At 49.0% G+C, this 52,099-nt stretch carries 53 protein-coding genes (1 of these 53 running past the window's edge); 22 read left to right on the top strand and 31 right to left on the bottom strand.

Annotation, left to right across the window (positions count from 1 at the left end; translation table 11 throughout):
• From M988_RS01375 to fkpA, 9 genes are all read right to left on the bottom strand, one after another.
• A partial coding sequence (locus M988_RS01375) for a GTP-binding protein (protein ID WP_024623232.1) occupies positions 1 to 362 on the bottom strand: 362 nt, incomplete at its 3' end.
• Between the two features lie 70 nt (positions 363 to 432).
• A complete protein-coding gene (fusA, locus tag M988_RS01370) occupies positions 433 to 2,547 on the bottom strand; it encodes an elongation factor G (protein WP_008815466.1) in 2,115 nt (704 codons plus the stop codon).
• A 93-nt stretch (positions 2,548 to 2,640) separates the two neighbouring features.
• On the bottom strand, positions 2,641 to 3,111 hold the full coding sequence (rpsG, locus tag M988_RS01365; protein WP_004090892.1) for a 30S ribosomal protein S7: 471 nt from the start codon (positions 3,109 to 3,111) through the stop codon (positions 2,641 to 2,643).
• A 96-nt stretch (positions 3,112 to 3,207) separates the two neighbouring features.
• On the bottom strand, positions 3,208 to 3,582 hold the full coding sequence (gene rpsL, locus M988_RS01360) for a 30S ribosomal protein S12 (protein ID WP_002212323.1): 375 nt from the start codon (positions 3,580 to 3,582) through the stop codon (positions 3,208 to 3,210).
• Between the two features lie 142 nt (positions 3,583 to 3,724).
• Positions 3,725 to 4,012 carry a sulfurtransferase complex subunit TusB gene (gene tusB, locus M988_RS01355; protein ID WP_004090893.1) on the bottom strand — a complete coding sequence of 96 codons (288 nt, stop codon included), beginning with the start codon at positions 4,010 to 4,012 and terminating at the stop codon, positions 3,725 to 3,727.
• Between the two features lie 18 nt (positions 4,013 to 4,030).
• Entirely contained in the window at positions 4,031 to 4,390 is a 360-nt protein-coding gene (tusC, locus tag M988_RS01350) for a sulfurtransferase complex subunit TusC (RefSeq protein ID WP_008815468.1), read from the bottom strand.
• Between the two features lie 9 nt (positions 4,391 to 4,399).
• Entirely contained in the window at positions 4,400 to 4,789 is a 390-nt protein-coding gene (gene tusD, locus M988_RS01345; RefSeq protein WP_008815469.1) for a sulfurtransferase complex subunit TusD, read from the bottom strand.
• On the bottom strand, positions 4,789 to 5,511 hold the full coding sequence (locus tag M988_RS01340; RefSeq protein WP_008815470.1) for a helix-turn-helix transcriptional regulator: 723 nt from the start codon (positions 5,509 to 5,511) through the stop codon (positions 4,789 to 4,791). Before M988_RS01340 ends, tusD begins: the two co-directional genes overlap by 1 nt.
• Before the next feature lie 207 nt (positions 5,512 to 5,718).
• The gene (fkpA, locus tag M988_RS01335; RefSeq protein ID WP_008815471.1) at positions 5,719 to 6,537 is read right to left on the bottom strand and encodes an FKBP-type peptidyl-prolyl cis-trans isomerase; all 819 of its coding nucleotides are present in this window, start codon (positions 6,535 to 6,537) and stop codon (positions 5,719 to 5,721) included.
• A 272-nt stretch (positions 6,538 to 6,809) separates the two neighbouring features.
• Here fkpA and M988_RS01330 point away from each other — a divergent pair, with 272 nt between their 5' ends.
• Positions 6,810 to 7,043, top strand: coding sequence for a SlyX family protein (locus tag M988_RS01330; RefSeq protein WP_004090901.1), 234 nt, complete (start codon positions 6,810 to 6,812; stop codon positions 7,041 to 7,043).
• 69 nt (positions 7,044 to 7,112) lie between these two features.
• On the opposite strand, the gene slyD is transcribed toward M988_RS01330, so the two are convergent.
• The 4 genes from slyD to kefG all read right to left on the bottom strand — a co-directional run bounded on the left by slyD (position 7,113) and on the right by kefG (position 10,403).
• The gene (slyD, locus tag M988_RS01325) at positions 7,113 to 7,709 is read right to left on the bottom strand and encodes a peptidylprolyl isomerase (protein WP_004090902.1); all 597 of its coding nucleotides are present in this window, start codon (positions 7,707 to 7,709) and stop codon (positions 7,113 to 7,115) included.
• A 107-nt stretch (positions 7,710 to 7,816) separates the two neighbouring features.
• The gene (locus tag M988_RS01320; protein WP_004090904.1) at positions 7,817 to 8,011 is read right to left on the bottom strand and encodes a YheV family putative zinc ribbon protein; all 195 of its coding nucleotides are present in this window, start codon (positions 8,009 to 8,011) and stop codon (positions 7,817 to 7,819) included.
• 26 nt (positions 8,012 to 8,037) lie between these two features.
• The gene (gene kefB / locus M988_RS01315) at positions 8,038 to 9,852 is read right to left on the bottom strand and encodes a glutathione-regulated potassium-efflux system protein KefB (protein ID WP_008815472.1); all 1,815 of its coding nucleotides are present in this window, start codon (positions 9,850 to 9,852) and stop codon (positions 8,038 to 8,040) included.
• Entirely contained in the window at positions 9,849 to 10,403 is a 555-nt protein-coding gene (gene kefG, locus M988_RS01310) for a glutathione-regulated potassium-efflux system ancillary protein KefG (protein WP_008815473.1), read from the bottom strand. The genes kefB and kefG overlap by 4 nt, the downstream gene beginning before the upstream one ends.
• 151 nt (positions 10,404 to 10,554) lie before the next feature.
• On the opposite strand from kefG, the gene M988_RS01305 reads away from it, so the two are divergent.
• On the top strand, positions 10,555 to 12,483 hold the full coding sequence (locus tag M988_RS01305; protein WP_064572550.1) for an ABC transporter ATP-binding protein: 1,929 nt from the start codon (positions 10,555 to 10,557) through the stop codon (positions 12,481 to 12,483).
• Between the two features lie 78 nt (positions 12,484 to 12,561).
• On the opposite strand, the gene tauD is transcribed toward M988_RS01305, so the two are convergent.
• From tauD to M988_RS01280, 5 genes are all read right to left on the bottom strand, one after another.
• Positions 12,562 to 13,410 carry a taurine dioxygenase gene (gene tauD / locus M988_RS01300; protein ID WP_064572549.1) on the bottom strand — a complete coding sequence of 283 codons (849 nt, stop codon included), beginning with the start codon at positions 13,408 to 13,410 and terminating at the stop codon, positions 12,562 to 12,564.
• On the bottom strand, positions 13,407 to 14,255 hold the full coding sequence (gene tauC, locus M988_RS01295; RefSeq protein ID WP_039189336.1) for a taurine ABC transporter permease TauC: 849 nt from the start codon (positions 14,253 to 14,255) through the stop codon (positions 13,407 to 13,409). Before tauC ends, tauD begins: the two co-directional genes overlap by 4 nt.
• The gene (tauB, locus tag M988_RS01290; RefSeq protein WP_064572547.1) at positions 14,252 to 15,034 is read right to left on the bottom strand and encodes a taurine ABC transporter ATP-binding subunit; all 783 of its coding nucleotides are present in this window, start codon (positions 15,032 to 15,034) and stop codon (positions 14,252 to 14,254) included. Before tauB ends, tauC begins: the two co-directional genes overlap by 4 nt.
• Before the next feature lie 10 nt (positions 15,035 to 15,044).
• Positions 15,045 to 16,043, bottom strand: coding sequence for a taurine ABC transporter substrate-binding protein (tauA, locus tag M988_RS01285; RefSeq protein ID WP_064572553.1), 999 nt, complete (start codon positions 16,041 to 16,043; stop codon positions 15,045 to 15,047).
• Positions 16,044 to 16,257: 214 nt separating this feature from the next.
• A complete protein-coding gene (locus M988_RS01280; protein WP_064572545.1) occupies positions 16,258 to 16,863 on the bottom strand; it encodes a LysE family translocator in 606 nt (201 codons plus the stop codon).
• A gap of 101 nt (positions 16,864 to 16,964) precedes the next feature.
• Here M988_RS01280 and M988_RS01275 point away from each other — a divergent pair, with 101 nt between their 5' ends.
• The 4 genes from M988_RS01275 (at position 16,965) to M988_RS01260 (ending at position 21,038) form a co-directional block, all read left to right on the top strand.
• Positions 16,965 to 17,945 carry a hydrolase gene (locus M988_RS01275; protein WP_039189381.1) on the top strand — a complete coding sequence of 327 codons (981 nt, stop codon included), beginning with the start codon at positions 16,965 to 16,967 and terminating at the stop codon, positions 17,943 to 17,945.
• Entirely contained in the window at positions 17,942 to 18,178 is a 237-nt protein-coding gene (locus tag M988_RS01270) for a YheU family protein (RefSeq protein WP_004090917.1), read from the top strand. The genes M988_RS01275 and M988_RS01270 overlap by 4 nt, the downstream gene beginning before the upstream one ends.
• A 107-nt stretch (positions 18,179 to 18,285) precedes the next feature.
• A complete protein-coding gene (locus M988_RS01265; RefSeq protein WP_064572544.1) occupies positions 18,286 to 20,133 on the top strand; it encodes a DUF4153 domain-containing protein in 1,848 nt (615 codons plus the stop codon).
• Positions 20,134 to 20,168: 35 nt separating this feature from the next.
• Complete coding sequence (locus M988_RS01260; RefSeq protein WP_004090919.1) at positions 20,169 to 21,038, top strand: phosphoribulokinase; 870 nt, start codon at positions 20,169 to 20,171, stop codon at positions 21,036 to 21,038.
• A gap of 65 nt (positions 21,039 to 21,103) precedes the next feature.
• Here the strand turns inward: M988_RS01260 and M988_RS01255 are convergent, their stop codons facing one another.
• On the bottom strand, positions 21,104 to 21,511 hold the full coding sequence (locus M988_RS01255) for an OsmC family protein (RefSeq protein WP_004090921.1): 408 nt from the start codon (positions 21,509 to 21,511) through the stop codon (positions 21,104 to 21,106).
• A 329-nt stretch (positions 21,512 to 21,840) separates the two neighbouring features.
• On the opposite strand from M988_RS01255, the gene crp reads away from it, so the two are divergent.
• The 3 genes from crp (at position 21,841) to M988_RS22755 (ending at position 25,026) form a co-directional block, all read left to right on the top strand.
• Positions 21,841 to 22,473 carry a cAMP-activated global transcriptional regulator CRP gene (gene crp, locus M988_RS01250; protein ID WP_004090925.1) on the top strand — a complete coding sequence of 211 codons (633 nt, stop codon included), beginning with the start codon at positions 21,841 to 21,843 and terminating at the stop codon, positions 22,471 to 22,473.
• Positions 22,474 to 22,516: 43 nt separating this feature from the next.
• Positions 22,517 to 24,595: a YccS/YhfK family putative transporter gene (locus M988_RS01245; protein ID WP_064572543.1), complete on the top strand. Its 2,079-nt coding sequence runs from the start codon at positions 22,517 to 22,519 to the stop codon at positions 24,593 to 24,595.
• Positions 24,596 to 24,849: 254 nt separating this feature from the next.
• Entirely contained in the window at positions 24,850 to 25,026 is a 177-nt protein-coding gene (locus M988_RS22755; protein ID WP_156518148.1) for a hypothetical protein, read from the top strand.
• A 55-nt stretch (positions 25,027 to 25,081) separates the two neighbouring features.
• Here M988_RS22755 and argD read toward each other — a convergent pair whose 3' ends face one another.
• Positions 25,082 to 26,305 (bottom strand): bifunctional acetylornithine/succinyldiaminopimelate transaminase, encoded by a 1,224-nt coding sequence (gene argD / locus M988_RS01235; protein ID WP_008815483.1) that lies wholly within the window; start codon positions 26,303 to 26,305, stop codon positions 25,082 to 25,084.
• 222 nt (positions 26,306 to 26,527) lie between these two features.
• Between argD and M988_RS01230 the strand changes: the two genes are divergently transcribed.
• A complete protein-coding gene (locus M988_RS01230) occupies positions 26,528 to 28,057 on the top strand; it encodes a helicase HerA-like C-terminal domain-containing protein (protein ID WP_008815484.1) in 1,530 nt (509 codons plus the stop codon).
• 96 nt (positions 28,058 to 28,153) lie between these two features.
• On the top strand, positions 28,154 to 28,735 hold the full coding sequence (locus M988_RS01225) for an aminodeoxychorismate synthase component II (protein ID WP_039189311.1): 582 nt from the start codon (positions 28,154 to 28,156) through the stop codon (positions 28,733 to 28,735).
• Positions 28,736 to 28,901: 166 nt separating this feature from the next.
• On the opposite strand, the gene ppiA is transcribed toward M988_RS01225, so the two are convergent.
• A complete protein-coding gene (gene ppiA / locus M988_RS01220; RefSeq protein ID WP_008815486.1) occupies positions 28,902 to 29,468 on the bottom strand; it encodes a peptidylprolyl isomerase A in 567 nt (188 codons plus the stop codon).
• Between the two features lie 338 nt (positions 29,469 to 29,806).
• Between ppiA and M988_RS01215 the strand changes: the two genes are divergently transcribed.
• The 6 genes from M988_RS01215 (at position 29,807) to tsgA (ending at position 35,780) form a co-directional block, all read left to right on the top strand.
• Entirely contained in the window at positions 29,807 to 30,112 is a 306-nt protein-coding gene (locus tag M988_RS01215) for a PTS sugar transporter subunit IIB (protein ID WP_064572541.1), read from the top strand.
• A 63-nt stretch (positions 30,113 to 30,175) separates the two neighbouring features.
• Complete coding sequence (locus tag M988_RS01210; RefSeq protein ID WP_061059455.1) at positions 30,176 to 31,501, top strand: PTS sugar transporter subunit IIC; 1,326 nt, start codon at positions 30,176 to 30,178, stop codon at positions 31,499 to 31,501.
• Positions 31,502 to 31,530: 29 nt separating this feature from the next.
• Positions 31,531 to 31,875: a PTS lactose/cellobiose transporter subunit IIA gene (locus M988_RS01205; protein ID WP_008815489.1), complete on the top strand. Its 345-nt coding sequence runs from the start codon at positions 31,531 to 31,533 to the stop codon at positions 31,873 to 31,875.
• Positions 31,872 to 33,179, top strand: a complete 1,308-nt coding sequence (locus M988_RS01200; RefSeq protein WP_064572539.1) for a 6-phospho-beta-glucosidase — start codon at positions 31,872 to 31,874, stop codon at positions 33,177 to 33,179. The genes M988_RS01205 and M988_RS01200 overlap by 4 nt, the downstream gene beginning before the upstream one ends.
• 218 nt (positions 33,180 to 33,397) lie before the next feature.
• On the top strand, positions 33,398 to 34,396 hold the full coding sequence (locus M988_RS01195; protein ID WP_257007974.1) for a LacI family DNA-binding transcriptional regulator: 999 nt from the start codon (positions 33,398 to 33,400) through the stop codon (positions 34,394 to 34,396).
• 199 nt (positions 34,397 to 34,595) lie between these two features.
• The gene (gene tsgA / locus M988_RS01190; RefSeq protein ID WP_004090948.1) at positions 34,596 to 35,780 is read left to right on the top strand and encodes an MFS transporter TsgA; all 1,185 of its coding nucleotides are present in this window, start codon (positions 34,596 to 34,598) and stop codon (positions 35,778 to 35,780) included.
• Positions 35,781 to 35,848: 68 nt separating this feature from the next.
• On the opposite strand, the gene codA is transcribed toward tsgA, so the two are convergent.
• Both codA and codB read right to left on the bottom strand, forming a co-directional pair.
• The gene (gene codA, locus M988_RS01185; RefSeq protein ID WP_064572537.1) at positions 35,849 to 37,132 is read right to left on the bottom strand and encodes a cytosine/isoguanine deaminase; all 1,284 of its coding nucleotides are present in this window, start codon (positions 37,130 to 37,132) and stop codon (positions 35,849 to 35,851) included.
• A complete protein-coding gene (gene codB, locus M988_RS01180) occupies positions 37,122 to 38,393 on the bottom strand; it encodes a cytosine permease (RefSeq protein ID WP_020303559.1) in 1,272 nt (423 codons plus the stop codon). Before codB ends, codA begins: the two co-directional genes overlap by 11 nt.
• A gap of 383 nt (positions 38,394 to 38,776) precedes the next feature.
• On the opposite strand from codB, the gene nirB reads away from it, so the two are divergent.
• The 5 genes from nirB to M988_RS01155 all read left to right on the top strand — a co-directional run bounded on the left by nirB (position 38,777) and on the right by M988_RS01155 (position 44,869).
• On the top strand, positions 38,777 to 41,329 hold the full coding sequence (gene nirB, locus M988_RS01175; RefSeq protein WP_064572536.1) for a nitrite reductase large subunit NirB: 2,553 nt from the start codon (positions 38,777 to 38,779) through the stop codon (positions 41,327 to 41,329).
• Positions 41,326 to 41,661: a nitrite reductase small subunit NirD gene (nirD, locus tag M988_RS01170; protein WP_061059450.1), complete on the top strand. Its 336-nt coding sequence runs from the start codon at positions 41,326 to 41,328 to the stop codon at positions 41,659 to 41,661. The genes nirB and nirD overlap by 4 nt, the downstream gene beginning before the upstream one ends.
• A 285-nt stretch (positions 41,662 to 41,946) precedes the next feature.
• Positions 41,947 to 42,750: a nitrite transporter NirC gene (nirC, locus tag M988_RS01165; protein ID WP_008815496.1), complete on the top strand. Its 804-nt coding sequence runs from the start codon at positions 41,947 to 41,949 to the stop codon at positions 42,748 to 42,750.
• Between the two features lie 70 nt (positions 42,751 to 42,820).
• Entirely contained in the window at positions 42,821 to 44,203 is a 1,383-nt protein-coding gene (cysG, locus tag M988_RS01160) for a siroheme synthase CysG (protein WP_008815497.1), read from the top strand.
• Positions 44,204 to 44,695: 492 nt separating this feature from the next.
• A complete protein-coding gene (locus M988_RS01155; protein WP_064572534.1) occupies positions 44,696 to 44,869 on the top strand; it encodes a YhfL family protein in 174 nt (57 codons plus the stop codon).
• A gap of 277 nt (positions 44,870 to 45,146) precedes the next feature.
• On the opposite strand, the gene trpS is transcribed toward M988_RS01155, so the two are convergent.
• From trpS to hofQ, 8 genes are all read right to left on the bottom strand, one after another.
• A complete protein-coding gene (trpS, locus tag M988_RS01150; RefSeq protein WP_064572532.1) occupies positions 45,147 to 46,151 on the bottom strand; it encodes a tryptophan--tRNA ligase in 1,005 nt (334 codons plus the stop codon).
• Between the two features lie 19 nt (positions 46,152 to 46,170).
• The gene (locus tag M988_RS01145) at positions 46,171 to 46,887 is read right to left on the bottom strand and encodes a phosphoglycolate phosphatase (protein WP_064572530.1); all 717 of its coding nucleotides are present in this window, start codon (positions 46,885 to 46,887) and stop codon (positions 46,171 to 46,173) included.
• A 1-nt stretch (position 46,888) separates the two neighbouring features.
• Positions 46,889 to 47,572, bottom strand: a complete 684-nt coding sequence (gene rpe / locus M988_RS01140; RefSeq protein ID WP_008815500.1) for a ribulose-phosphate 3-epimerase — start codon at positions 47,570 to 47,572, stop codon at positions 46,889 to 46,891.
• Between the two features lie 39 nt (positions 47,573 to 47,611).
• Positions 47,612 to 48,424: an adenine-specific DNA-methyltransferase gene (dam, locus tag M988_RS01135; protein ID WP_004090976.1), complete on the bottom strand. Its 813-nt coding sequence runs from the start codon at positions 48,422 to 48,424 to the stop codon at positions 47,612 to 47,614.
• A gap of 145 nt (positions 48,425 to 48,569) precedes the next feature.
• Complete coding sequence (locus tag M988_RS01130; RefSeq protein ID WP_061059448.1) at positions 48,570 to 49,667, bottom strand: SPOR domain-containing protein; 1,098 nt, start codon at positions 49,665 to 49,667, stop codon at positions 48,570 to 48,572.
• Between the two features lie 81 nt (positions 49,668 to 49,748).
• On the bottom strand, positions 49,749 to 50,834 hold the full coding sequence (gene aroB / locus M988_RS01125) for a 3-dehydroquinate synthase (RefSeq protein ID WP_061059447.1): 1,086 nt from the start codon (positions 50,832 to 50,834) through the stop codon (positions 49,749 to 49,751).
• Positions 50,835 to 50,875: 41 nt separating this feature from the next.
• Entirely contained in the window at positions 50,876 to 51,394 is a 519-nt protein-coding gene (gene aroK / locus M988_RS01120) for a shikimate kinase AroK (protein ID WP_004090980.1), read from the bottom strand.
• 322 nt (positions 51,395 to 51,716) lie between these two features.
• On the bottom strand, positions 51,717 to 52,099 hold the final stretch of the coding sequence (gene hofQ, locus M988_RS01115; RefSeq protein ID WP_008815503.1) for a DNA uptake porin HofQ. It continues 931 nt past the right edge of the window; the window shows 383 of its 1,314 coding nt (coding positions 932-1,314); its start codon lies off the right edge, out of view; its stop codon occupies positions 51,717 to 51,719.

The following is a 52,099-nucleotide window of genomic DNA, read 5'->3' as shown; positions in this document are numbered from 1 at the left end:
AGGATGTGCTCACGAGTCTGAGGCATAGGGCCGTCAGTCGCAGCAACAACCAGGATAGCGCCGTCCATCTGAGCAGCACCGGTGATCATGTTTTTAACGTAGTCGGCGTGCCCTGGGCAGTCAACGTGCGCGTAGTGGCGAGTCGGGGTGTCATACTCAACGTGAGAAGTGTTGATGGTGATACCACGAGCTTTTTCTTCTGGCGCGTTATCGATCTGGTCGAATGCACGTGCAGAACCGCCGTAGGTTTTAGCCAGAACGGTGGTGATTGCAGCAGTCAGGGTAGTTTTACCGTGGTCAACGTGGCCGATAGTACCAACGTTAACGTGCGGTTTTGTACGTTCAAATTTTTCTTTAGACACGGCTTTATTCCTTACTCTTGTGCTCTCCCTTCATAGAGAGAGCACGGGATCAATGTTTTAAACCAGTAGCTTATTTGCCACGAGCTTCAATAACGGCTTGAGCAACGTTGCTCGGCGCATCATCGTACTTCAGGAATTCCATGGAGTAAGATGCACGGCCTTTGGTCAGAGAACGCAGTTGAGTTGCGTATCCGAACATTTCTGACAACGGAACCTCAGCATGAATCACAACGCCAGTAACGTTAGATTCTTGACCACGCAGCATACCACGACGGCGGCTCAGGTCACCGATGACGTCACCAGTGTTCTCTTCTGGAGTTTCTACTTCAACCTTCATGATTGGTTCAAGCAGAACTGGTTTCGCTTTCTTAAAGCCATCTTTGAAGGCGATAGAAGCGGCCAATTTAAACGCCAGCTCAGAGGAGTCAACGTCATGGTAAGAACCGAAGTGCAGACGCACGCCCAGATCAACTACCGGATAGCCAGCCAGTGGACCAGATTTCAGCTGTTCCTGAATACCTTTATCAACGGCAGGGATGTATTCACCAGGAATTACACCACCCTTGATGTCGTTGATGAACTCGTAACCTTTCGGATTTGAGCCCGGCTCCAGTGGGTACATGTCGATAACAACATGACCGTACTGACCACGACCACCAGACTGCTTGGCGTGTTTACCTTCGATATCGGTAACTTTCGCGCGAATCGCTTCACGGTAAGCAACCTGAGGTTTACCGACGTTCGCTTCAACGTTGAATTCGCGTTTCATACGGTCAACGATGATGTCGAGGTGCAGCTCACCCATACCTGCAATGATGGTCTGGTTGGATTCTTCATCAGTCCATACGCGGAATGACGGGTCTTCTTTAGCCAGACGGCCCAGAGCCAGACCCATTTTTTCTTGGTCAGCTTTGGTTTTCGGTTCTACGGCGATGGAAATTACCGGTTCTGGGAATTCCATACGCTCCAGAATGATTGGCGCATCAGGGTCACACAGAGTGTCACCAGTAGTTACGTCTTTCAGACCGATAGCAGCAGCGATGTCGCCTGCGCGAACTTCTTTAATCTCTTCACGTTTGTTAGCGTGCATCTGAACGATACGACCAAAACGCTCACGTGCAGATTTCACGGAGTTCAGTACGGTATCGCCGGAGTTAACCACACCGGAGTAAACGCGGAAGAAGGTCAAGTTACCAACAAACGGGTCGGTTGCGATTTTGAATGCCAAAGCAGCAAACGGCTCATCATCGTTAGCATGACGCTCAGCTGGGGTATCTTTACCGTCGTCCAGCATACCGTTGATCGCAGGTACGTCGATTGGGGATGGCAGGTAATCAATTACCGCATCCAGCATCGCCTGAACACCTTTGTTCTTGAACGCAGAACCACAAGTTACCAGAATGATTTCGTTGTTCAGAACACGCTGACGCAGAGCTTTCTTGATCTCTTCTTCAGTCAGTTCTTCACCACCCAGGTATTTTTCCATCAGCTCTTCAGAAGCTTCTGCTGCTGATTCGATCAGGTTCTGGTGCCATTCTTCAGCCAGTTCGGCCATATCAGCAGGGATATCTTCGTATTCGAAGGTAACGCCCTGATCGGCATCGTTCCAGTTGATAGCTTTCATTTTCACCAGGTCAACAACACCGGTGAAACCTTCTTCAGCACCAATCGCCAACTGAAGCGGAACAGGGTTCGCGCCCAGACGGGTTTTGATCTGACCAACAACTTTCAGGAAGTTAGCACCCATACGGTCCATTTTGTTAACGAACGCGATGCGTGGAACTTTATATTTGTTCGCCTGACGCCATACGGTTTCAGACTGAGGCTGAACACCACCAACGGCGCAGTAAACCATTACCGCACCATCAAGAACACGCATGGAACGTTCTACTTCGATAGTGAAGTCAACGTGCCCTGGGGTGTCGATGATGTTTACACGGTGTGGTTCAAACTGCTTAGCCATGCCAGACCAGAATGCAGTGGTCGCAGCAGAGGTAATGGTAATACCACGTTCCTGTTCCTGTTCCATCCAGTCCATGGTGGCTGCGCCGTCATGAACTTCACCGATTTTATGGTTTACACCGGTGTAGAAAAGGATACGTTCGGTAGTAGTTGTCTTACCGGCGTCGATGTGTGCGCTGATACCGATATTACGGTAACGGGCAATGGGTGTTGTACGAGCCATTTGATTCCTCTATTCCTAGGACGTTCAAGTTAAGTTACCCATAGCGGGCGGCTTGCTTGAAGCGCCCGCTTGGTGACTAACACTATGAAGGTATTACCAACGATAGTGAGCGAACGCCTTGTTGGCTTCAGCCATACGGTGAACGTCTTCACGTTTCTTAACTGCAGTACCTTTGTTCTCTGCAGCATCAGAAAGTTCGTTCGCCAGGCGAAGAGCCATGGATTTATCACCGCGTTTACGAGCAGCTTCAACGATCCAACGCATTGCCAGAGCATTACGACGAACCGGACGGACTTCTACTGGTACCTGATAAGTAGAACCACCAACACGACGAGATTTAACCTCGACAGCTGGGCGGACGTTGTCCAGGGCTACTTCAAAAGCTTCCAGTTCGCTTTTACCAGAACGCTGAGCCAGGGTCTCCAGCGCGGTATATACGATTGCTTCTGCGGTAGATTTTTTACCATCTACCATCAGGATGTTTACAAATTTAGCCAGCAGTTCTGATCCGAACTTAGGATCCGGCAGAATTTTACGCTGACCAATGACGCGACGACGTGGCATGGAAATACTCCGTTGTTAATTCAGGGTTGTCCAAAACTCTATAGTTCGAGTTTGACATTAAAGTTAAAACGTTTGGCCTTACTTAACGGAGAACCATTAAGCCTTTGGCTTCTTCACGCCGTATTTGGAACGTGATTGCTTACGGTCTTTAACGCCGGAGCAGTCAAGCGCACCACGAACGGTGTGGTAACGAACACCTGGCAAGTCTTTTACACGACCGCCACGGATCAGGATCACGCTGTGTTCCTGCAGGTTATGACCTTCACCACCGATGTAGGAGGTAACTTCAAAACCGTTAGTCAAACGCACACGGCAAACTTTACGCAGTGCGGAGTTTGGTTTTTTAGGAGTGGTGGTATATACGCGAGTACATACGCCACGTTTCTGCGGGCAAGCTTCCAGCGCAGGAACGTTGCTTTTAGCAACCTTCATGGAGCGTGGTTTGCGTACCAGCTGATTAATTGTTGCCATTAATAGCTCCTGGTATTTGCTTCGTTTTTTGCTTCGTAAACAAGTGTGATAAATCTCCCCATAAAGCCATGGGCAAAATATGAGGACGCAGAATTTTATGGCTGCCCAGTATAGGTGTCAAGAAATATACAAGATCGCGTCTTCACCAAGATAACTGTTGTGGGTGTTTAACACTCAGCTCAACGAACTGATTATAGTCTAGGAGCACGATATTGGATGAAATTCGAGCACTCAAACCGCGAGCAATAACATCGGCCTTCAGCGCATATAGGGATGTGGAGGCGGAAATGAGCTTTTCAAGGGAGTGGGTATTTACCAACCCACACAGAACACCATCCTGTAGCAACAAGATCGCATCATTATTGCCAGCTATAGCGCAAAGAGTTGTCAAATCTGCTGCAGTAGGAGACTTTGCCAGTGTATGTAACATGTAAAACTTCTCCAACGGCTAGAAGGTTAGCACAACATCGCGTTGTTCAAGATTTTGTCTAATTTGTGCCGCAGTTCGCACCTGAACGTCAATAATCCAGCTCTCAAACCCCAGCAAACCTCTTTCTTCTAGAGATTCTGAACAGATAAAGACCTCTTCAATATCGTAAAGAGACATGACACCAAAGGTTGCCACATAGTCACGGCAAAGAATTTCAGCCGGTTTTTGATCGGGCAACAGTTGGAATACACCATCGCCCACAAAAAACACCTGAATATCTTCGCTAAAAGCAGAGGCCGCTAACAGCGCATCTAATCCTTCTCGCCCTGAACTTGTCGTATGCGGAGGTTGAGTAAACACAAAGGCTAAACGTTTCATCCCATCCCCTTAAAACTGCATGATGCGATCGCAGGTTAACGCGGCTTCAGCCAACGCGCCTAGACCACTTAACACGAAACCATCCTGCAGATTAGAGGCTGGTAACCCAAGCTGAGTCGCTTCATCATGTGATACCACGCCGCGGCGCAAAGCCGCCGCGACACAAACATTTAGCACCACGCCATGTTCTTGCGCCAGACTCTGCCATCCGCGTACCAAATCGAACTCATCGCTTGCCGGTGAGGTTAGTTGGTTTGCGTTACTCACGCCCTCACGGTAGAAGAACACGCTGACTAAGTGATGTCCGCTGGCAATAACCGCCTGTGCAAATTGATAAGCACTACTGGCCGCTTGAGTGCCGTAGGCTGGGCCGGTCACAAACAGAGAAAAGCTCAGCATTAGCGATCGCTACCCTGTAGATCACCGCTTTTAAATTGGCGAATATACAGATACACGGTGTGCTTAGAGATGTTGAGACGATCCGCAACCTGATTAATGGCATCTTTGATATCAAAGATGCCTTTCTCATGCAGATTCAGCACAATCTGACGATTCTTGGCGTTGTTAGACACTGAACGATCGGCGTTAACCTCTTCGATAGTGAACTCCAGCGTTTGTGCCACCAGATCATCAACAGAAGAAGCAAAGTTAACTGATGACGCCACGTCCTGCGAAGCTTTTGGAATAAAGGTTTCCATAATCTGAGAAAAAGGCACATCCAGATTCATGTTAATACACAGTAAACCGATCACTCGCTGCTCTTTATTGCGAATAGCAATCGTCACCGACTTCATTAACACACCACTTTTGGCGCGAGTAAAGTACGCCTTTGACACACTGCTATCTTCGCCTGCCATATCGTGCAACATGCGAAGCGCTAAGTCGGTAATCGGTGAACCAATTTTTCTCCCAGTATGCTCACCATTAGCAATTCGCACCGCCGAACATTTCAAATCCTCAAGCGAGTGCAAAACAATTTCACAATGGGAACCAATGAGCATCGCAAGACCGTCAACAACAGCCTCATATGATTTCAGAATTTCATGATCGGTCTGGCTGAACGGACGCTCATCCAGTAAATCTAGCTCGCTGGTATCACCAGGCATAAGCGTATTGGACATTGAAGACAACCCCCACGGAGGATTTAGCTACGCACCCATCAATGGATGCAGATTCAAGAAAACGTGCTATTTAAAAAATAAAGTTTAGCAAAACTGCCCTATTTAAATCCTTGTAGCCAGCGGGGTAAAAGATTTTTTTATCATCCTGCGATAAAAAACAAAAAAGCCGTGGAATAATCCACGGCTTTTTCCAATCATTCAAGGCAATTACTTACCAGCTTTCGCTTCTGCTTTTGCTGCCGCTTTCGCAGCGTCTACATCGGCTTTAGGTGCAGCTTTAACATCCAGCAGTTCTACGTCGAATACCAAGGTAGAGTTTGCAGGAATGCCAGGGACACCCGTTTTGCCGTAAGCCAATTCTGGTGGGATAACCAGTTTGATCTTGCCGCCTTTCTTGATGTGTTTCAGGCCTTCGGTCCAGCCAGGGATAACGCCATCAAGACGGAAAGAAAGTGGCTCACCACGGCTATATGAGTTATCAAACTCAGTGCCGTCGGTCAGAGTACCTTTGTAGTTAACGACAACGGTATCACTGTCTTTTGGTTCAGCGCCTGTACCTTCTTTATCGACCTGATACATCAGACCGGTTTTCGTGGTTTTAACGTTTTTCTCTTTAGCAAATGCGTCGCGGAATTTTTTACCTGCATCTGCATTAGCTTTGGCATCCTGCTCCATCTTAGCTTGTGCAGACGCTTTTACGCGTGCCTCAAAGCCTTGCAGAGTACCTTCGATTTCTTGGTCGGTCAGCTTGCTCTTGCCAGCAAACGCATCCTGAACACCGGCGATCAACTGGTCTTTATCCAGTTTGATACCCAGTTTCTCTTGCTCTTTCAGGGAGTTCTCCATATAACGCCCCAGAGAAGCGCCTAACGCGTATGCAGCCTGCTGATCGTCATTCTTGAATTTGCTGTTGGTCGCCGTCGGTGCAGCGTCCGTTGCTTTGGCAGCGTCAGCAGCGAAAGCCGATGCGTTCAGGGCCAGAGCCATTGTTGTTGCCAGCACGGTAACTTTAAAAAAAGATTTCATCCATTTCTCCAAACTTTAAGGCAAGTGACCTTAAATAACGATGAGCTAAATGTAGTGGGTTACTATAGCGGTCTGTCGACTCATAAAACAATCACTAAGCGCGCCAGTCTGATAAATTCAGACTACGTTGCCTGCAAAAAGTTTCATTCTATTTCCCAATCAACAAGCATAACGCGCAATTCATCTGCGTTATGAGTAAAATAACGAGAATGAGGTGAAATTTCACCTATGAAATTGTGAACGGAAACTACACCGTTATAAGAGGAAATATTATGCAACCATCGGCTTTGGATCGCGAAGAGCTTGAATCCAGATTTGAAATGCTCGAAAGCCGACTGGCTTTTCAGGAAATGACCATCGAAGAGCTGAACCAGACGGTTATCGCCCTACAGTTAGAAATGAACAAATATCGCGAGCAGATGCACTTATTGGTAGATAAGCTCAAAGCAGCACAGCCATCAATGATGGCTCATCCATCAGAAGAAACGCCTCCACCTCATTACTAACCGGCGAATTTTCACGACAAAAAAAGCGGCCTTGGCCGCTTTTTTCCATTCTGCATCTAATCGACAGAATTAATGGCAGCCGCAACCGCCGTTGCCTTTGCCATTACCACCGCAGCAACCGCCTTCTTCGCCATGGTCGTGACCGTGATCGTGGCCATGACCACCGCAGCAGCCTTCACCGTGCTCGTGGTGGTGATCGTGCTCGCCGTGTACGTGGCCGTGCTCCAGCTCTTCAGCTGTGGCTTCACGGATAGCAATAACTTCAACGTGGAAGTTCAAGTTCTGGCCAGCCAGCATGTGGTTACCATCAACAACAACGTGGTCGTCATCAACTTCGGTAATTTCTACTGGTACTGGACCCTGATCGGTTTCAGCCAAGAAACGCATGCCAACCTGCAGTTCGTCAACACCCATGAAAACGTCTTTTGGTACGCGCTGCACCAAGTTTTCATCGTAGTTACCGTAAGCGTCATTTGCGCCAACGTGAACATCAAAGCTATCGCCTTCAGCGTGACCTTCCAGAGCGGCTTCCAGACCCGAGATCAGGGAGCCATGGCCGTGCAGATAATCCAACGGTGCACTCACCGGAGACTCATCAACTAAAACACCGTCTTCTGTACGTACCTGATAGGCCAAGCTGACCACCAAGTCTTTTGCTACTTTCATGATATCTCCTAGCGTTGGAAACTAAATTGGCGCAGATTGTAGCGGAATTTTGCGCCACTGTACCCACAAGGATAAAAAATCCCTACAGGAAACGCCACCCTTGCCGCTTATTCTGGCTTAAAAATACCGATCATTTGATTATTGTGCTGCACATGCTCGCTCACATCCGCCTCTGGTTGGCTCAATTGGTGGCCACACTTAACGCATTCTGCATGTTCAATATTATTCTCACGCCAGACCACCAGCGTATCTTGCGCTTTACAGGCTGGACATGTTGCCCCTGCAATAAATCTCTTTTTCATTTTGTTACCTTATTGATTCGATATCATCACAGCTCTTCCTCATCCCAATCATTCATCTGCCGACGCTCATGCTGCATCTCGCGCTGAAAAATATCCTCTAGCTCGCGTCTGGCCTCTTTCACGCGTGAAATTTGGGTAACATCCCCCTGATGATGAGGCATGAGTTCACGCAGCATCCGCATATCTAGACGCCGAAAATGCTGCTGAGCCCGATGTGCTTGATGTGGATGCATACCTAATTCCATCAATGCCTTACGTCCTAATTCTAATGCACTAGAAAATGTCTCACGGCTAAATTGACTCACCCCTGCCATCAGCAACTCATGCGCTTCAACACGACCACGCGCACGCGCCAGAATTTTTAAATGTGGAAAATGTTGTTGGCACAAATGAACCACCGCCAACGTATCCTCGGGTTCATTACAGGTGATAACGATAGCTTCGGCCTTTTCTGCACCAGCCGCACGCAATAACTCAAGTTCGGTCGCATCGCCGTAATAAACCTTATATCCGTAGCGGCGCATCACACTGACCGCGCTCACGTCACGTTCCAGAACCGTAATGCGCATTTTGTTTGCCATCAGTAAACGCCCAATCACCTGACCAAAACGCCCAAACCCAACGATAATGACCTGAGGATCGTCATCTTCCACAAAAGGCGTTTCTTCACTTTCATCCGAAGGGTTGTAGCGTTTTTCCAGTATCCTATCGACCAACTGCATCAGCAAAGGCGTCGTCACCATAGACAACGTGACGATCACCAGCAGCAGCGCCATCTGATCACCCTGCAGCAGTTTTTGGGTACTGGCGGCGGAAAACAACACAAATGCAAATTCACCGCCTTGGCTAAGCACCGCGGCAAACTGCATACGCACAGAACGACGAATCCCCGCAATACGTGCCAGTAGATATAATACGCCCCCTTTCACCACAACTAAGATAGCCACACCCATCAAGACTTCTGGCAAATGGGTATATAAAACGCCCAGATTTAACGCCATGCCTACGGAGATAAAAAATAACCCCAGCAACAGTCCCTTAAATGGTTCAATGGCGATCTCCAGTTCGTGCTGAAATTCGCTTTCTGCCAGCAGAACGCCCGCAATGAACGTGCCCATCGCCATAGACACTCCTAGCGCATCCATAAACATGGCAGAGCCCAGCACCACCAAAAGCGCCGCAGCGGTAAATATCTCACGGACACCGGTCGCAGCGATGTAGCGGAAGATCGGGCGCAGCAAATAGCGGCCGCCGATCAACATTCCTAACAACGCACCAACCTTCATCGCGATAAACGCCCAGTCAGTATCTTTGTTACTAGAGCCCACCAGCACAGGAATTAGCGCTAATGCAGGGATTACGGCCATATCCTGAAACAACAGAACCGAGAAACCGAGCTGCCCGCCCTCATTGCGGTTCATGCCCTTTTCTCGCATCATCTGCAAGGCCATCGCCGTTGAAGACATGGCTAACCCAATCCCACCGATCACGGCAGCCTGCCAAGAAAAATCGGTCAGTAACAGTAATCCCCCCAAAATGGCAGCGGTGAGCAATACCTGCCCAGCTCCGACACCAAAAATGGAGCGTCTCAACGACCAAAGTTTGCTCGGATTCAGTTCCAACCCAATAATAAACAATAGGAATACAACGCCAAGCTCCGAAAAATGCAGGATCTCATCCACATCTCGAATAAAGCCTAGCCCCCAAGGCCCAATCGCAATTCCTGCAATCAAAAAGCCAAGTACCGTGCCAATACCAATCCGCCGAGCAATCGGCACTGCTACCACTGCTGCAAACAAAAACAGCAGTATTGCTGGTAAGAGTGAGCCCTCTTCAGTCATAAGCTACCGCCTCCAGCTAATGGTGACTCCAGCCATTGCCCATAAGCTTTGGCATGACTCTGTAATACATCCGGTTTTAACCGACGCGCCCAATACACCACCATTGGGGACATCCAATGCATATGACACATCCCCGCAGTGAGCTCGAAAGGACGTAAAACTTCATCCATGGTGTACCGGTTATAGCCGCCCATTTGGTATGCCCCTTCAGGTTCGCCGGTAGTCACCACGCTACGCCAATACTTTCCACGCAGAGCGTTTCCCCCTACACCACTGGCAAAACCACGCGTCAGCACGCGATCGAGCCACTCTTTGAGTAAAGCCGGACAGCTATAGGTATATAAAGGATGTTGAAAAACAATGACCTGATGCTCACGCAGCAGCTTCTGCTCATGGTGAATATCAATAAAAAAATCAGGATAGTGCGCGTAGAGATCGTGCACAGTGACATGTTCCAATTGTTGTGCCGGCTGCAGTAGAACTCGATTCGCAACCGAGTCTTGTGATTCCGGATGGGCATACAGCAGCAATACTTTCGGTGGCTGCGACATCTATTCCCCTCCCCAAAGCGTCGTCATCGGTGTGCATTTCAGCTACCATGCAGCGCTAAGATTAAAATTAATAGTGTGCGTGTTCTGAATACTCATTATTGTTCACGCTAAAACAACGACAATTTAACACATTATCAATAGACGGCGCTTTATGATTGTTTTCTCATCGCTACAAATTCGACGCGGTACGCGCGTTCTGCTGGACAATGCCAGTGCTACGGTTAACCCCGGCCAAAAGGTTGGTCTGGTGGGTAAAAATGGCTGTGGGAAATCAACGCTGCTGTCGCTGTTAAAAGGTGAAATGACTGCCGACGCTGGCAGCTTCAATTTCCCTGGTAACTGGGCGTTAGCGTGGGTAAACCAGGAAACTCCGGCCTTAGATATTCCGGCCTTAGAGTATGTCCTCGACGGCGATCGTGAGTTTCGCCAGCTCGAGGCCGAACTTAATGATGCCAATGAACGTAACGACGGCAATGCCATTGCGCTCATTCACGGTAAGCTTGATGCGATTCAGGCATGGACCATTCGCTCACGCGCATCCAGCCTGTTACATGGTTTAGGTTTTAGCCAAAGCCAGCTTGAAGAACCGGTAAAATCATTCTCCGGTGGTTGGCGTATGCGCCTCAACCTCGCTCAGGCACTAATTTGCCGCTCAGACCTGCTTTTGCTCGACGAACCAACCAACCACCTTGATTTAGATGCGGTTATCTGGTTAGAGCGTTGGTTAAAAAGCTACACCGGCACCTTGATTCTGATATCGCATGACCGCGATTTCCTCGATCCTATCGTGGATAAAATTCTACACATTGAACAAGAGCAGCTGTTTGAATACACCGGCAACTACTCATCGTTTGAGCAGCAGCGTGCGACCAAGCTGTCACAGCAACAGTCAATGTATGAAAGCCAACAACAGCGCGTTGCACATCTGCAAAGCTATATCGATCGCTTTAAAGCCAAAGCCTCGAAGGCGAAACAGGCACAGAGCCGCGTTAAAATGCTGGAGCGCATGGAGTTAATTGCTCCTGCACACGTCGACAACCCATTCCACTTCAGCTTCCGTGAACCAGAAAGTTTGCCAAATCCGTTGCTGCGAATGGAAAAAGTCAGTGCTGGATATGGCGACAAAACCATTCTTGATTCGATCAAATTGAATTTGGTTCCCGGCTCACGCATTGGCCTGTTGGGCCGCAACGGCGCAGGTAAATCTACGCTCATTAAGTTGTTGGCAGGAGAGCTTGCGCCACAGAAGGGAGAAATCGGCCTAGCCAAAGGTGTGAAGCTGGGCTACTTCGCACAGCATCAATTGGAATATTTACGTGCTGACGAGTCGCCGCTACAGCATCTCACTCGCATCGCCCCACGTGAAACTGAACAGCAATTACGTGACTATCTCGGAGGATTCGGCTTCCGTGGCGATAAAGTGATCGAGCATACGGCTCGCTTCTCTGGGGGCGAGAAAGCTCGTTTAGTACTCGCACTGGTTGTTTGGCAACGTCCTAACCTACTTCTACTCGACGAACCCACCAACCACCTCGATTTGGACATGCGTCAGGCACTGACCGAAGCACTGATTGATTTCGAAGGTGCACTGGTTGTCGTCTCCCATGACCGTCACTTATTGCGTTCGACTACCGACGATCTGTATCTGGTTCACGATGGTCAGGTCGAACCGTTTGCTGGCGATCTAGAAGATTACCAGCAGTGGATGATCGATCTTCAACGCCAACAGGCACAGCAAGATTCGAACAAGACTGAAGGTGAAACCAGCGGTAATAGTGCTCAAGCGCGTAAAGATCAAAAGCGTCGCGCCGCCGAGTTCCGTACTCAAACCCAGCCCATCCGCAAGCACATCATGAAGATGGAACAGCAGATGGAAAAACTGAGTGCACAGCTCGCGACGCTGGAAGAAAAACTGTCTGACAGTGATCTGTATGACATCAGCCGCAAAGCAGAGCTCACAGAGTGCTTACAGCAACAAAACCAAACCAAAGCCGCGCTAGAAGAAGCCGAAATGGAATGGTTAGATGGTCAGGAAAAATTGGAAGCCATGACGCTGGCCTTCGAAGCAGAAAACGACTAAACCTCGCTGCCAAGAGGTTTTTTCTCCCCCCGCGCTCACTTCAACGCTGAGCGCGGGTCTACTCAATAAGCCATCCCTCTAGCCTCGATAAAACGGCTTATCTCCGAGAATCGTTGCGCGATGCATAATGCGACGCTGAGGCAAATAGTCAGCGTTAGCATAGTGCTGGGTCACACGGTTATCCCAAATCGCAATATCGTCTTGCTGCCAGCGCCAACGAACCTGAAACTCTGGCTTGGTCGTATGGCGGAACAAGAACTGCAATAAGGCTTCGCCTTCTTGCTGGGGTATCCCAATCAGTCTCGTGGTAAAACCTTCATTCACGAATAACGCCTGACGCCCGCTAACGGGATGAGTTCGCACCACCGGATGCAACAACGGCGGATGCTGGCGTTTGGCCTGCAGCCAACGCTGATGCTCTTCTTCTGAACGCAAATGTTTATGCTCAGGAAACGACTTTTCAAAATCGTGCTCAGCCTGTAGCCCGCTCAATAGCACTTTCAATTGCGGTGAAAGTGCTTCATAGGCCGCAATACCACTCGACCACAGTGTATCGCCTCCCACTTCAGGTAAACGCTTGGCGGCCAGAATTGCGCCCAAAGGCGGATTCTCAATGAAGGTAACGTCGGTATGCCAGTTATCATTATCTGGCGGATTGTCATTGTGAGTATCCAGCTCAATGATCTCCTCCACGCCCGCCGCATGCGGATAAACAGGATGAATATGCAGATCACCAAACCGTGATGCCAACTCGCGTTGCTGCAACGGCGTTATGACCTGTTCACGCGCAAACAGCACCTGATGTTTCAACAACGCGTGATACAGCTGTTCAAACTGGGCGTCGCTCAGTGGACGAGAGAGATTAAGATTACTCACCACGGCACCAATGGCAGGACTCAGCGGCTGAATAGTTAAACGTTCGTTCATTTTTTTACTCCATGCCACGGGGTTAAGCGGCGCTGCAAAGCTCGCAAGCCCAGTTCCAATGCAAAGGCAATAAACGCGATGACGCTAATGCCAGCGATAACCACATCAGTCGCTAAAAATTCACCTGCGGACTGAATCATAAATCCTAAACCACGCGTAGCCGCAATCAGCTCAGCGGCAACCAGCGTCGACCAACCAACGCCAAGGCCAATACGTAAACCGGTTAAAATTTCAGGCAAGGCGTTTGGTAGCACCACGTACCACAATACCTGCCAACGGCTCGCCCCAAGCGCCTGAGCAGCGCGCACTCTCACCTGCTCCACACTGCGTACTCCAGCAGCAGCCGCGAGAGTTACTGGGGCAAAAATGGCCAGATAAATGAGCAGAATTTTGGACGTTTCACCAATACCAAACCAGATAATCATCAGTGGAAGATAAGCTAACGGTGGCACTGGACGATAAATTTCAATAATGGGATCAAGAATTCCGCGTACCGTGGGATTCAATCCCATGGCAATGCCGACCGGTACGCCAATCACCACCGCCGCCAGCAGCGCTATCAGAATACGGCTTAGACTTGCGGCCAGATGCTGGCCTAGCGTCGCGTCCATAAAACCTTGGGTACTGATGCTGACCCACTGTTTCAAAACCTGTTGCGGCGCGGGTAAAAAAAGTGGACTGATGAGGTGCAGCGCCGTAACTGCCCACCACACGGCCAAAATCACCAGCAGCGTGAATGCGCTAACAACAACGTTAGAGGGAACTCTAACTTTTCTCCCTCGAGACACTGCTGAGTTACCGACTACCTCTCGCGTATCGTTTTTTAGCGTCGAGTGAATACTCATAGCCATGCCTCCTGAACGTGTGGAGTTCGCTGTTCAAAAACACGCGACAACACATATTCACGACGTTCAATAAATGCAGGATCGGATTTAATGGCTCGGCACGGTTCTCCATCCGCATAACGCTGGCCAAAATTCAGCGCCAAACGTTCGACGATCCGTCCGGGTCCCGGCGATAACAGGATCAGCTCAGAGGCTAAAAAAACCGCTTCTTCGATATCATGCGTAATCAGTAAAATCTGTTTACCCGTCTTGCGCCACACACCTAGCAATAACTCCTGCATCTGTTCACGGGTAAAAGCATCCAGCGCACCAAAAGGTTCATCCAGCAACAATAGCTGTGGATCTGCTGCCAACGCGCGCGCAATGCCGACACGCTGACGCATCCCGCCTGAAAGCTGCCAGATAAAGTGACGTTCGTAGCCTTCCAACCCCACCCATCGCAGCATGCGTAAAGCAATCGACGTGCGCTCCTCGCGCGCCACGCCCTGTAGCTGTAAACCAAACGCGACGTTGGCTAACACATTTCGCCACGGCAATAGCCCTTCATTCTGGAATACCACGCCGCGTTCCGCGCTAGGTCCAGAGACATTACGTCCAGACAGACTAATGGAACCGGAATCCGGCAGACTAAACCCCGCCACCAAATTCAGTAGGGTCGTTTTTCCACATCCGGAGGGTCCGAGAACCACCACCAATTGTCCGCTCGCAATCTGTAATGAGATATCATCGAGAACCTTTTTTCCGTCATAGGACGCACTGAGATGATTCACTGACAGCATGAAATGCTCCTTATGACTGAGGTTCAGCCTGTAGCTGCTTCACAAACTGATTATTAACAAAACGACGATAGTCTTTAGCCACCTGAGGAATTTTGCCCTGCTGCTGTAAGAATACGGCGGTGTCATAGATGGCTTTATCAACCGGTTGCCCCAGTTCACTCACCTGCTCTGCAACAGGCAGATAGCGATTTCCCTTAACCAGCCCTGGCACTTGTTCCTGCGGTACGCCGCTCAGTTTGGCGAGCTTATCGATGTTTTGACTCTCTTTAAGCCAGTGGTCTGGCTCTGCCAAATAAGCTTTCTGTGCGGCCAGCGTCGTGCGAGCAAATGCCGTTACGACATCAGGATGTTGCTGAGCGAAATCCTTACGTACAACCCAAACGTCCAGCGTTGGCGCGCCCCATTGACCTACCTGCTCAGAATCCGTTAATACGCTGCCCGTTTTCGCTAGCTCGTTAACCGCAGGTGCCCAAACGTATGCGCCATCGATATCACCACGCTGCCACGCTGCGGCTATCGCCGGTGGCTGAAGATTCAGAATGGTGAGTTGATCGGGCTTAATCCCCCAGTGTTTCAGTGCGGCCAACAAGCTGTAGTGAGTGGTAGAAACAAACGGTACGGCAATGCGTTTGCCTATGAGATCCTTTGGAGACTTAATCTCTTTTTTCACCACCAGCGCTTCCGAGTTTCCTAGCTGCGAGGCTAGCAGGAAAACTTCTATTGGCAGTCCTTGGCTAACGGCAGCCGCCAGCGGGCTGGAACCAATATTGCCAATCTGCACATCACCGGAGGCTAACGCTTTTACCACGCTGGAACCGCTATCAAACTTGCGCCAATCCACATTGGCTCCAGAGGCTTTAGCAAACGTGTTATCTGCCTGTGCAACTTTCGCGGGCTCAGCCGACGTCTGATAGGCCACGGTGACATCCAACGCGTAGGCACTCGTTGCTGCCAACGTCAGCGAAAGAAACGCCGCAACGCCGCGTAAGGAAAAGGTTTTACTCATCATCATATGCTCCGCTCATTTTTCTGTATCTGGAGCAATATGCCCCGCGCTAAACACAGTTGTAGCCGAGCCTGATTTAGTAAAGAAGGAATAAAAAAGTATTCTTTATTCCAAATAGCGATAATTGAGTTTTCTCGTTCTGCGGGCTAACGTGAAGGCTTAGGGAGGGAATAAGACGGAAATGGACGAGCCTCCGGCATCACCGGAGACGCCAAATTTAATGCCAGATTAATAACACACAGGCCGCCGTCAGCAGGCCCATTGAGATATTAAAGGTAAACCAAGCACGACGGCTATTGAGCAAACAGCCAATCACGGTGCCGAAACCAAGCCAGATAATGCCGGAGACCAAATTCACCATGAACATCGCAATGCTGATAGCAATAATAGAATGGTTATAGCCCGAGCCAGCCAAGCTGAAACTCGCCACGGCTCCCAATCCCATCAGCCACGCTTTGGGATTTAAAAACTGGAGTAGCCAACCTTGATACCAGTTAACCGGCTTTTTAACTTTCACGGCATTAGGATCGAGTTTTTCATAGCTTGAGCTCGCGATCTTCCATGCGATATACAGAAGATAGGCACTACCCAGTATTTTTAGCGTGGTATGCAGCGCGGGATAGACCAGCAGCAGGCTCCCCACGCCAAAAGCCACCAACAACAGCAACGACTGCATCCCCAGCATAATGCCCAGCATCAGCGGAATCGATCGCATAAAACCGAAATTGGCGCCAGATGACGTCAATAACATATTGTTTGGGCCTGGGGTAATCGCCGCCACCCATAAAAACCCCAGCATCGAAAGAAATAATCCAAGCTCCATCTACTGAAAACTCCTCACCCTTAATGATGTTTGTCGTGACCTTGAAGCTATCAGTGTGATATTGATCGCACAAGAAAGATGACATGAAAATTAATCACCTTATGAATAATCAATTCTCACCCATGCGCGGGATCAGCAATCCGCACCTGCAAACTATTTTGCCCAGATTATTTCGCCGCAAGGTGTTATTACAGCCTCATTGGCAACGCTTAGCCTTGCCCGACGGAGATTTTATCGATCTGGCCTGGAGCGAACCACCGGAGCAGGCTCAACATAAGCCGCGCGTGGTCCTATTTCACGGTTTGGAAGGCAGTTTCTATAGTCCTTATGCGCACGGCCTGCTGCATGCTTGGAAAGAAGCGGGCTGGCTGGGTGTGGTGATGCATTTTCGCGGGTGCAGCGGTGAGCCCAACAAAATGAACCGTATCTATCATTCCGGTGAAACAGAAGATGCACGATTCTTTCTCAACTGGCTACGCGAAACTCACGGAGCAGTGCCGACCGCAGCCGTCGGCGTTTCGCTCGGCGGCAATATGCTGGCCTATTATTTGGGTCAGGAAGGTGCCAACGCCACGCTGGATGCAGCCGTGGTTGTTTCAGCCCCACTGATGCTTGAGCCTTGCTCATATCGGTTAGAACAGGGCTTTTCACGCGTCTACCAAAACTATCTCCTTGGGCAACTCAAGCAAAATGCTCAGCGCAAATTAGAGCGTTACCCAAATACATTACCACTCGATCTAAAAGCGCTAAAAAACCTGAAACGCATTCGCGATTTTGACGACGTCATCACCTCTCGCATTCACGGCTTTGATAACGCAACCGACTATTATCGCCGCTGTAGTGCGTTACCTTTACTCCCTAGAATAACCGTGCCGCTGTTGATCATTCATGCCAAAGACGATCCGTTTATGACACCAGAAGTGATCCCTCGGCCTGAAGATTTACCGTCTAATATTGAATATCAGCTTACCGAATTTGGTGGACACGTTGGCTTCATCAGCGGCAGTTTTAAAAAGCCTCAGATGTGGCTCGAGCAACGTATCCCTGCTTGGTTAGCCCCACATTTGGAGAAAGCACAGTGATTATTCCTTGGGAGAATTTAGCAACGGATACGTTGGATAGCCTGATCGAATCTTTTGTGCTGCGAGAAGGCACTGATTACGGTGTCCACGAGAAATCGCTGACGCAAAAAGTTGAAGATGTCCGCCGCCAGCTAAAGAATGGCGAAGCTGTTTTGGTGTGGTCAGAGCTGCATGAAACGGTCAATATCATGCCGAAAGGGCAGTTCCGTGATACCCCAGAAGAGTATGAGTAGGCTTCAGCTATAAGCCTTAGTAAAACCAATAATAAGTATAGGCATCCAAACGTTATGCTTAATTTGTGGTCAAAAAACCTCACTTTACGCAATAAGGAGAATCATGGATGTCTCTACTCGCAGCACATCATAGCAAGACCCAAGTCTCGCCCTCTGACCTACCGCTCAAAACGCGCATCGTCATTGTTTTAGTCTGTCTCATTCAAGGATGTTTGCTTTATCTGTGTAACCACTTCAGCGATCGCGAGTGGATGATCCCCCATAGTTCAGCGCTGCTTTACACACAAGTTTTATCGGGCTCTCTGCCCCTGATCTTCGTGCTGTCTGTGAATACTCTACGAGATAAAATATTGTGGAAAGCTCTGCTGGCCTATACCGTTATATTCGTGGCTATGACCACTTGGGTAAAATGGAATGATGCAGGAGTAAAAGATTACGGCAGTCTAATCGGAACCTTTTATCTCGCGTTATGCCTTATGGTGTTTGTTACCCTTCCGTGGTTACAGGCACGAATAAATAATCCTAGCTCTCCCATCGACTACTCCGAGCTACACGGCTATATATGGAAAAACACCATTACCGCCGTGCTAACCTTGCTGATTTCGGGTTTGATGTGGGGGATCTTGTCGCTGGGAGCGGGTCTATTCAAACTGATTGGCATTGATTTCTTTTATGAGCTCTTTTTCAGACATGAAATATTCATGTACCTTGCTAACGGTCTGATTGTTGCCATTGGCGTTCTCATTAGCCGCACCCATCCAAAATTAATCATTACCGTACGTAACCTTTTATCTCTGATGGTAAAAGGCCTACTACCTCTGCTATCGTTTTTCGCTCTGATTTTTATCTTCAGCCTCCCGTTTACCGGTATCGATGCGCTAACCGATAAATGGTCGTCTGCAACCACATTGCTAACCACCATGTCTCTACTGTTAGCCCTGCTGGTCAATGCGATATATTTGAGTTCCGATGGCATAGATAAAAAACCGTATCCAAATTTAATCCGCTATATCATCAACGGTTCCCTGCTTGTTTTGCCGATCTACGCGATACTGTCCACCTATTATTTGGGCCAGCGCATCGTGCAATATGGCTGGACTCCCGATCGACTCAGGGCTTCAGTCGTTGTCGGTCTCTCTCTTTGCTTAACCCTTGCCTATGCAAGCGCCGTGGTTCGCAAAAATAACATCTGGCTGCACTCGCTTGGCAGCATCAACAAAAAAATGATGTGGTTAATCGCAGTGATTGTGGTTCTGTGCAACTCTCCGATCATCGATCCTTATCGCATTAGCGTGAACGACCAAATGAATCGATATTCCACAGGAAAGGTATCTCCTGATGATTTAGATCTCATCATGCTACGTTTTGACAGCGGCCGCAGAGGCAACGATGCGCTACAGGCGCTACGGTCTGATATCAAATTTGTCAGCGATCCACGGCGTAAACTCAAGCTGGAGAAAACGCTATTACAAACCACTCGTTGGGGATCCTATGGCGATGATGATAAAAAACCCTATGCGGCGTTTACACCAGAAATAGCACGCAAGAATATTCAGTTGGCAGCAGGAACACCTTCACCAGAATCAACGTGGTGGGAATCTTTGCCAAAAGATATTGGCCGAGAAGAGCATATTGACGATTGCTATTTGATGGCTAACGCTTGTGTCGTCACAACGTTAGATCTGAATAATGATGGAAATAAAGAGCATGTACTGTGCAATTTCAACGATCCCAAAAAGCCTTTCTGCCAAGTTTATACTTATAAGAAACAGAGTTGGGTCATTGCTGCTCATATCCGCTTTAACGATAGAGATACTTTGGACAACAACACACTGGATGCCGCTAAGATTAAAGACATCATTCTCGGCGGTCAGTTAAAAGCTGTGCCAAAAGAGTGGAGCGATATCCAAATACAGGATACAACCATAGATGTAAGTTATTACAATTTACGATAAACCGTAGCCCCCCAACCACCGGAGCCGTGTTAATTATGTCAGCGAAACACCCGATCATTGCCGTGACCGGCTCCAGTGGAGCCGGCACTACCACCACCAGCGTAGCCTTCCGCAAGATCTTTCAACAGTTCCATCTGAAAGCCGCTGAGTTGGAAGGCGATAGTTTCCACCGGTATACCCGCCCAGAAATGGACGCTGCAATCCGAAAAGCCCGCGAGCAAGGGCGTCATATCAGCTATTTCGGCCCCGAGGCCAATGACTTCTCTTTTCTCGAACAAAGCTTTATCGAATATGGTCAGCATGGTCGTGGGCGCTCGCGTAAATATCTGCATACCTACGATGAAGCCGTTCCCTACAATCAGGTTCCCGGCACATTCACGCCGTGGGAACCGTTGCCAGAGCCGACAGATGTTTTATTCTATGAGGGATTACACGGCGGAGTCGTCACGCAGCAACACAATGTGGCTCAGCATGTCGATTTACTGGTCGGCGTAGTGCCCATCGTTAACCTAGAGTGGATTCAAAAACTGGTGCGCGATACCGGTGAGCGCGGCCATTCACGCGAAGCCGTGATGGACTCCGTTGTTCGTTCTATGGAAGATTACATCGGCTACATTACCCCCCAGTTTTCCCGCACGCATATCAACTTCCAGCGCGTACCAACGGTTGATACCTCTAATCCTTTTGCCGCTAAAGCGATCCCTTCGTCAGATGAAAGTTTCGTGGTGATCCATTTTCAAGGGTTAGACAATATTGATTTCCCCTATCTACTCGCGATGCTGCAAGGATCGTTTATCTCGCATATTAATACGTTGGTGGTTCCGGGAGGGAAAATGGGGTTAGCAATGGAACTGATCATGACGCCGTTGGTGCAACGGCTTATCGAAGGGAAGAAAATCGAATAACAACGTGTTACGCGACATCAGGCACCTTGGCACAAAACCACCGGTGCCTGATGAAGTGAATCAAATTACTCAACCACGATAGTTTCAAAACTATGGGTAATGTTAACGGCTTGACCCAACATCAACGCAACAGAGCAGTATTTTTCCGCAGAAAGCGCAACGGCGCGCTCAACGGCTTTATCCGTAAGGCCTTTGCCGGTGACAATAAAATGCAGATTGATATGGGTAAACAAGCGCGGAGCTTCCTCGCGACGTTCAGACGTCAATTTGACTTCACAATCGCGCACGTCCAAACGCCCTTTTTGTAAAATAGAAACCACGTCAATGGCGCTGCAACCCCCTGCTGACATCAATACCATTTCCATTGGGCTTGGCGCTTTATCACCAGCGTTTCCGTCCATAAGAATCTGATGTCCTGAAGCCGATTCGCCCAGAAAAGTCATTCCTTCAACCCATTTCACTCGTGCCTGCATGTTGATCGCCCCTTTGGTTAAATTCTGTCATCAGACTACGCTTTCTGTAAAAAACAGGCAATCCGAGGCCTCACTTCTGATGCTGAAGCGAGACAACACGAGACACCTGAACAAAGCTGTGCTACAAACTATGCCGAAATGGATCTTTATGGATTGAAACGGGTATAGATCAATAACTCTAGGAAACAATTACCTTAGCCTATTACTCTATATCTCGATTATGCAGTGCTATAACAAGTTAATAAGCAAAGCCCCGTGCCACAATAAGCACACTGTCTGGATCAGTATCCCGATATTAGGGCCGCGATAACAACAGAGGATAATAGCGAATGGTTCTCGGCAAACCGCAAACAGACCCGACTCTTGAATGGTTCTTGTCTCATTGCCATATCCACAAGTATCCGTCCAAAAGTACCCTGATCCACCAAGGCGAGAAGGCGGAAACCCTGTACTACATCGTTAAGGGATCCGTTGCAGTATTGATTAAAGATGAAGAAGGTAAAGAAATGATCCTTTCCTATCTTAATCAGGGCGACTTCATTGGTGAACTGGGCTTATTTGAGGAAGGACAAGAACGCAGCGCTTGGGTTCGTGCAAAAACAGCCTGTGAAGTTGCTGAAATTTCTTACAAGAAATTCCGCCAACTGATTCAGGTTAACCCAGATATTCTGATGCGCCTTTCTGCTCAGATGGCTAGCCGCTTACAGGTTACCTCTGAAAAGGTGGGCAACCTGGCGTTCTTGGACGTGACTGGCCGTATTGCACAGACGCTGCTGAATCTGGCAAAACAGCCAGATGCCATGACTCATCCAGATGGTATGCAGATCAAGATTACTCGTCAGGAAATCGGCCAGATCGTTGGCTGCTCCCGTGAAACCGTTGGTCGCATTCTGAAGATGCTGGAAGATCAAAATCTGATCTCCGCGCACGGAAAAACCATCGTCGTTTACGGCACTCGCTGATAAATGATGCCCGTGTAGCATCGCTGCACGGGTTTCTTTCATTATGTGGCGGCGGTTTATCTACCACCCGGAAGTCAACTATGCACTGCGTCAAACGCTGGTGCTGTGCCTCCCTGTTTTATTTGGCCTACTGACCGGCAATCTACAGCTTGGTCTAATGTTTTCTTTGGTGCCAGCCTGCTGCAACATTGCAGGGCTCGATACTCCTCATAAGCGCTTCATCAAACGATTAATCGTTGGCGGCAGCCTATTCGCGTTTTCCAGTTTCTTATTGCAACAATGCCTGCTATGGCAAATTCCGCTGCCGCTTATCATGCTTGGGCTTGCGTTACTGCTCGGCGTTAACGGTGAGATCAGCCCCCTACACGCTAGGCTTCTTCCCGCAGCACTCGTCGCTTCGATATTTACGCTAAGTATGGCTGGAACAGTTCCCATCTGGCATGGGCCACTGCTTTATATTGTTGGCACCATCTGGTATGGCGCTTTTACTTGGTTCTGGTTTCTCTTATGGAAAGGGCAGCCGATCCGAGAAAATCTCAGCCAGCTCTACACGCAGCTAGGCGACTATATGGACGCCAAATATAGCTTGCTGACTCAGCATATCGATCCAGAAACGGCCTTGCCGCCGCTGCTACAGCGCCAGCAAAAAGTGATGGACTTAATTACCCAGCTCTACCAACAAATGCACATGTTATCTCTGGTGCATAATCCTGAGTACAAACGTCTACTGCGCTATTTTCAAGTTGCATTGGATCTTCAAGAACATATTACCGTTAGCTTATCTCAGCCCGATGAAGTGCAAAGCCTAGTCGCCAAAAGTCAGGCTGAAGCTATTTTGCGCCGCAACGCTCAAGTCATATCAGAGAGGCTCAGAACGGTGGCTGGCGATATTCTGTATCACCGCTACCCCAAACATTTTTCGATGGATAACGAGCTAGCCGCGCTGGAAAAGCTGGCTAATCAGCACCCAGATAACCCCGTTGGAAAGTTTTGCTATTACCATTTTAGCCGTGTAGCTCGATTGCTAGTTCGTCAGCGTCCTCTCTATCAGCGCAATCTGATGTCTACACAGCAACGCCTTCCTTTCTGGCCTGCATTACGCGCCTATCTCTCATTTAAATCCGTAGCGCTACGTAATGCAGCGCGTTTAGGCATTACTCTCGCTGCGGGCAGCAGTTTGGGGATGTTATTCCATCTGCCAAAACCCTACTGGGTTTTGCTCACGACCATGCTGGTCATTCAAAATGGCTATAATGCAACGCGGGTGAGGATCCAGCACCGTGCGCTAGGAACCTTTGCTGGACTGATTATTGCTGCGGGATTACTACAGTTAGACCTACCGCTAAATGTCACCTTGGCCTGTATGCTGGTGATCACCATTGCAGCCTATTTGGTACTACGTAAAAACTACGGGTTGGCGGTGATTGGTTTCACCGTAACTGCCGTTTATACCCTACAGCTTTTACAGCTCAATGGGCTCCATTTCTTGGTTCCAAGACTGATTGATACCGTACTCGGCTGTATTCTCGCCTTCGCAAGTACCATCTGGCTATGGCCACAATGGCAAAGTGGTCTACTGCGCAAAAATGCTCATCAGGCACTAGAGGCATATCAAGATGAGCTTCGCCTACTGCTCTCTCCTGAACCGAAAGCAACCGATTTAGCCTATGCCCGCATGAAGGTCAATCAGGCACATAATGCCGTATTCACCTCGCTAAATCAGGCGATGCAGGAGCCGGGGTTTGATTCCAGATATCTGACCGACATGCGTCTGTGGATCACTCACAGCCAGTTTATCGTGGAGCATCTTAACGCAATGACAATCCTCGCCCGAGATCACTACATGTTGACTGAAAACCTAGCGCAAGATTATTTGCAGCGCTGTGAAATCGCCTTGCAGCTCTGTCAGCAACGCTTAGAACACGATGGACCAACCTTGAGCAATAACGCCGCCGTCTTCCAGTCTGATGAGCAGGAAACCAGTGGAATGCCCGTAACCCAGATTGAAGTCCATCTACGCCGAATCATTGCGCACCTGCGCGCCATGCATACCATTTCATCGATAGCCTGGCGGCAACGACCACATCATGGGATTTGGATGAGCCGTCGATTAAGGGATTAAATTTCTCCCGTGTCTTTCAAGAAATGGCGTATATTCTTCTTTATGCCAAGATAAACGCTAAACTATTGATGAACATACAATTTTTACTGCTAATATCATTTCAAATAATACTTATTGTTTCTCTTCTGCTATTCAGAAAATACCCGCTAATACATATCGTGTTCACTACGCTTTCCGTCATTTCAGTCATGCCACTCGCGTATTTCATTGGCACATTTTCGCAAGGGTTAAGTTCTAACCTTTGCTACTCCTACATGATTGCTGATTTAGCCACCACCTCTACATTGGCGATCCAATCCAACAACAGCGCAACTCAACAAAAATATATCGATGGCCTTAAATCCATTCCAAACTATGGATATGAATCCAACTGCAATGATATGACGGCAGCGGTAAAGCGTTTGTCTCAATCTGTAAAAGACGCCAAATAAACAATCAATTACCCCATGAGTTAGATGTCTTACACCGCTCCCGTACAGCCAAGCATTACGATTTTTTGGCGATCACCGCCCCAATCGCTTTTTCTAATCGCATCATACCTTCATGGATATCCGCAAACTCCACAACCAGCGATGGAGCAAAGCGCAAAATATCAGGACCCGCATTTAACAACATGAGGCCTTCAGCGGCGGCGGCGTGCAGAATATCGCGCGCTTTACCATGGTATTCAGGGCTCAGTTCAGCGCCCAGTAGCAGCCCCATACCACGTACCTGCGTGAAGACGTTGTACTTAGCATTTATGTTCGCCAACGCCTCGACAAACAGCGAGTGACGTTCTTCAATACCCGCCATAACCTCTGGAGTATTAATCACGTCCAGCGCTGCTTCTGCTACCGCGCAGGCCAGTGGGTTGCCGCCATACGTAGTACCATGTGTTCCCACATGCATCGCGCTGGCAATTTCATTCGTCGTCAACATGGCGCTAATCGGGAAACCGCCGCCCAAAGCTTTAGCGGTAGTCAGAATATCCGGCGTCACGCCATAATGCATATAAGTAAACAGCTTACCGGTACGCCCCATTCCGCTTTGCACTTCATCAAATACCAACAGCGCCTGATGGCGATCGCACAGCTCGCGCACGCCTTTAAGGAAGCTTTCAGTCGCAGGCATTACCCCACCTTCACCCTGAACCGGTTCTAAAACCACGGCACAGGTATGGTCGTCGATAACGGCTTTTACCGCGTCGAGATCGTTGAAAGGTACATGAACAATATCCGCAGGTTTCGGGCCAAAACCGTCAGAATATTTAGGCTGCCCGCCGACAGAAACGGTAAACAACGTGCGGCCATGAAATGCGTGGTGGAACGCAATAATCTTGGATTTGTATGGACTGATTTTGCTCGATGCGTAGTAACGTGCCAGTTTAAACGCCGCTTCGTTTGCCTCCGCACCGGAGTTGGCAAAGAAAACACGCTCCGCAAAAGTGGCATCAATCAGCTTCTGTGCCAAACGCAGCGCGGGTTCGTTGGTGAAAACATTGCTAACATGCCACAGCTTTTCGCCCTGCTCATGTAAAGCTGCCACCAATGCCGGATGACAGTGCCCTAGCGCCGTTACAGCAATACCTCCCGCAAAATCCACATACTCTCGCCCCTGTTGATCCCATACTCGGCTTCCCATTCCGCGCACAGGAACAAAATCTGCCGGTGCATAGATAGGCAACATTACCTTTTCAAATGTGTCTCTTGCGACTGCCTGTTGCTTCGCCATTACGCAACCATCCTTTTTACATTGCCAGAAAATCTCACTCGCAGAGAGTGAAAATATAATCATAAAATATGCATAATAAATCAAACAATGGCAACCGTATTTTCTCTTGGGTTTTCTCCGAATCCCACGTTTGGCAACGACGCTAAAGTTGAGACTAAGATACAGCGTGCTTATACTTTGAACTTGGAAGTTAGATTCCGCCTCTTTATTTAAGGACTGACCATGAGCGCTCCGCTTACCATTGCCAAGAATCAAAATGTCACGCTGCATCTCCTCCCCGCTCTGGCAAACCGCCATGGACTGATTACCGGTGCAACAGGCACGGGTAAAACCGTGACGCTGCAAAAAATGGCGGAGCAGTTTTCTCGCATTGGCGTTCCCGTCTTTTTAGCCGACGTAAAGGGTGATTTATCCGGTATCGCAGCGGCAGGAACGCTTTCAGAAAAGCTACAAAAAAGATTAGATGCCTTGCAGGTAGCCGACTGGTCACCGCAGGCGTGTCCGGTGGTTCCTTGGGATATTTTTGCCGAGAAAGGTCATCCTATTCGCGCGACAGTGTCAGACCTTGGGCCACTGCTGCTTTCCCGCCTACTCGATCTCAACGACGTACAGTCCGGTGTGCTACAGCTGGTGTTCAAGATTGCCGATGACAACAATCTGCTGCTGCTCGACATGAAAGATCTCCGCGCCGTGGTGCAATTCGTGGGGGATAATGCCAAACAGTTCACCACTGAGTACGGCAACATTTCTACTGCGTCCATTGGCGCTATTCAGCGCGGTTTGCTCACGCTAGACCAGCAGGGTGCTAACCATTTCTTTGGCGAGCCGATGCTAGATATTAACGATCTGATGCGTTGCGACGCCAATGGCATGGGCGTTATCAATCTCCTCGCCGCCGATAAGTTAATTAATCAGCCTAAACTCTATTCCGTGTTTCTCTTGTGGCTGCTTGCCGAATTATTTGAACAGCTTCCGGAAGTGGGTGACGTCGCTCAGCCAAAACTGGTGTTCTTCTTCGATGAAGCCCATCTGCTGTTTAACGATGCGCCTGCGGCGCTGCTCGACAAAATAGAACAGGTAGTCCGTTTGATTCGCTCCAAAGGCGTAGGGATTTACTTCGTCACCCAAAACCCTCTGGATATTCCCGATAATGTACTGGGCCAGTTGGGTAACCGCGTACAGCACGCGCTGCGTGCCTTCACGCCTCGTGACCAAAAAGCGGTCAAAGCGGCGGCTCAAACCCTGCGCGCTAACCCTGAATTCAGCACCGAAGTGGCCATCACCGAGCTGGGCGTGGGTGAAGCTTTAGTGTCTTTTTTGGATGAAGGTGGGCGTCCAACCATCGTTGAGCGAGCGATGGTTATTGCACCGGAATCTCGCATGGGGCCATTAACCGCCGATGAGCTAAATCATGCAATCAATCACTCCCCACTTTATGGCCGCTACGATGAAACCATCGATCGCGAGTCCGCTTATGAAAAAATTACCCAGCAAGGCTTTAGCACTGTCGATAGCGGTGACGAAAACGCCAGCGCCGCCGACGTGAAAAAACCGGAAGCCAGCGCACAAGAAGGCGGCGGATTGATGGGAAGTCTGAATGAAATTTTGTTCGGCACCACCGGCCCACGCGGGGGTAAAAAAGATGGTGTGGTGCAAACTGCGGCTAAAAGCATGGCTCGTCAGGTCGGTAGCTCACTAGGACGCCAGATTCTACGCGGTGTTTTAGGCTCGATTATGGGTGGACGCAAATAGCGCTATAACTATTCTTACTCATGCCCCTCTTACTTGTGCCCCGCATGATTTATCATCGGGGCATCTGATATTTTTACTGCGCAAAGCGAACCCCTGATGCTGTTGTTGATCGATAATTACGACTCTTTTACCTATAACCTCTATCAATATTTTTGTGAGCTCAAGGCAGACGTTGTGGTGCGCCGCAACGACGAGCTAACGCTTGAACACATTGAATCCCTAGCACCTTCGCATCTGGTGATATCACCGGGGCCCTGTACACCCGATGAAGCCGGTATCTCTTTGGCTGCTATACAACATTTTGCAGGCAAGATACCTTTGCTCGGTGTCTGCTTAGGGCATCAGGCATTGGGGCAGGTATTTGGTGCCAAGGTTGTTCGTGCTCGTCAGGTCATGCATGGTAAAACCTGTGTGATTCGCCATACCAACAGTGGCGTGTTCCATGGCCTCAATAATCCACTCACGGTGACCCGCTATCACTCCTTGATTCTGGAAAAAGAAACGCTGCCCGACTGTCTGGAAATCACAGCGTGGAGCGAAAACAACGGCGAACAAGATGAAATTATGGGCGTACGCCATCGCACCCTAGACGTTGAGGGTGTGCAGTTTCATCCAGAGAGTATTTTGAGTGAACAGGGGCACGAGCTATTACAGAATTTTTTACGGCGCCAAAAGTAAAACGCCCGCCGTCAGCGTAACATCGTTCACTTAAATTCGATTTTAGGAAGAGCACACCGATGGGGTCATAGCGGCGTAAGCTGCCAGAGCACCCCGCGGTGTGGTGGATCCGTGTATCTCGACCTCTTCAATGAACGGCGTTAGCCGTCAGCGGGAGTTTTAGAAACTATGGCAGAACTTTCACCGACGTAATAACAATCGGCTTTGAAGGTACATTCTGGTATGGACCGACGTTCTCAGTGCGTACCTGAGCAATCTTATCCACGACATCCATTCCCTTTGTCACTTTACCAAATACCGCGTAACCAAAATCGCGCTGGCCGTGATCCAAGAAAGCATTATCCGCAACGTTAATAAAGAACTGGCTAGTCGCGCTGTCTTTTTCTGCCGTACGCGCCATCGCAATAGTGCCACGCAGATTACGTAAACCATTATCAGCTTCGTTCTTAATAGGCGCATTCGTGGTTTTTTGCTGCATATCCGCAGTGAAACCGCCGCCCTGCACCATAAAGCCAGGGATTACACGGTGGAAAATCGTGTTGTTGTAATACCCGCTGTTCACATAGTCGAGGAAGTTCTTCACCGACACCGGCGCTTTTTGACTATCTAACTCAATCTCAATATTGCCAGCAGTCGTAGACAGTAAAACATGGCTATTGGCAGCTAGAGCGGCCGGAGCCAATACCGTCAGCGAAAATAGCGCGGCTAGGGTGACTAATACTCTTTTGAACATGACACATCCTTTCTCAACGGGCTTTTTCAAAGCAGGTGAACAACAAATTAACCTAACGATTCTAATTAGGCCTAGACCTATTAGCTACCCATTTACTCACATTTACTTAACGATGGGATAAGTCCGATAAAAAGCCGACTTTCAGCACTAACCTCCGTAAGTATTTGGGATTAAGATCACAATTTAGCCTTAGCTCGTTTATTCCATCGTCAATTTTTGCGAACCATCTCCCAAACCGTTTGAGGAAAGTTGCTAGTCTTAAACACAAATGAGAGCGCTCTCATTTAACAATTACAACAAATAATTCTCTTTTATTAATCTGATTTGTGAGGCGGGTGATGAAAAAAATCTTACTGTGCTGTGCGGCTGGAATGTCCACCAGCATGCTCGTTCAACGAATGAATACCGAAGCAACCAAACGCGACATTGAAGTCGATATTCAAGCCGTTCCCGCCGCTGAGTTTGAACAGCGTATCCAAGATGCCGATGTCATACTGCTTGGCCCACAGGTGAAGTATGAACTGGCGCGCTTTAGCGCAATCGCCCAGCCTTTTGGCAAGCCCGTTGCCGTCATCGATATGATGGACTACGGCATGCTACGTGGCGACAAAGTGCTCGATAAGGCGCTAGCGCTAATCGCATAACGATTTCTTATTTGGGTCTTATTTTCCCTGTCAGCGTTATCTTCACCTTGTGGAGTCACTGCTATGAGTTTCTATGCTTCATTGATGCGCGTGGTTGAAAGCCACATCGCCCCTCTCGCGGGGAAAATCGGTAGTCAGCGACACATCATTGCTATCCGCGACGGCTTTATTTCAGCCATGCCCTTCCTGATTATCGGCAGTATCATGTTGATTATCGCCAACCCGCCGTTTGATGCACAAACCACATCCTCGTTCGGACAAGCATGGCTCTCCTTCGCCAAAGCGCACTGGGACACTATCACCATGCCTTTCTTCATGACAATGGGGCTAATGAGCGTATTTGTTACGGTGGGTACTGCATATAGTCTGGCAAAATCTTATGGAATTGACGGTCTCACCGCGGCACTGTTAGCGCTAATGGCATTCCTGCTGGCAGCGGCTCCTCAGCTTGAAAACAAAATGGCGCTCGACTACCTCGGTGGCCAAGGGGTTTTCACTGCTCTCATTTGCGCGATCTGGTCCGTTGAACTGATCCGTTTACTGAAAAAGTACAACATCACGATTCGTATGCCGGAACAGGTTCCACCGGCGATAGCCCGCTCCTTTGAACTACTCTATCCGGTCGTCGGTATTTTGCTCACGGTCTATCCGGTTAGCTTGTTTATGCAGAGCGAATTCAACCTGCTGCTGCCCGCCGCCGTGATGCAAGTTTTCCAGCCACTAATCGCCGTCGGTGACACGCTTCCTGCCATCTTGCTAGCACTGCTGATTGCCAACCTGCTATGGTTTGCGGGGATTCATGGCGACAACATTGTTACCGGCCTGCTTAACCCGATTTTTATGGCCAATATTGCCGCCAACGCTGCGTTAATGACCCACGGAATGGAAACAACTCAAATACTCACCGCACCTTATTGGTCATTTTATGTCTGTATTGGCGGTTCCGGTTCTACCTTAGTTCTCGCGATCCTTTACCTACGCAGCCGTTCAATTCATCTGCGAACCATCGGCAAACTTAGCGTAGTACCCGCCATCTTCAATATTAACGAACCATTGCTGTTTGGCTCCCCAGTGGTGATGAACCCGACGCTGTTTATCCCGTTAATCGTCGTGCCTATGGTCAACGCTGTTTTGGCCTACGTAGCGCTGCATTTAGATCTCGTACAAAAAATGGTGGCAATAGCCCCATGGACCGCTCCCGCGCCGCTCGGCGCGATGATCTCCGCCGCTTGGGACTACAAAGCGCTGATTCTGGTCTTAGTGCTGATGGTTATCGATATCTTGATTTGGTATCCGTTCTTTAAAGTCTATGAAAAACAGCTACTCGCTCAGGAAAATGAGCAAGCCCAAGAAATGGCCGCTGCCGCTGAAACTCAGCCTCAACCTTAAACCGATTTGAAAGATGTATCGGAGGAATTATGGATTTTGAACAAACGATCATGGAGCTGTTGGTTCATTCAGGCAGCGCTCGTAGCAGTGCATTGATGGCGCTTCAACGCGCCAGAGCCGGAGATTTTGTCGGTGCGCAAGAAATGATGGATGAGTCCAGAGCGGCTACGCGTGAAGCACACGGCATCCAGACGACGCTGATTGGCATGGATGAGGGTTGTGGAAAATTACAAATTAATCTGATTACCGTGCACGCACAGGATCATCTGATGAATGCCATGGTCATTCAGGATCTGGCGGGAGATATGATCGAACTGTATCGCCGACTGCCTGAAGAATCTGCTATGCAAGATCAAGAGGAGAGCCTCGCATGATCCCGATAAAAATTGCCATTATTGGCGGCGGTAGCAGCTACACTCCCGAACTGGTGGAAGGCATTATCCAGCGTTCAGAACAAATTCCGCTGTCTGAACTTGCCTTGGTAGACGTAGAGGCTGGCCATCACAAAGTGGATATCATTGCCGATTTGACCCGCCGGATGCTGGCACGCAATGGTCTTGAGCACGTAAAAGTCACCGTACATTTTTCGCCTGACGATGCCATCCGCGGCGCAAGTTTTGTATTAACTCAACTGCGTGTGGGGCAGCTTCCCGCTCGTGCCGCCGATGAACGTCTCGGTTTGAAATTTGGTTTGATTGGACAAGAAACCACCGGCGTTGGTGGCTTTGCCAAAGCGCTGCGCACTATCCCCGTGATGTTGAATATCGCTCGTAAAGTTGAGCAGTTAGCGCCCGATGCGTGGATTATCAACTTTACCAATCCGGCAGGGATCGTCACCGAAGCCGTTTCTCGCTATACCAAAGCCAAAATCATCGGCCTGTGTAACGTACCGGTCACCATGCACCATATGATCGCAAAAATGTTGCAGCGCCCTTATCAGGACGTTCAACTACGCTTTGCTGGATTGAATCATATGGTGTGGGTACATCAGGTCACCGCAGACGGACAAAACCAAACACAGCGAGTGATCGACATGTTGTGCGATGGCGCGGCACTGACCATGAACAACATAAAAGAAGAACCTTGGCCACCGGAATTCCTGCGCGCACTGGGGGCGATCCCTTGCCCTTACCATCGTTATTTCTATCAAACACGCTCAATGTTGAAAGATGAAATGGCTGAAGCCAGCGAAGGCGGAACCCGCGCTGAACAGGTGATGAAAGTCGAGAAAGAGCTGTTTGAGCTGTATGCCGATCCGCATTTAGACCACAAGCCAGAGCAGCTCAGCTTCCGCGGAGGCTCTTTCTATTCAGAGGTCGCACTGGAACTGATCTGCGCCATCCACAACAATCTAGGCACGCGTCTGGTTGTTAACACACCAAACCACGGGGCGATCCGCGATCTGCCAGATGATGCTGTGATTGAAACTGACTGTATTGTGGATGCCCAAGGTGCTCATCCGTTGGCCTTTGGCTCTCTGCCCGTCTCAATGGTTGGACTCACACAAGAAGTGAAATCATTTGAGCGCTTAACCATTGAAGCCGCAGTACACGGCGACAGAAAATCGGCGCTTCTGGCGCTGGTCACTAACCCACTCATTGGCGATGCCGCACTGGCATCACCTTTATTAGATGAAGTGCTGGCGGTTAACAAAGAATATCTGCCACAATTTAATTAATGAGCAAGCATACCCCAGCCCATCGCGCTGCTGGGGTAGAAACCTAGCTCGCCGACGTGCTAAAGCTGCCAGCAATGTTGGACTCAAAACGGCTATACCCTAAATGGTTCGAGTTGCATTAAGGCGGCCAGTGAGAGCCCCCAGATGAGCTACTCTAGTCAGTCATTGGGGTGAGTGAAGGCAGCCAACAAAAATGCAACTTGAAGTATGACGGGGACATAAGGAAATTAACCATGACCACTCTTGAAGACGTTGCCGCCCGCGCTGGGGTATCTCGCGCCACGGTTTCACGCGTCGTTAATGGCGACAGTAACGTCAGGGAAAAGACGCGTCTCATGGTTGAAATGGCGATTGCCGAGCTAGGCTATAGCCCTCACCCCGCAGCCAGAGCATTAGCCTCCAGCCAAAGCCAAACATTAGGTTTAGTCACCACATCCTATCGCGGAGGTTTTTTCGGCGCGCTGATGGACAATGTACAGAGTGAGGCCGAAAGCCATCGCAAACAGCTTCTGGTGACTCAGGGGAAAAACAGCGCTGAAAATGAATGGCAGGCAATCCAACGTCTATATAATTTACGCTGCGACGGGCTGATTCTGCACGTCAGAGCGCTCAGTGACGAGCAATTGCGCCAGCTAGCACAGCAGGGGAAAGCATTTACAATTCTGGATCGCCTCGTTCCTGGCCTTGAAGATCGCTGTATCGCTTTCGACCATAATCGCGCCAGCCAAATGGCAACTAACAGACTCATCGAACTTGGGCACACCAAAATCGCCTGCATCAGCGGTTCCTCCTTCCGACCTTCAAGTCAACTGCGCCGCCAAGGATTTTTGGATGCGATGCAAGCAGCAGGATTGCAACCCGTTGCCTGTTTGGAAGGTGATTACGATATGCAAAGCGGTTATCAAATGGCCGATAAGCTGCTACAAAGCCATCACCCAACAGCGATTTATTGCTGCAATGAAGAGATGGCGATCGGCGCATTGCTCGCTATCACCGAGCATCGACTCAATATTCCCAATGACATCTCACTCATCTGTTACGACAGCGGTGAACGTGCAGCCTTCGTACGTCCAGCATTAACCAGCCTTCATTTCCCAATAACGGATATGGCACGGCATGCAACCGAACGTCTGATCGATCCCAAATGCGCACCAGAAGTCTTTATACCAACGATCGTTGATCGTGGTTCGGTGATTGCTCGAAAAGGCAATTTATGAGCGAATAAGACCAATAATGTCTACCCAGATCGCCTTTGTAAGAAACTCATTCATAGAGTTACAGCAAAAAATCGACTTTCATCACAAAAATAGCCTGTAACTATGCTAGGATTCGCCGCCTTGTGGGATCGATTATTCTTGTCTCGACCCCTCGCAAATACTTTCCTATTTCCTCAATACTACTGACACGGGCCTTGCTATGACCAACAGCAACCGCATTCGCCTAACATGGATCAGTTTCTTCTCCTATGCACTTACCGGTGCATTGGTGATTGTCACCGGGATGGTGATGGGCAATATCGCAGAATACTTCAATCTGCCGATTTCCAGCATGAGTAACACTTTTACATTCCTTAATGCTGGCATTTTGGTCTCTATTTTCCTCAATGCATGGTTGATGGAAATCATCCCTCTCAAGCGTCAGCTGATTTTCGGTTTTGTGTTGATGATCTTAGCCGTTGCTGGCTTGATGGTCGGACACAGTCTGGTGATGTTCTCGCTGTGCATGTTTGTACTGGGCGTAGTGAGTGGGATTACGATGTCTATCGGTACCTTTCTCATCACCCATATCTATGAAGGCCGTCAGCGCGGCTCACGCCTGCTGTTCACCGACTCCTTCTTTAGCATGGCGGGGATGGTGTTCCCAATTGTAGCGGCAACCTTACTGGCTAACCATGTTACTTGGTACTGGGTTTATGCCTGCATCGGCGTGTTATATCTGGCGATTTTCGTATTGACGCTGATGTCTGACTTCCCTGTATTGGGCAAGAAAAAAGACGATCAAAGTGAGCCTGTCGCTAAAGAGAAGTGGGGCATTGGCGTACTATTCTTGTCGATTGCAGCACTGTGCTACATCCTTGGCCAATTGGGCTTTATCCAGTGGGTGCCAGAATATGCCAGTAAACACTTTAATATGAGCATCGAAGAAGCTGGCGCGCTAGTGAGCAACTTCTGGACGGCTTATATGGTTGGCATGTGGATCTTCAGCTTCATCCTGCGTTTCTTCGATCTACAACGCATCGTGACCGTTCTAGCAGCGCTTTCTACCGTGATGATGTATCTGTTCGTCACCACTGAGCAAGTCGGCATGCTGAGCATGTACATTCTCGGCCTTGGCTTCGTCAGCAGCGCAATTTATACCACGCTGATTACGTTAGGCTCGCTGCAAACCAAAGTGTCTTCACCAAAGCTGGTGAACTTCATTCTGACCTGCGGCACCATCGGTACTATGCTGACCTTCATCGTTACCGGCCCAATCGTTGCAAAAAGCGGTGCTCATGCAGCGCTGGCAACGGCCAATGGTCTGTATCTGGTGGTATTTGTGATGTGTTTACTACTGGGCTTCGTGACGCGTCACCGCCTACATGGCCACAGCACTAAATAATTCAGACTTGTGCTGAAAAAAAAACCGGCCAGTAAAATGGCCGGTTTTTTATTACCGAAAGATTACGATTAACGCTTGAAATCCACGGCTTCCGACTGTTCCAAGTGCAACGTAGTTTTGGCTGGCTGAGTGCAAGCGATCACTGCGCCGTTGCGTACGGAATAACGAACGGGAACCTGGCGACGTACGGCGTCAAAACCACTATCTGCAGGCAATACAATGAGATTGGCGCTGTTCCCCACGTCGACCCCATAACCCTTCAGATCCAAGGTCTTGGCACTATGGTGAGTGATCAAATTGATACCATCATTAATCTGGCCATAACCCATCAGCTGGCACACGTGTAGTCCCATATGCAACACCTGCAGCATATTTGCCGTGCCAAGTGGATACCATGGATCAAATACATCATCATGGCCGAAACAGACGTTAATGCCTGATTCCAACATCTCTTTCACGCGCGTAACACCACGGCGTTTTGGATAAGTATCGAAGCGCCCCTGCAGATGAATATTCACTAGGGGGTTCGCCACAAAATTAATGCCTGACATTTTCAGCAAACGGAACAAACGTGAGGTATAGGCGCCGTTATAAGAATGCATCGCCGTAGTATGGCTCGCAGTAACTCGCGCCCCCATATCTTCACGGTGCGCCAATGCGGCAACGGTTTCCACAAAGCGAGACTGTTCGTCATCGATTTCATCGCAGTGAACATCAATCAAACGATCATATTTTTTCGCCAAGGCAAAGGTTTTATGCAGAGATTCCACACCGTATTCACGCGTGAATTCAAAGTGCGGAATGGCACCAACAACATCAGCACCTAAACGTAACGCCTCTTCCAGCAGAGCTTCGCCGTTAGGATAAGACATAATCCCTTCTTGCGGAAACGCGACGATTTGCAAATCGACCCACGGAGCGACTTCCTGCTTCACTTCAAGCATCGCTTTAAGCGCCGTTAATGTAGCGTCGGAAACGTCAACGTGGGTACGCACATGCTGAATACCGTTGGCGATTTGCCATTTCAGCGTTTGCCATGCGCGTTGTTTCACATCGTCATGAGTTAAGAGGGCTTTGCGTTCGGCCCAGCGCTCAATACCTTCAAACAGAGTGCCTGACTGGTTCCAGCTTGGCTGCCCAGCGGTTTGGGTCGTATCCAGATGAATATGCGGTTCAACAAAAGGCGGTAAAACGAGCCCTTGTTCAGCGTCCAGATTATTTGGCGAAACCGGTAATACGCCAGATTGCGCTTCGATGGCACTTATTTTTCCATCGTGCAAACGAATCTGCCAAAGACCTTCTTTGCCCGCTAACCGAGCATTAATGACCGCCTGAAGTAAGTTATTCGACACCGTTAGCCTCCGCATTTGTTATTGTTGATACTGCTGTTGTTGCCGTTTTACGATTCAGAATCGGGTTAAGTACCAGATAGCTCAGAGCGCCGCCGAGCACCGCATTCACCGGCACTACGCCTGGTAGCCAATGACCCGCCGCAATACCCAATGCTACGGCTAGAATAGCGACCCAATTGACGCTCATCATACGCGCGGTAGCAAAGTGCTCATAGCGGCGACGATTCATCAAGTAGTCAGCGATGATCACGCCTCCGACGGGAGGAATGGCGGCAGAGAGGAAAGTCAGCCAGCCAACAAAATTGTTATATAGCCACAGGGCACAGAGTGTGCCGATAATACCGTTTATAATCGACAGCGTTTTGCTCGACATGCCGGTAATGTTGGCAAAACCTAAACCTGATGCATACAGCGCATTGTCGTTAGTCGTCCAAATATTCAGCCCCAGCACCACGATAGCAGGCAGCAGCAAACCTTGGGCAATCATTACATCAGAAATGTCTGCCATGCCCAACGCAGCGGCGCCGGCGGCACCAAAGATAAACATCAAAGAGTTGCCAAGGAAGAACGCCACCATCGAAACTAACACCGCCAGCTTGGCGTTACGTCCAAAACGGACAAAGTCAGCGGTTAACGTTCCAGCACTGACAAAAGACCCCACCACTAATGCCAACGCAACGTTGAAATCCAAAGGCTCGGCAGGTACCACCGCTTTCAACGCGTCTAAGCCGCCCATTCCGTGTACCGCAAGCCAAACTGAGTAACCGCCAAGGCAAGCAATGGCAGGAACCGCAATCACCGAAAGCACCGTCAGTGCTGAAATACCAAAGAAAACGGTCACCGTCATCAGCAGCCCAGAAATCGCGATTAGCAAATTAATATCGAGCCCTGTCGCCTTCCCTACCGGAATAGCGAACATCGCAACGCCCACACCAAACCAGCCGACCTGAGTTCCTCCCAGCAACAGCGATGGTAGCCATGAGCCTTTAACACCAAAAGAAAATCGAGCAAGAAGATGTGTGGTTAGGCCGGTTTTCGCACCGATGTAGCCGAGAATAGAAGTGTAAATACCGAGAAGAAGATTACCGAGGAGTACTGCGAGGAAGAAATCATGATAACTAAGACCGGTTCCGAGAGCGCCTCCGGTCCACATACTGGCGGAAAAGAAGGTTAATCCCAGCATGACGAACGTCAATGCCAATACCCCTTTCCGCGCTGACTGCGGGACAGGCCCCTGACTATAGTTGTTATCTTGCGACACGACATTCCTCCTTTCGCTGTTTTCAGGCCAAAAAATCCGCCGCATTCTATTCTTCTGCACACAAAAAGCAATCGTTTTCGTGTGGGTTATAAGAATTTTATCGATTTCTGCCTGTTTGGCCGATGTGATTACTCTATTGTTTAAAATTAAAACAAAATGGCATTTCACTTTTTCTGATACTGCTTAGGTCGCCCACCTCCATGACTGACTCGTTTCAGCCAAAGTTGCGAAAAATCCGCAACTTAACAAATTTTCAATAAAATCAGCCAGCTACCACCTTAGAGGTATATAGAAAGCAAATTGATTTACATCAATAAACACAACCTACGGAAGATTATGGTAGGCGTAGACTTCTTTCATTTGCAGCAAATTCTGAGGCAAAAATGAGCAAACTAAGACTCGCCATTATCGGTAACGGGATGGTCGGCCATCGCTTCATCGAAGAACTATTAGAAAAAGCTGAACCGAATCAATTTGAGATTACCGTATTCTGTGAAGAGCCCCGCGTCGCCTATGACCGCGTTCATCTTTCTTCCTATTTTTCGCATCACACCGCTGAAGAGCTTTCACTGGTTCGTGAAGGCTTCTATCAGAAACACAACGTGAATGTGCTGGTTGGCGAGCGCGCTATCACCATCAATCGCAGCGAAAAAATCATCTATTCCAACTCTGGCCGTACTATCCACTACGACAAACTGATTATGGCAACCGGCTCTTATCCATGGGTTCCGCCAATCAAGGGAAGTGAAGGCCAAGATTGCTTTGTTTACCGAACCATCGAAGACCTTAACGCTATCGAAGCCTGTGCACGCCGCAGTAAACGCGGTGCCGTTGTCGGCGGTGGACTGTTAGGTCTTGAAGCCGCTGGTGCACTGAAAAACCTCGGCGTTGAAACTCATGTTATTGAATTTGCGCCCGTTCTTATGGCCGAGCAGCTCGACCCAATGGGCGGTCAACAACTACGTGAGAAAATTGAGCGTATGGGCGTGCGCGTTCATACCAGCAAAAACACGCAAGAGATCGTACATTCAGGCAGCGAAGCTCGTAAAACCATGCGCTTTGCCGACGGCACTGAGCTGGAAATCGACTTTATCGTCTTCTCCACGGGGATTCGCCCACAAGACAAATTGGCACATCAGTGCGGTTTAGCCACAGCCCGTCGCGGCGGGATCGTGATTAACGATCAGTGCCAAACCTCAGATCCTGACGTCTATGCCATCGGTGAATGTGCCTCTTGGAACGATCGTACTTTCGGCTTGGTTGCTCCCGGCTACAAAATGGCTCAGGTCACCGTTGACCATTTGCTTGGCAAAGAAAACGGATTCCATGGCGCTGATATGAGCGCCAAACTGAAACTGTTGGGCGTAGACGTCGGCGGCATCGGTGATGCCCATGGCCGTACCGAAGGCGCACGCAGCTATGTTTATCTGGATGAAAGCCAAGAAATCTATAAACGCATTATCGTCAGCGCTGACAACAAACGTCTGCTCGGCGCCGTTTTAGTTGGAGATACCAGCGACTACGGTAATCTGCTACAGCTCACACTGAACGACATCGAACTGCCAGAGCACCCAGACAGCCTCATTTTGCCTGCTCATGCGGGTAAAGGTAAACCGGCTATCGGCGTAGAGTCTCTGCCTGAAACCGCTCAAATCTGTTCTTGCTTCGACGTCAGCAAAGGCGACATCATTAAAGCTGTGAATGCAGGTTGTCATACCGTCGCCGCGATTAAATCTGCAACAAAAGCGGGCACCGGCTGCAGTGGCTGTATTCCACTCGTTACTCAGGTTCTGAACGCTGAGTTGGCGAAACAAGGTATCGAAGTTAACAACCATCTGTGTGAACACTTTGCCTATTCACGTCAGGAGCTCTACCACCTGATTCGCGTCGAACAGATCAAATCTTTCAGCGAATTGCTGGCAAAATACGGCAAAGGCTACGGCTGTGAAGTATGCAAACCTACCGTAGGCTCTCTGCTAGCCTCTTGCTGGAACGACTACGTTCTACAGCCAGACCTCACTCCGCTACAAGATACCAACGATAACTTCCTCGCTAACATTCAGAAAGATGGTACTTATTCGGTCATTCCTCGCTCTGCCGGCGGTGAAATTACGCCAGAAGGACTGATGGCAATCGGCGAAATTGCTCGCGAATATAATCTGTATACCAAAATCACGGGCTCGCAGCGTATCGGTATGTTTGGAGCGCAAAAAGACGATCTGCCCGCTATCTGGAGCAAACTGATTGAAGCCGGCTTCGAAACCGGTCACGCCTATGCCAAAGCGCTGCGCATGGCGAAAACCTGCGTCGGTAGTACTTGGTGCCGTTATGGCGTTGGTGACAGCGTTGGCTTCGGCGTGGAATTAGAAAACCGCTACAAAGGCATTCGTACTCCACACAAAATGAAGTTTGGTGTGTCTGGTTGTACGCGTGAGTGTTCCGAAGCACAGGGCAAAGATGTGGGGATTATCGCCACCGAAAACGGCTGGAATCTCTATGTTTGCGGCAACGGGGGGATGAAACCGCGCCATGGTGACCTGCTGGCCGCCGATCTGGATCGTGAAACCCTGATCAAATATCTCGACCGCTTCATGATGTTCTATATCCGCACCGGCGATAAATTGCAGCGAACCTCCGTTTGGCTGGAAAGCTTGGAAGGCGGTATCGACTACCTGCGCTCCGTCATCATTGACGACAAGCTGGGCATGAACGCCCTGTTAGAACAAGAAATGACCCGCCTACGCGAAAAAGTTATCTGCGAGTGGACTGAAACCGTTAACACGCCAGCTGCTCAGGTTCGTTTCGCACACTTTATCAACAGTGACCAACGCGATCCTAATGTCCAAATCGTTCCAGAGCGCGCACAGCATCGCCCTGCACGTCCAGATGAACGCATCCCTGTCACCCTGATTGCAACCGAGGAGGCTAACGCATGAGCCAGTGGATCAATGTCTGCCCATTAAACGACATCCTGCCGGGCACCGGCGTGTGCGCATTAGTCGGAAGCCATCAGGTCGCCGTGTTTCGACCGTATCAGGATGAACAAGTATTCGCCATCAGCAATATCGATCCGTTTGCCGGTTCAAGCGTGCTATCTCGTGGACTGATTGCCGAGCATCAAGGTGAGTTATGGGTAGCCAGCCCCTTGAAAAAGCAGCATTTCCGCTTGGTAGATGGCTATTGTCTTGAAGATGAAACCCACTCGGTTCCACACTTTAAGACCCGTTTAGTTGATGGGTTTGTGCAGGTGCAGGCGGTGGGTGAGTGAGCGAGGCGGATATCCGGTCAGTGTAAGGTTTCGTACGCCTAAGGCACCGAAATCTACATGTGCGCTAATGCAAGCGTCCGAGCAAGGTGGCCAATCGCCATTCTGGCTCCTCCGTTCTTTCGCCGACATCCTGTCGGCGAATCCTAGCCGGACACCTCCCTTCGGCTGAAGTGACATGTAAAAGCGGTTATTGACGGGCGGTAGAAACCTTACACAGCAATAACAAAGCATTTAGCCATTACCAAAATTTTCACCTTTAATCTTTAACAACTAATGGAAGCCAGTATGTTTACCGACACCATCAATAAATGCGCTACCAATGCAGCACGCATTGTTCGCCTGAACAAAGATAACCCGTTTGGTTTTTGGATTAGCTCTGCGATGGCAGGGGCTTATGTTGGCCTCGGCATCATTCTGATTTTTACACTGGGAAATATGGTCGAGCCCGCATTACGTCCGTTGTTAATGGGAGCCACCTTTGGTATCGCCCTGACATTAGTCATTATCGCAGGCTCTGAGTTATTTACCGGCCACACGATGTTCCTGACCCTCGGTGTAAAAGCGGGCACCATTAGCGGAAGCCAATGGCTAGCCATCCTGCCGCAAACATGGCTAGGGAACCTTATCGGTTCAATCTTCGTCGCCGTTTTATATTACTACGGCGGCGGCAACCTACTACCGGTTGACAGCAGCTTGGTTCACACCGCAGCGTTAGCAAAAACAACGGCTCCCGCAGCCGTACTCTTCTTCAAGGGCGCGCTGTGTAACTGGCTGGTTTGCTTGGCAATCTGGATGGCACTTCGCACCGAAGGCGCTGGCAAATTCCTCGCTATCTGGTGGTGTTTACTGGCATTTATCGCATCAGGCTACGAGCACTCGGTTGCCAACATGACCCTTTTTGCCCTATCTTGGCTCGGTAATCACAGCGAATCCTTTACTCTAAGCGGTATTGGCCACAACCTGCTGTGGGTGACACTGGGTAATACGTTATCCGGTGCGGTCTTTATGGGTCTCGGTTACTGGTATGCAACACCGCGCGCGCAGCGCCCGGTGGCGGAAGTTTCGGCACAACAGAATCAGACAGCTTAATGATTTTATGGCGCATCGCTTAGGCGATGCGCTTTTTTGCCGAAGCAAATTCCGTAGTGAGGATTGTTCGATGGACTATTTACCGATTTTTTGTCAGTTGCAACAAAAGGCCTGCCTGCTGGTTGGCGGCGGCGAAGTCGCTGAACGTAAAGCAAGGCTGCTGATGGATGCAGGGGCTGATATCACGGTTAATGCCAAAGAGTTCACGCCACAGTTCGACCTATGGGCAAAAGATGGCAAGCTAAAGCAGGCGCACGGTGAGTTCTCCCCTGCTCTACTCGAAGGCGTATGGCTGGTTATCGCAGCGACTGACGATGAGAACGTCAACGATCTCGTGTTCCAACAGGCCAGCGAACGCCAGATTTTCTGCAACGTGGTCGATGCACCTAAGCGCGCCAGTTTTATCATGCCCTCTATTATCGACCGCTCACCGCTTATGGTCGCCGTTTCATCCGGTGGTAAATCTCCGGTGCTAGCGCGCTTGCTGCGCGAAAAACTGGAAGCAATCCTACCGCAACATTTAGGCCAGCTCGCTCGTTTAGCGGGTGATTTACGCCAGCAGGTGAAAGATAAATTCTCAACCATCACGCTACGCCGCCGTTTTTGGGAGCGTCTATTTGCGCATGACCGCTTAGCCCAATCGCTGGCAAATCAGGATGCAGCGATGGTAGACAAACACCTCACCGATCTCTTTGAACAGCCTCTGGAGCAGCGTGGTGAAGTTGTATTGGTTGGCGCTGGCCCCGGTGACGCAGGACTACTCACGCTAAAGGGTCTACAGCAAATCCAGCAGGCCGATGTAGTCGTTTATGACCGACTAGTTTCTGATGACATCATGAATTTAGTTCGACGCGACGCCGAACGCATTTTCGTGGGCAAACGGGCTGGCTACCACTGCGTACCGCAGGATGAAATTAATCAAATCCTATTACGCAATGCGCGTAACGGCAAACGTGTCGTTCGCTTGAAAGGTGGAGACCCCTTCATTTTTGGTCGCGGTGGCGAGGAGCTAGAAGTATTAGCAGATGACAGTATCGCGTTTTCCGTTGTCCCTGGGATCACGGCCGCCTCTGGCTGTTCAGCCTATAGCGGTATTCCACTAACCCACCGAGATTATGCGCAAAGCGTGCGGCTAGTGACTGGGCATGCCAAGAAAGACACGTCGCTGGACTGGGCTAATTTAGCCGCCGAAAAACAAACATTAGTGTTTTATATGGGTCTCAATCAGGCCGCTGAAATTGAGGCACAGCTCATCAAGCATGGTATGAGCAAGTCAATGCCAATCGCCTTGGTTGAAAATGGAACCTCGGTACAACAAAAAGTCGTTACCGGTGAACTGTCAGCGCTTGGTGAATTAGCTCTGCAGGTTGAAAGCCCAAGCCTGATCATTGTCGGCACAGTGGTTTCATTACGTGACAAGCTCAACTGGTTTAGCGCTGCGACTAAAAAGTAACACTAAACGGTTTGTTAGACACAGCCACTAACAACAACGTTATCCCTTCAATTCAAGCCTTGAGGCCACGCCTCAAGGCTTAGCCTCATCAAAATCCCTCAATTTGAATCAGCCAGCCTTCATAGGCTATAAAGTAATTGGACTCAATACGTTGTCATAACGTGATAAATAAATGAAAAAGGTTAATAGATAAATCAAACTCTCAACATTAAAACCAAATGTGCTAGATATTCTTTCTGTATTTTTATTTAAATAAAACGGACTGGTAAAAGAGCATTAAAATAACCGATATCTAAAATAATATCCGCAAGCAACGCATAATTAAGCTTTGCTTAAAAAAGCTTTCAGGTCATTACTCGACCTCCATGCTTGTAAGCATAAATCTTATATCATATAGTCGCACACCTATATTTGAGCGAGATGTCTTAATCAAACATTCGTTTCAGATATTAATACTAAGCAATTAATATTAATTTAATAACGGGAATGAAAATGAATAAATTTATTAAGCTCTCCATTGTTGCCGCAGTACTCTCCACTCTGACCGCTTGTACTGGACACATTGATAACAAAGCAAAAAACTGTAGCTACGACTATTTATTCCACCCTGCGATTTCAATCTCTAAAATGATTGGTGGTTGTGGCAACGTTGATTCACAGAAGTAATTCTTAACTTATCGGAGAGGCCACGGTAGACATTCACCATATCTATATTTATGGTTTTATTATTAACCATCGGTGGCCAATCATTAATATTGCTCTTATTTCAAGGGCAACCCCCCCAATAAAATAGAGAACATTAAGCCCACAGTTCTCATGCTTTCTGAATAACATCCTATTTTTATTATTAAAGTAACTTGTTTCAGATTATATTCACATCATAATCGCGAAGCATAAAAAAACCCACCAAGAGGCGGGTTCTGATTATCATGTGCTTTGAAGCTTAAGGCTGAGCAACGAATCCTATAGCATCGTAAACTTTTTTCACAGTTTCCTGTGCGCGAGCACGCGCTTTCTGGGCACCGTCACGCATCACCTGCTGTAGGAAGGCTTCATCATTACGGAAACGGTTATAGCACTCCTGCAATTCAGTTAGCATGCCAGAAACAGCATCAGCAACCGCACCTTTCAGATGACCATACATTTTCCCTTCGAACTCTAGCTCAAGTTCTGGAATGCTTTTGCCGGTCACACCCGACAAGATATCTAGCAAGTTTGAAACGCCAGCCTTATTCACCACGTCATAGCGGACAACCGCAGGCTCATCAGAATCTGTCACCGCACGTTTGATCTTCTTGATGACTGATTTTGGATCTTCCAGCAAGCCGATCACGTTGTTACGGTTATCGTCAGATTTGGACATCTTTTTGGTTGGTTCCAGCAAAGACATCACACGAGCGCCAGACTTAGGAATAAACGGCTCTGGAACCTTAAAGATATCGCCATACAATGCGTTAAAGCGGGCTGCAACATCACGGCTCAATTCTAAATGCTGCTTCTGATCTTCCCCAACCGGTACCTGAGTCGTCTGATACAGCAAGATATCAGCCGCCATGAGTACAGGGTAATCAAAGAGACCTGCGTTGATGTTTTCAGCATAGCGCGCAGATTTGTCTTTAAACTGCGTCATACGGCTGAGCTCACCAAAATAGGTGTAGCAGTTAAGCACCCAGCCAAGCTGAGCATGTTCAGGAACATGAGACTGGACAAAGATAGTGCTTTTTTCTGGATCAATACCGCAGGCCAGATAGAGCGCTAGCGTATCTAGCGTTGCTTTACGCAGTTGCTGCGCATCCTGACGCACGGTAATCGCATGCTGGTCAACGATGCAATAAATGCAGTCATACTCATCTTGCATCTGCACCCATTGGCGCAAAGCTCCCATGTAGTTACCAATGGTCAGTTCACCAGATGGCTGTGCGCCACTGAAAACGATGGGCTTACTCATGTCTCGGTTCCTATACGTCTTAGCTTAAAGGGGGTAGCCCGATCAGGGGCAACAACTCAGAAAATTGGTTCAGCACACAGCTTGGCTCGCTACGCTCAATCGGTTCGCCGTAGTTATACCCATAGGTCATCCCAACTGAAGGACATCCGGCCGCATGTGCAGCCTGAATGTCATTACGGGAATCGCCCACGAATAACAACTCACTCGCCAATACACCCGTTTGGGCTAAAACCAAATACAACGGTGCTGGATGTGGCTTTTTCTTCACCACATCATCGCCGCCGACAATGTGGCTGAAATAGCCATCGATGCCGAGAGAGGCCAACAACGGGCGAACAAAAGGAGTGGGTTTATTCGTGATAACCGCAAGCGGATAGCCTTTATGGGATAAAGCGGCAAGCGTTTCTTTGACCTGAGGATATAGCTGACTGCCGGTTTCAACCGTGCTGGCATAGTAGAAATCAAACGCGGCTCGAGCTCGTTGACACAACGCATCTGTTGGCTCTTTATCGGCCCACACTAGCGCTCGATTAACCAACATATCGGCACCGTTGCCGATCCAATTTTTAACGCGAGCCAAACCTGGAACAGGTAAACCCAGCTCTTTCATCGCCTTATCCATGGCCGCCGATAGACCAGAGGCGCTATCGACAAGTGTGCCATCCAGATCGAAGGCTACCGCCTGTATCTTCTCGAACAGGCGAGGAGAAAAACCAGCCGACGCTGAGCTATTCATGTTATTCACTCTGAGCAGTGGCTTTAGCGATTTCGCCGCGCATCTGAGTGATAATTTGTTCATAGTCTGGGTGACCGAAAATAGCAGAGCCTGCGACAAACATATCTGCACCTGCTGCGGCAATGGCACCGATATTATCGACTTTCACACCGCCATCCACTTCTAAGCGAATATCACGGCCGCTAGCGTCAATCAGCTTACGTACCTGACGTAGCTTATCTAACGTTGCAGGAATAAATGATTGTCCACCAAAGCCAGGGTTAACCGACATCAATAAAATCACATCAACTTTATCCATCACGTATTCAAGATAACTGAGTGATGTCGCCGGATTGAATACCAGACCCGCTTTACAACCTAAAGATTTAATCAGCTGCAATGAACGGTCGACGTGCTCTGAGGCTTCTGGATGAAAAGAAATAATGCTAGCACCGGCTTCGGCAAAATCAGGAATGATGCGATCAACTGGTTTTACCATCAGATGGACATCGATAGGCGCGGTGATTCCATAATCGCGCAGAGCCTTACACACCATCGGACCAATGGTTAAATTCGGGACATAATGGTTATCCATTACGTCAAAATGAACAACGTCTGCGCCTGACGCCAGTACTTTCGCAGTATCCTCACCTAATCTGGCAAAGTCTGCTGACAAAATCGACGGGGCAATTAAATACTGTTTCATCCGTTTCTCCATGTGCTCGGTTCAGACACTGTGCAAATTTCAGGAATACAGCGCCAACAATTCGTCTACTTTGTTGCGTCCGCCTACCTTACTACTGATTGTACGGCGCGCACTCACTACAAACAGATCCGCCTGTGCATACCACTGACGCGTCAGTTCGGTGTCATGATTCGAAATCAGAACTGGAATCTTCTGCCGCGACGACAGATTTGAAGCCACTTCGGCCAGCTTCATCTGGTCTGTCATGCTAAAACTGTTGGTATGATAAGCCGTAAAATTCGCGGTTGCCGACAACGGCGCATAGGGAGGATCGCAATATACAACGGTTCCTTCCACGGCTTGCCCCATTGACTGCGTATAGTGCTCACAGACAAAGGTTGCTTTCTGGGCTTTCTGCGCAAACCAGTACAGTTCTGCTTCAGGAAAATAAGGCTTCTTGTAACGGCCAAATGGCACATTAAATTCACCGCGTGAGTTATAGCGGCACAAACCGTTATAACAGTGACGGTTCAAATACAAGAACAGTACCGCTCTCCGGTACGGGTCAACGCTCTGATTAAACTCAGCGCGTAACGCATAAAACATCTCAGACTGATTAAATTCGCCACTGAACATCACCTTGGCGTCACGAACAAAATTATCAGGCTGGGTCTTAACGATGTTATACAGATTGATCAGGTCAGCATTAATATCAGCTAACAAGTATTCTTCATAATCCGTATTCAAAAATACGGAGCCGGCCCCAACAAAGGGCTCGATCAACCGCTTTCCTGCAGGCAAATATCGACGGATCTCGTCTACCAGTGGATACTTTCCACCAGCCCATTTTAAAAAAGCGCGGTTTTTCTTCATGCCGTCAGTAAGCTACTTTTACAATTCAAATCGGCGGATCAAACACTGTTCGAGACAGCACTTCAGCGCGCATTTTATACCCTGCAACTTGAGAACAGCGGCATCAAACGATACCGCTGCCCATTGAAGCAAAGTATTCCACTGTTTATTTTTTGAGATCTTTTTGTACTTGAGCCATCGGACGTACCCAAGGATTCTTCGCTTGAACCTCAGCAGGCAATGTAGATACCGCCCGTTTTGCTTCAGCAGGACTTGAGTAACTACCACTTACCAATACATACCATGGCTTACCGTTACGCGTCGTTTCATAAACCCAGTAATGCGACAAATTCTGTTTTTTCGCAAAGGCATTTAACGACTCAGAACGCGATGCACTGCTTAGCTGCAATGTGTAATGGCTAGCTGGAGCACCTTTCAGCGACGTATTGGCACCACTTACTGCAGAGCTTACCGCACCACTATTTGTCACCGGTTTTGTCGGAACCTTCGCAGTATTTGCGCTTGGTTTCGCAACATTGGCAACATTAGTTGGTGTTTTAGCGGCCGTTGTTTTACCTGAATGAGGTTTAGACGTCGCTACAGGTTTAGTCTGTACTGGTCGAATATTCTGTACGGCACCAGTGGTAGTCGATGACGGTTTAGCGACCACCGAGCCAGAACCCAATGTCGCTGGAGCCGTTGGCAATGTTGAAGCGTTAACCCCACCGTCAACACCCTGAACCGCCGAATCTACCTGACCTTGCTGCTGAGTCAACGCATCGGACATGTTGTTACCGGCAAGATCAATACGTTGCTGACCTTGTTGCCCCTGAACGGGAGCAGCCTGAGTTGGCGTTCCAGAAATAGGTGGAACAGAAACATCCTGCGGTTGCGAAGCTGTTGCGCTACCGCTATCAGCAGAGTGGTCAATCATGCCTGAGTTGTTCACACCACTGCCATCATGCTCATCGGTGGTATTGCTGGCCGTGTTGTTGGATAGGGAAGATGACCCCGAAAGGCTAATATCTCTGGTTCCACCATTGCTAGGCTGCTGAGCTGTTTCACTTTTCGTCGGTGATTTCAGCGCAGAGCCAATCCCAATGATTAACACCAGCAGCACCAGAATACCAATCCCCATCATCATATGCTGACGAGAAACCGCTAATTTTGGAGCCGCAGGGCGAGCCTTGCGTGTACGAGTTGGACGACGATCGCTAGCATCAGGCTTCAGATCTTCATCAGGTTTAAACTCTTCTTCTTCCATATCCACCCTCCAGTCAGAGGCAAAACCGGTGGGGCGCTTTTATTCTCACCGGTCAACTCAATATTTAATGATTCGACAACATCAATCGCGGCAATCCGCAATTGCAGCTAGGACAATCTCATGAGCTACGCCTGCACGCACTTCTGACTGACCAATCGCGATTGGCAGCACCAGACGCAGTTCACCAGCCAGAACCTTCTTATCACGCATCATATGTGGTAGGTAGGATTCTGGAGTCATACTTTTTGGCCCGGAAACTGGCAGACCCGCCCGCGTAATCAACGTTCTAACGCGAGCAACATCAGCCTCACTAAACTGACCAAGACGGCGAGCAGTATGCGCAGCCATCATCATGCCAGCCGCAACAGCCTCACCATGCAACCAATTACCATAGCCCATTTCTGCTTCAATCGCATGACCATAGGTGTGACCTAAGTTCAGCAATGCTCGCACGCCCTGCTCTGTTTCATCCGCAGCAACCACTTCCGCTTTAAGCTCACAACAACGACGAATGCAGTACGCCATTGCTGTTGGTTCAAGGTTTAGCAGCGCATCCAGATGTTCTTCTAACCAAACGAAGAATTCACCATCCAGAATAATGCCGTATTTAATGACCTCGGCTAAACCAGAAGCAAGTTCGCGCGCTGGCAGCGTTTTTAAACAGTCAATATCCACAACAACAGATGCGGGTTGATAAAAAGCCCCGATCATATTCTTTCCAAGTGGATGATTGACCGCTGTTTTTCCGCCAACAGAAGAGTCAACCTGAGACAGTAATGTCGTTGGCACCTGAATAAAACGAACACCGCGCTGATAGCACGCCGCCGCAAAACCAGTTAAATCGCCAATAACACCACCACCTAGAGCGATAAGCGTAGTATCACGCCCGTGGGGCTTTTGCAGTAATGCGGTAAAAACCTGCTCCATCACAGACAACGTTTTGTATTGTTCGCCGTCCGGCAAGATCACCTGATCCACCCGAACACCGGTCTGCTCAAGAGCATGTCTAACACGATCAAGATAGATTGGCGCTAACGTTTCGTTAGTCACTAACATCGCCTGATCGCCCGCCTTTAGAGGCAGGAATGAAGCAGGCTCCTCAAACAAACCAGAGGCTATCGTTATCGGGTAGCTACGCTCCCCAAGAGTGACGGTAATCCTTTCCATGGTGTGCTCAGAACCTTTTTCAGATTAAGAATTCAATATAATCAGTTGCTTTCCAGCATATGGATAATCTGGTTTGCAACAACTTTAGCACTTTGATCATCCGTACGGATGGTCACGTCAGCAATTTCTTCGTACAGAGGATTGCGTTCTTTTGCCAAGTCTTCCAGCACTTCACGCGGTGTATCTACCTGCAACAGCGGACGTTTTTTATCACGCTGCGTACGAGCAAGCTGCTTCTCGATGGTGGTTTCAAGATAAACAACCACGCCGCGAGCTGACAAGCGGTTACGGGTTTCGCGAGATTTCACGGAACCACCACCCGTTGCCAGGACAATGCCTTGTTTCTCAGTCAGTTCATTGATGACTTTTTCTTCACGATCGCGGAATCCTTCTTCGCCTTCCACGTCGAATACCCAGCTAACATCAGCTCCGGTGCGTCGCTCAATTTCTTGATCGGAATCGAAGAACTCCATATTCAGTTGCTGAGCTAACTGACGACCAATAGTACTTTTGCCGGCACCCATAGGCCCAACCAGAAAGATATTGCGTTTCTCTGCCATGTTTTTCGGTACTACTAAGACAATTCGTTAATGATAACCCGCCCCGCCAATCAAATTAGCGACGGGACCTAAACTGAAACCTCATGAGCGATAGTGTGAGATCAGACGAAAAATTATCTCAACACTCTAGGTAGTTTGGCAACCGAATAAATCACAGCGCACGCCAAAGGTTAAATCACGGCGATAACGCTTTGGCCGGGGTACGGAAAAGCTCGGTGCTTAATTCGCTACCCTTGTAAGCTAAATCAAGCGCAGCGTCAAACGCGGAAACCATTCATGTGATAAAAAATTTTACCATTTGGGTAAAAAAAGTATCGAATGGTTATTTCCTGAGTAATGATGAGGGCGTTTCAGTTTTTACCAGCTTAGGGGTGATAAAAATCACCAGCTCACGGCGTTTAGACGCATCTGTTGAGTCGCGGAAAAGTGCCCCAAGTAGGGGTATATCCCCTAACTTAGGCACTTGTGTTTTCCCATGCGTCGTCTGTCGTTGAAAGATTCCGCCTAAAATCACGGTATCCCCATCAGACAAAGTGACCTGCGTTTTTATTTCTTGTTTGTCGATAGCTAATGCCTCGCCATCGCCCTGCTTGATACTCCTACCAGGCATATTTTGCGTAATCTGCAGCGTTAGCGTGATTTTTCCATTGCGCATTACGCGAGGTGTAACCTCCATCCCTAACACGGCTTCCTTAAACTCTATCG

Source organism: Hafnia paralvei ATCC 29927, assembly GCF_001655005.1.
Classification (GTDB): domain Bacteria; phylum Pseudomonadota; class Gammaproteobacteria; order Enterobacterales; family Enterobacteriaceae; genus Hafnia; species Hafnia paralvei.
Note: the sequence above shows the minus strand (reverse complement) of the source record. Positions and strands in the feature narration are given on the sequence as shown.

Excerpts from the sequence above, each read along its gene's own strand:
- fusA (WP_008815466.1), bottom strand. The coding sequence starts at position 2,547 with ATGGCTCGTACAACACCCATTGCCCGTTACCGTAATATCGGTATCAGC.
- rpsG (WP_004090892.1), bottom strand. The coding sequence starts at position 3,111 with ATGCCACGTCGTCGCGTCATTGGTCAGCGTAAAATTCTGCCGGATCCT.
- rpsL (WP_002212323.1), bottom strand. The coding sequence starts at position 3,582 with ATGGCAACAATTAATCAGCTGGTACGCAAACCACGCTCCATGAAGGTT.
- tusB (WP_004090893.1), bottom strand. The coding sequence starts at position 4,012 with ATGTTACATACACTGGCAAAGTCTCCTACTGCAGCAGATTTGACAACT.
- tusC (WP_008815468.1), bottom strand. The coding sequence starts at position 4,390 with ATGAAACGTTTAGCCTTTGTGTTTACTCAACCTCCGCATACGACAAGT.
- tusD (WP_008815469.1), bottom strand. The coding sequence starts at position 4,789 with ATGCTGAGCTTTTCTCTGTTTGTGACCGGCCCAGCCTACGGCACTCAA.
- M988_RS01340 (WP_008815470.1), bottom strand. The coding sequence starts at position 5,511 with ATGTCCAATACGCTTATGCCTGGTGATACCAGCGAGCTAGATTTACTG.
- fkpA (WP_008815471.1), bottom strand. The coding sequence starts at position 6,537 with ATGAAATCTTTTTTTAAAGTTACCGTGCTGGCAACAACAATGGCTCTG.
- M988_RS01330 (WP_004090901.1), top strand. The coding sequence starts at position 6,810 with ATGCAACCATCGGCTTTGGATCGCGAAGAGCTTGAATCCAGATTTGAA.
- slyD (WP_004090902.1), bottom strand. The coding sequence starts at position 7,709 with ATGAAAGTAGCAAAAGACTTGGTGGTCAGCTTGGCCTATCAGGTACGT.
- M988_RS01320 (WP_004090904.1), bottom strand. The coding sequence starts at position 8,011 with ATGAAAAAGAGATTTATTGCAGGGGCAACATGTCCAGCCTGTAAAGCG.
- kefB (WP_008815472.1), bottom strand. The coding sequence starts at position 9,852 with ATGACTGAAGAGGGCTCACTCTTACCAGCAATACTGCTGTTTTTGTTT.
- kefG (WP_008815473.1), bottom strand. The coding sequence starts at position 10,403 with ATGTCGCAGCCACCGAAAGTATTGCTGCTGTATGCCCATCCGGAATCA.
- M988_RS01305 (WP_064572550.1), top strand. The coding sequence starts at position 10,555 with ATGATTGTTTTCTCATCGCTACAAATTCGACGCGGTACGCGCGTTCTG.
- tauD (WP_064572549.1), bottom strand. The coding sequence starts at position 13,410 with ATGAACGAACGTTTAACTATTCAGCCGCTGAGTCCTGCCATTGGTGCC.
- tauC (WP_039189336.1), bottom strand. The coding sequence starts at position 14,255 with ATGAGTATTCACTCGACGCTAAAAAACGATACGCGAGAGGTAGTCGGT.
- tauB (WP_064572547.1), bottom strand. The coding sequence starts at position 15,034 with ATGCTGTCAGTGAATCATCTCAGTGCGTCCTATGACGGAAAAAAGGTT.
- tauA (WP_064572553.1), bottom strand. The coding sequence starts at position 16,043 with ATGATGAGTAAAACCTTTTCCTTACGCGGCGTTGCGGCGTTTCTTTCG.
- M988_RS01280 (WP_064572545.1), bottom strand. The coding sequence starts at position 16,863 with ATGGAGCTTGGATTATTTCTTTCGATGCTGGGGTTTTTATGGGTGGCG.
- M988_RS01275 (WP_039189381.1), top strand. The coding sequence starts at position 16,965 with ATGAATAATCAATTCTCACCCATGCGCGGGATCAGCAATCCGCACCTG.
- M988_RS01265 (WP_064572544.1), top strand. The coding sequence starts at position 18,286 with ATGTCTCTACTCGCAGCACATCATAGCAAGACCCAAGTCTCGCCCTCT.
- M988_RS01260 (WP_004090919.1), top strand. The coding sequence starts at position 20,169 with ATGTCAGCGAAACACCCGATCATTGCCGTGACCGGCTCCAGTGGAGCC.
- M988_RS01255 (WP_004090921.1), bottom strand. The coding sequence starts at position 21,511 with ATGCAGGCACGAGTGAAATGGGTTGAAGGAATGACTTTTCTGGGCGAA.
- crp (WP_004090925.1), top strand. The coding sequence starts at position 21,841 with ATGGTTCTCGGCAAACCGCAAACAGACCCGACTCTTGAATGGTTCTTG.
- M988_RS01245 (WP_064572543.1), top strand. The coding sequence starts at position 22,517 with ATGTGGCGGCGGTTTATCTACCACCCGGAAGTCAACTATGCACTGCGT.
- M988_RS22755 (WP_156518148.1), top strand. The coding sequence starts at position 24,850 with ATGATTGCTGATTTAGCCACCACCTCTACATTGGCGATCCAATCCAAC.
- argD (WP_008815483.1), bottom strand. The coding sequence starts at position 26,305 with ATGGCGAAGCAACAGGCAGTCGCAAGAGACACATTTGAAAAGGTAATG.
- M988_RS01230 (WP_008815484.1), top strand. The coding sequence starts at position 26,528 with ATGAGCGCTCCGCTTACCATTGCCAAGAATCAAAATGTCACGCTGCAT.
- M988_RS01225 (WP_039189311.1), top strand. The coding sequence starts at position 28,154 with ATGCTGTTGTTGATCGATAATTACGACTCTTTTACCTATAACCTCTAT.
- ppiA (WP_008815486.1), bottom strand. The coding sequence starts at position 29,468 with ATGTTCAAAAGAGTATTAGTCACCCTAGCCGCGCTATTTTCGCTGACG.
- M988_RS01215 (WP_064572541.1), top strand. The coding sequence starts at position 29,807 with ATGAAAAAAATCTTACTGTGCTGTGCGGCTGGAATGTCCACCAGCATG.
- M988_RS01210 (WP_061059455.1), top strand. The coding sequence starts at position 30,176 with ATGAGTTTCTATGCTTCATTGATGCGCGTGGTTGAAAGCCACATCGCC.
- M988_RS01205 (WP_008815489.1), top strand. The coding sequence starts at position 31,531 with ATGGATTTTGAACAAACGATCATGGAGCTGTTGGTTCATTCAGGCAGC.
- M988_RS01200 (WP_064572539.1), top strand. The coding sequence starts at position 31,872 with ATGATCCCGATAAAAATTGCCATTATTGGCGGCGGTAGCAGCTACACT.
- tsgA (WP_004090948.1), top strand. The coding sequence starts at position 34,596 with ATGACCAACAGCAACCGCATTCGCCTAACATGGATCAGTTTCTTCTCC.
- nirB (WP_064572536.1), top strand. The coding sequence starts at position 38,777 with ATGAGCAAACTAAGACTCGCCATTATCGGTAACGGGATGGTCGGCCAT.
- nirD (WP_061059450.1), top strand. The coding sequence starts at position 41,326 with ATGAGCCAGTGGATCAATGTCTGCCCATTAAACGACATCCTGCCGGGC.
- nirC (WP_008815496.1), top strand. The coding sequence starts at position 41,947 with ATGTTTACCGACACCATCAATAAATGCGCTACCAATGCAGCACGCATT.
- cysG (WP_008815497.1), top strand. The coding sequence starts at position 42,821 with ATGGACTATTTACCGATTTTTTGTCAGTTGCAACAAAAGGCCTGCCTG.
- M988_RS01155 (WP_064572534.1), top strand. The coding sequence starts at position 44,696 with ATGAATAAATTTATTAAGCTCTCCATTGTTGCCGCAGTACTCTCCACT.
- trpS (WP_064572532.1), bottom strand. The coding sequence starts at position 46,151 with ATGAGTAAGCCCATCGTTTTCAGTGGCGCACAGCCATCTGGTGAACTG.
- M988_RS01145 (WP_064572530.1), bottom strand. The coding sequence starts at position 46,887 with ATGAATAGCTCAGCGTCGGCTGGTTTTTCTCCTCGCCTGTTCGAGAAG.
- rpe (WP_008815500.1), bottom strand. The coding sequence starts at position 47,572 with ATGAAACAGTATTTAATTGCCCCGTCGATTTTGTCAGCAGACTTTGCC.
- dam (WP_004090976.1), bottom strand. The coding sequence starts at position 48,424 with ATGAAGAAAAACCGCGCTTTTTTAAAATGGGCTGGTGGAAAGTATCCA.
- M988_RS01130 (WP_061059448.1), bottom strand. The coding sequence starts at position 49,667 with ATGGAAGAAGAAGAGTTTAAACCTGATGAAGATCTGAAGCCTGATGCT.
- aroB (WP_061059447.1), bottom strand. The coding sequence starts at position 50,834 with ATGGAAAGGATTACCGTCACTCTTGGGGAGCGTAGCTACCCGATAACG.
- aroK (WP_004090980.1), bottom strand. The coding sequence starts at position 51,394 with ATGGCAGAGAAACGCAATATCTTTCTGGTTGGGCCTATGGGTGCCGGC.